This window comes from Rufibacter sp. JT20002 (genome assembly GCF_056491185.1).
In genome coordinates, this window is sequence record NZ_JBSZJY010000001.1 from 1,326,441 (window position 1) to 1,384,111 (window position 57,671).

Here is a 57,671-nt window from a genome sequence, read left to right on the forward strand (position 1 = left end):
GAGCAACAGCGACAATGCCGAAAGCATCTACAAAGACCTGCTGGCCTACGCCATTGGAGATACCTACACCCCTTGGTACTGGGAGAACTACATCCCTTATAACCAGGTAAAAAAGTAAAAGGACAATCCTGAAGACTTAGAATTCTAGGCAGCCGCATTGTTCTTCAGGCAGCGCAACAACCACTTTCTTTTGGATAAACAGCAGCCATTACGCCACTTAAAGGAAGCAGGAAGGCCTATGCTTTTAGGGATCAGATGAGCCTGGCTGTTTACCTGAAACTTGCCAGAAAATACCTTCAAGAATCCAGACGCAATTCACCCGAAAGATGTCGTTTCTGCCCCCTTTGCTTGTGCGGCAGAAAAGGTAAGTTTGCCTTCATCCATCTTACACCTTAACTGCCATGGAAAAACAGCAAACCTACACCCAGAAGATCACCCCGTTTTTGTGGTTCAACGGAAACGCCGAAGAGGCGATGAACTTTTACACCTCCGTTTTCAAGAACTCCACCATCAAGTTCGTGTCCAGGTACGGAGATGCCGGCCCCGGCCCCAAAGGCGAAGTCATCACTGGCAGCTTTGTTTTGGATGGGCAGGAGTTTATGGCGCTTAACGGCGGCCCGGCCTACTCGTTTACGCCCGCCATCTCGCTCTTCGTCAACTGCGATTCCCAGGAAGAAGTAGATTACCTATGGGAAACGCTTTCAGCAGGTGGTGCCACAAACCGATGCGGCTGGCTTCAGGATAAATTTGGGGTGTCGTGGCAGATCATTCCTACCATCCTGGGCGAGTTACTGCACGGCAAAAACGCGGATACATCTGGCAGGGTGATGCAGGCCATGCTAAAGATGGAGAAGCTTGACATTGCCACCCTGCAACAGGCCTACGCAGCAGAAGCTACCGTTTAACACTCGTTTTCACCAAACAGACCATAACCTTAGAAGCCCGAACCAGGTTACTGTTCTGGGCTTTTAAGGCATTTCTACGCCAACCCAATTGTCTCCTAGTTTTAAGAAAACAAGCTAAAAACAGGCAGGCAACGCTCATAAACGCTAACTTCCCGCATGAACTCGCGCAAAGAACTGTTCCAATTAATCTGGGATGCCGTGAAAGGCCAGGAGCAGGATTACACCCGTCTGGGTTTAAAGAAGTCTATTCTGCTGCTGGCTACCCCCATGATTCTGGAGATGCTCATGGAGTCGTTGTTTGCGGTGGTAGACATTTTCCTGGTGGGCAGGCTGGGCGCTTACGCCTTGGCCACGGTAGGCCTCACCGAGTCTATTCTCATGATTGTGTACTCGGTGGGCATGGGCTTGAGCATGGCCGGCACGGCTATGGTGGCCCGCCGCTTCGGGGAGAAGAACTATGATCAGGCCGGCACCACCACCTACCAGATCCTGATCACCGGGGGCATCCTGGCTATCCTTACCAGCTTGGTCACCTTTTTCTTCGCCGCCGATATTATGCAACTCATGGGAGCCGACGAAGAGGTGCTTACCAAGGGGATAGGCTATACGCGCATTATCTTCGGGAGCAACCTGATCATTATTCTGCTGTTCCTGATCAACGGGGCTTTCAGGGGAGCCGGTCTCCCGCACTTGCCCATGCGCACGCTTTGGCTCGCCAATGGAGTCAACATTGTGCTGGCGCCGCTCTTCATTTTTGGGCTGGGTCCTTTGCCCGCAATGGGGTTGGAAGGGGCCGCCTGGGCTACCTCCATCAGCCGGGGCATTGGCGTTCTGTACCAGTTGTACCACCTGCTCAACAGAAGGCACCTGCTCAAGGTAGCCCGTGAGAACATGGTGCTTTCTTACGGGGTTGTCAAGCAAATCCTGAAGGTTTCGGTGGGCGGAATGGGACAGTTTATGATTGAATCTGCCAGCTGGATTTTCCTGACCCGGATCGTCTCTGAGTTTGGCAACAATGCCCTGGCGGGGTATACCATTGCGTTTAGGGTGATCATGTTCACGCTGCTGCCCGCCTGGGGGCTTTCCTCGGCCGCGACTACCCTGGTGGGCCAGAATCTGGGGGCCAATAAGGTGCGACGGGCCGAACTCTCGGTGTGGTTGACTGCCCGCTACAACATGATTTTCCTGGGCTTGGCCACGGCGGCCTTCTTTTTCTTCGGAGATCACGTGGCCAGCCTTTTCACCCAGGAACCAGAGGTGATTTCCATTGCCTCAGCCGGTCTTAAAATCATTACGCTGGGCTATATCTTTTTCGGGTTAGGTATGGTGATGGTGCAGGCATTCAACGGGGCCGGAGACACCAGAACGCCCGCTTTCATCAACATTCTGGTGCTCTGGGTGATTGAAATTCCTTTCGCTTACCTCTTGGCGGTGTACCTGGGCTTTGGAGTCACCGGCATCTTTGTGACCATTGCCTGTAGCCACTCTTCGCACGCGCTTATCAGTTGGTGGATCTTCCGAAAAGGCCGCTGGAAAACGGTAAAAGTTTAACCCTTGCATTTGCCTTCTCCCTGGAAAGATAAAGAAGGCAAAATGCTCCCCGGGCTCCCGTTTTCTGGGTAGATTTCGGGAAGCAACTTACACTTTCTGAAGGCTTCTTACCAAATCAACTTTCTTTCGTTTATCCTTCAAGGGCCATGACTTTTCGTTATCTTACCACCTCAATGGCAGGCTTCGGTTGAGATATAGAAACCGATGGATTGTATAGATTGAAAGTACTTCAACCCTCACGCAGCACAGCTTTATGAAATCTCTACTCTTTGCTTTGTTCATGAGCTTTTCTTCTCTGGTCGTCATGGCCCAGGAAAAAGCAACTGCTACCGCTGCCCCAGACCCCACCAAGGAGACGCTTTTGGTAGAGGCTTCCTGCGGACAATGCAACTTTAAGCTGCCCGGCCAAGGATGCGATCTGGCGGTTAGGATCAATGGGAACGCGTACTTTGTGGATGGGTCAGACATTGACTCCCACGGAGATGCCCACGCCAAAGATGGATTCTGCAGCGCCATCCGGCAGGCGAAGGTCCAAGGCCAACTGGTAGACAACCGTTTCAAAGCCACCTATTTTCAACTGGTTCCGGAAGCCCCCAAGCAGAAGAAGAAATAGCCGCTGATTCTGCGTGATTCTGCTAAAAACAATGCTGAAGCCTCACCGCACAGGGAACCTGAAAAGCATCTTTCTGGGTGTTTTCCTGTTTCTGTGCTCTTTTCAGATTTTCGGGCAGAAAACGCCCCTACTAAAGGTGAGCGCTAACAAGCAGTATCTGGAAACTCAAGACAAGAAGCCCTTCTTCTGGCTTGGTGATACGGCATGGGAACTGATTCACAGGCTGAACCGGGAAGAGACTGACCTTTACCTGAAAGACCGAACCAGCAAAGGGTTTACGGTTATTCAAACCGTTGTACTGGCAGAGCTGGATGGCTTGAAAACACCCAATGCCTACGGGCACCTTCCCTTAATCAACCAGGACCCCACCCAGCTGAACGAGCCATATTTCGCCCACGTAGACTACGTGCTCAAGCGGGCGGAGAAGCTGGGCCTTTACATTGGCCTGCTGCCCACCTGGGGCGATAAATTCCACAAAGCGTGGGGCGTGGGTCCCGAAATCTTCACCCCCGAGAATGCCCGACAGTTCGGGGAGCTTTTAGCAAAAAGATACGCGAAACTGCCCAATCTCATCTGGATTCTGGGCGGCGACCGTTGGCCCGAAAACGAGGAAGACAAGCAGATCATCCGGGCTATGGCCCAAGGCATCAGGAGCGTGGACCAGCAGCACCTCATCACCTACCACCCCAGTGGCGAGAAGAAAGCCACTGATTTCTTCAATGAAGACTGGCTGGACCTGGACATGTTTCAGGCGGGGCACAGCAGGCAAAGCCATGATTTCAGGTATGTGCGAGACGGCCGGAACGTAACCCCTGCCCGCCCCGTGATCAACGGCGAACCGCGCTACGAAGACCACCCCGACCGGTTCAAACCCGAGGAGTTCGGCTGGATGGATGCCTCAGACGTACGTTCCTCAGCGTATTGGACCATGCTCTCCGGGGCGGCGGGCTACACCTACGGCGCGCACGGCATCTGGCAGATGTACCAGGCCAACCGAAGCCCCGTCAGCTGGGCCAGAACCGACTGGAAAGCGTCTTTAGATCTCCCCGGCGCCACCCACCTTATGCACCTCAAAAAGCTGCTTACCTCTTTCCCGTGGCAGCAACTGCGCAACGACCAAACCCTGATCTTAAATGACAATCCCGTAGGGGAAGCCCATCAGGTAGCGGCTATGGGAGAGCAAAAGGACTTTCTGCTCGCCTACACGCCCATGGGTAAGGGGTTAAAACTGGATCTTTCTAAACTGGCAGAAAACAAATGGGAAGCTTTCTGGTTTAACCCTAGAGACGGGCAGTGGAAGAAGATAGGAGAATATAACCGCACCGATCAGCCCACCTTTACCCCCTGGTCTGCAGGCAGAGGAAGCGACTTTGTTTTAGTACTTCTGCCGGTAAACTCGCCCTACCACCTCCCCCGGTAGGTACTATGCCCCCTGCCAGACGCTTTTTGTCTGAACCTCCCCCGCTAAGTACGCTTCTAGAGTACCGTTTTCTGAGGTTACATCATGGACAAAAAGCTTTTAACGCTGGCGTTTCTGTTTTGCTTCTGTTGGGGATTACACGCCCAACCGGCTCCTCTTGCAAAAGAGATCCGGCAGGTTGAAAATAACCTGACCCCGTTTGTGCCGGTCAACGGCTTTCCGGGTTGGAATATCTATGAACGGATGAAGCACTACCGCGTACCCGGCCTCAGCATTGCGGTGATCAAGGATTTCAAAATTGCCTGGGCGAAAGGCTACGGTTTAGCTGATACGCTCAAGAAAATACCGGTCACTACCCAAACCATGTTTTCGGCGGGTTCAATCAGCAAGCTGGTCATGGCGGCTGCGGCCCTGCGCCTAGTGCAGGACGGCAAACTAGCGCTGGACGCGCCCATCAACCAATATCTCACCTCCTGGAAAATACCGGAAAACGACTTTACCCGTAACACCCCCATCACGCTCAGAATGCTGCTGAGTCATTCAGCGGGCACCACCCAATCTTCTTACTTCGGGTTCACGCCAGACAAGAGACCGCTGCCTACCATTGTGGATATTCTGAGCGGCACTGCCGTGGCAGAAAGCAGACCCGTGGTGGTGAACAGCGAACCGGGCAAGGAATTCCGTTACTCGGGCGGGGGCAGCATGATTGCGCAGTTGGCTTTGATGGATGTCGCTAAAATGGATTTTGAGTCTCTGGTGGAAAAGACGGTGTTTGACCCGTTGGGCATGCAGCACTCCACCTTCGCGCAGCCGCTGCCACCTGAATTTGCCACCAAAGCAGCGTGGGCGTACTCGTCGGCGCCTTGGTTCAAGGGTATGCCGTACGTGTATCCGCAGCAGGCTGCCGCCGGTTTGTACACCACGCCCACTGATCTTGCCAAATTCTTCCTTGATCTCCAAAACGCCTACAGGGGCAAAGGAAAAATCCTGCAGCAGGCGCTGGCCCGACAGATGTTCACGCCGCAGGTCACGGTCTCCGAAGGGTTTTACAGGGAGCAGATGGGCCTGGGTCCCTTCCTGCTGCAGCGCACCGACAACCAGGAAAACAAGGGCATCTACTTTGAGTTTACCGGGGTAAACGCCGGGTTCCTGGCCTACGGAATCGCCAACCTGACCGAAGGTTACGGGGTTGTCATCATGCTCAACTCCGGTGATGACGTGAACGGATTGGGCAAAGAGATCAGACGAGCCGTGGCGAAGACGTATGGTTGGCACAATTTCCTCCCGGAGGCCATTACGCCCCTAGCTTTAAGCCCAACCGAGTTGGACCAGTTCACCGGCCGCTACCGGCGCGGCCCCGATGAAGTGGTGTGCCTGCGCCGGGAAAAGAACTACCTGGTGGAAAACATCAACGATGGGCCAGACATTTACACGTTCCCGGTTGCCAAAGACACCCTCGTTTTCACCGATTTCAACATCAAAGGATTCGTGCGCCGCAATGCGCAAGGTAAGGTGATTTCCCTGCAAACTGCCTGGCAAGACAAGCCCATGCCTCGCATGCGTGACGATGAATTCACTCCCAGCGAACTCCTGAAAGCGCAACGGTTTGCCGAAGCGAAAGAAGGTTTCCGGCAGTTAAAGATGAACGAATCCCAGCTCACGTATCTGGCCTACGAGCTGCTAAACAAGCCTAAACCAGCTTTAGCGGCGGCCAAAGCCATCCTGGAAGTAGCGCTGGAACAGTACCCCACCTCGGCAATGGTGCAGGCGCGTTTTGGGGACTATTTTGTTAAAATGAACGATAAACCCAATGCCATCCGCTCCTACTCCAAAGCCCTGGAACTGGACCCTTCTGATCTTCAGGCCAAAGAGAAACTGAGCCAACTGAAGCAAGAACCATAAGTGCTACACAGCCAAGCTGCCCTCCCATTTAGAGATTAACTTCCATAGAACCATCATCCAAAACCATGAACCGAATCTGCCTTAGCCTGCTTCTCACGCTGTCTGCGCACCTGTGCTTTGCTCAGGTAGACACGGCGCGGATTCGGGAGATCATCCAGAAACAGGCTGCCCAGCAGCGCTTCTCGGGCACCATTCTGCTGGCTGATCAGGGCAAAATCGTGCACCAAGCCTCCTTCGGGGTGAAAGACCAAGCCACCCAGGTACCTATTGACCACCAGACCAAATTTGGCATTGCATCTATCACCAAAATGCTAACAGCTATTGCTATTCTGCAGTTAGTGGAGGAAGGCAAACTATCGCTCCAGGACCGGGTGAGCAACCTACTGCCCGCGTTCAAGTTTTCACACCAGGACAAGCTCACTGTGCACCATCTGCTGTTGCACATCTCGGGGCTTCCCCGCGAAGATGACACCATGTATGATGCGCCCATCACGCCTCAGAACTTTGTAAAGAAGGTATTATCCACCGGGACCAAAGCCGGAGAATTTGACCAATTCCACTACAACAACCTGGACTACGTGCTGCTGGGCCTGATCATTGAAGCCGAAACCGGCACTACCTGGCAAACAGCCATCAAGACCAGAATCATTGACAAACTCCGGTTGGCCAACACCGGTTTTCTGGCGAAAGGGAAACTTCCCGCTAATTTCGCTCAGTCCTACTCCCTGGCCAAAAACGGCATCCTGGCCCGAGACCCCGACCTCTATCTGGAGAATTATTACGCCGCAGGATGCATGTATTCCAACGCCCCAGACTTGCTCCTGCTGGACCAAGCCCTGTACGGAAACACCCTGCTCAGCGAGAAAAGCAAAGCCCTGCTCTACACCTCCTACCCCCAATACAACTACACTGGGTACAGCGTCTGGACCTATCACTATCCCTTCGCGGCTACCAAGCCATTGATTATGGAGCGACGTGGCGGCATACTGGGCTCCAACTCTGCGCTGGTGCGAATGCTGGATTCCAACAAAACCATCGTCATCCTGAGCAACACAGATCAGTTCAACCCAGATTCTTACGGCGACAAGGAAAACCTGCGGGAAGCCCTGCTGATGGAATTAGGCAAAGCGCCCCGTTAACTTGTGTGCAGAAGCGGGCAAAATCTGCTTCTGGTTTGCTGCTTAGAATCAAAAAACCACCTATAAACCACTTATCTCATGAAAACCATTTATGTAACCTTGGTCGCTCTTCTGGGCCTGACGTCTTGTGCGGCCCTCAACTCTACTACCTACATCAGACCCAACGACAGCTTTGTCTTAGGCAACAATGAACACGGCGGCTTCTCTGTTAATTTGCAGAACGCCTCCAAAACAGACCTTTCCATTTACCAGGCGCCTATCAACGGAGGAAAGCATTCTACCCTTAAGGTAAAACCCAACCAACGGGCCAGCGTGAAAGTGGACAGAAATACCGCAGTGGTCATCACCAATGCTTCCAGTGACACGGCGGCCGTGAACCTGAAGGTAACCGGTGACCTGGGCCTCTCCATGGGCTACAAAAAACAATAGTTGGCATTAAGAAGTGCCTCGCGGTTTCTGGGCTGTTTCTCTTAAACCAGCCCAGAAACCTATATGATACTACTGACTTGCTGAGGGCAAAGCGAGTTAAACAGGTGTGCCTTTCTCCCTGGCAGGAAGTCTATCTTAGCTACATGTTTCACCCCTTCTTTTGCTGACTTCCCTGTTTTGGATACAACAACAAGAGATTGGGCTACGTCCGCGGCCGCACGTTTCCTCACCTTTGTCTTACTCAACAAGGACATTCACTAAAAAGGTAAAAAAATGGAAAGGTTAAGAAAAACAGAATTAGGAAGCCAGGGCTTGGTGGTGCCGGTGCTGGGCTTGGGCTGCATGGGCATGAGCAAGATTGCCGGGGCCGATATCTACGGCCAAGCCAATGAAGCGGAGTCCATCAAAACCATTCACCGGTCATTGGAGTTGGGAGGCAATTTCTTGGATACCGCCGATTTATACGGCCCATTGGAGAACGAACGGCTGATCTCCCGCGCCATTAAAGGCAACCGAAATCAATACATCATCGCCACCAAATTTGGGTTTGAGATTGACGACCAAGGGCAGATGACCTGGCAAATTAACGGCCGCCCCGACTACGTGCGGAAATCGGTGGAACGCTCCCTCCAGAACTTGGGCACTGACTACATTGACCTCTATTACTTGCACCGTCTAGACCCCAACACGCCCATTGAAGACACCGTGGGCGCCATGGCCGATTTGGTGCAGGAAGGCAAAGTAGGCTACATTGGGCTTTCTGAGGTTTCTTCGGAGACCATCCGGAAAGCGCACGCCGTGCACCCTTTAACTGCTGTGCAGACCGAGTACTCGCTATTTGAGCGGGAAGTAGAGGAAGCAGGCGTGCTGGACACGTTGGCGGAGCTGGGCATCGGGTTTGTGCCGTATTCACCGTTAGGCCGCGGGTTCATCTCTGGCGACATCAAAAGCCCAGATGATTTCCCCGCCGATGATTTCAGGAGAAGCATGCCCCGCTTTCAGGGCGAGCAGTTTTACAAGAACATAGAGCTGGTGCAGGCCATCAAAGCGCTGGCGGAGGAAAAGGAAATCACGTCGGCCCAACTGGCGCTGGCCTGGATTCTGGCCAAAGGGCACGTGTCTATTCCGGGTACCAAACGCGTGAAGAACCTGGAGCAGAACATCGGGGCTACGCACCTCACGTTAACCCCGGAAGACATGGCGCGTCTGGAGGAGATTGTGCCGCTGGGGACTTCCACCGGCGCTAGGTATGACGCCGTCTCCATGGCTATGATTAACCTTTAAAAGCAAGTTGGTACGGGAAGCTTATTCAAAAACTTCCCGTACCTTTTCTCTCTCATTCTCTGGCGCATGAAAAAGCAAACCAATAGCCCCTATCTTATCAAATCTATTTCAGAACTGCACCGGCTGTTGGGCATTCCGCAGCCTGAGCACCCTTTGGTGAGCCTGATTAACCTGAGTGATCTTAGGGATGCTTGCCGCGTGATGCTGGGCAGTTTTGTGTATAGCTTTTACACCGTCTGCATCAAGAAAGGCTTCCAGGGAAAACTGAAATACGGGCAGAACTACTATGATTTTGACGAAGGCGTGATGACGTTCTTCTCGCCCGGCCAGGTCATCTCCACCGATGCCACGGATGAGATTTCCCTTTCGGGCTGGTGGCTCATTTTCCATCCCGATTTTATCCAGAACTATCCGCTGGGCAAGAAAATCAAGGAGTACGGGTTCTTTTCATATGCCGTAAACGAAGCCCTGCACCTGTCAGAGAAAGAAGAGGCGGTGCTGGAGAACATCAAGAACAACATTGCACAGGAATACACCTCGGTGATTGACAGCTTCAGTCAAGATGTGATGGTGTCGCACATTGAGGTGCTGCTCAACTACTCCAACCGGTTCTACAACCGTCAGTTCCTCACCCGCAAGAACACCCACCATGAATTGCTGGTGAAGCTGGAAACGGTGCTGAACGAGTACTTCCAAAGCGGGCAAGTGCAAGAACTGGGGCTGCCCACCGTGCAGTATGTCTCCGAGAAACTGAACCTCTCACCCAATTACCTCAGTGACATGCTGCGCAGCCTGACCGGGCAAAGCACCCAACAGCACATCCAGAACAAACTGATTGAGAAAGCGAAGGAAACCTTGAGCACCACGTCTCTGTCAGTGAGCGAGATTGCGTATGGGTTGGGCTTTGAGTATCCGCAGTCGTTCAGCAAGCTGTTCAAAAGCAAAACCAACGTGTCACCGCTTGAGTTTCGGCACTCTTTTAACTAAACTGCACCCGAAACGCAATCTCTACTTTCACTTAGAACGCACATGATTGTCAAACTTGCTGAGGGCAACTTGAAAACCAAATTCGGGGAATACCACGAGACGCTGTACTACGATGGCCAAAAAGAATCCTTCGCCTTGACCATGGGCGAGGTGGCGGGCGCTGAGGATGTCTTGTGCCGTGTACACTCTTCCTGCATTTTCGGGCACCATTTCAACAGCATTGAGTGCGACTGCCGCGAGCAGATGGAAATTTCCCAGCAACTCATTCAGCAGGCTGGTCAGGGCATCATCATTTGGCTGGAGCAGGAGGGAAAAGGCAACGGCCATTTCGCGTTGCTGAAAAGTGTAGAACACAAACGGCGCGGGATGCCACAGGCCGAAGCCTACGAAGCCGTCGGTTTCAAACGTGATGCCCGGGACTTCACCCCTGCCGCCGAAATCCTGAAAGATTTGGGCGTAAAATCCATCCGGATGCTCACCAACAACCCAAAGAAAGTAGAGACGCTCACCCAACACGGCGTGCAGGTAGTGGGCATCAAAGAAACCAAGCTGTAGAGCCTCAACTCAGTCTGGAAGTACAACTTCGTGCCTTTATCGTTTTGATGCTGTTTTTCGGAATTCGGGCTTAAATCAGCTTCAATTTAGGCGGCTGATTTCTTAGGCAGACAACATTGCTTGTACTTCTGTCCGCTTCCGCAAGGACACGGCTCATTACGGCCCAGGCGCTTGCCGTACGGGTTGAGCAGTTCCCGGAAATTGAGCCTGAAGCGGCGTTTGGGATTCTGTTTGAAAATACGGGTAAGCATGGCGTAGAGCCGCGGGTGTTTTTCGGCCATCTGGCCCGGTTTCTCAAAGAAATACTCGGTAGACACGGCGAAGAACTCAGCCTCGTTGGTGGCAGCGTACGGGTTGATATCTGATTCTCCTTTTTTGATTTCCTTGATTTTGCGGTCCACCAGTTCCTGCCAGGGTAATACCAGGTCCTCAGGGAGATAGGCGCCGGGAGTTCCGTTGATTTCGCCATCGGCTTGGTCCAGCATGTGCGCAAACTCATGAATGCCCACGTTCTGGCGGTCGGCCATGTCGTTGAAGCCACGTTCCAGAGCGGGTTTGGAGAGCGTCACGTAATGGTCGTTCTGGAACGGGTTCACGCGCCCCAACACCTCTGAGACGGCCTCGTTATCTTCGTTTTTGAACCGCTGCAGACTACCCGGAAACACCAGCACCTCGCCCAGGTTCGTGTACTCCCAATCCTGTATCCCAAACGTGGGGATAATGGCGCTGGAGGCTACCAGTAACTTAGTGGTATCATCAATAACGGTTTCAATGCCGGTGATGCGCTTCTCAGACAGAAACAACTGCACCATCTTCTCGAAGCGCTGCTTTTCCTCATCGGTTTTCAGGGTGTGGTAAAAGCCTACTCTATCGGTAAGGATCTTGCGCCATTCCGCCGGAAACTCCTGCGCCATCACTTTCTTCCGCCGCCGGGTCTTGCGGGTGGCCCATTGGTAAAACACCACGCACACCACCAACACCACTACTATAAATGCGATCATTCCCATAGGCCCTCTCAACGGGAAATCAGCAGGAAAGATGTGTTTCAGTGAGTGAATTGGCCTCTTTTTTAGTTAGTGATCTCTTGGTGTTGTCGGTGTGTTTTCTTTGCGCGTTTTAAAGGAGTTTTCCTGAAAACGGGCTTGAAACACCCCTGCTCAAAATCTGCTTTTTGGGTTTTGCGCTCAGGTAAATTCTGGTAAATTTGACTAGCCGCCACCTCCGCAGGGGTTCTTCCTTTGAGCTTTATGCGGCGGTATTTCTCAGACTTTTCACTAAACCGTAACCTCATGGAAATAGCTTCTACCCTCAGCCCACAAGCATACATAGAAGCGCTTCCGGAGGACCGCAAGCCAGCCATGACCTCTTTGCGCGAAATATTGCTGGCAAACCTTCCCAGCGGCTTTTCAGAGGAGATGAGTTACGGCATGATCGGGTATGTGGTGCCGCACTCGCTTTATCCGGCGGGTTACCACTGCAATCCTGCCTTGCCTTTGCCGTTCCTGAGCATCGCGTCGCAGAAGAACTTCATAGCGGTGTACCACATGGGCCTCTATGCCGACCCGGAGTTGTTGAATTGGTTTACCACCGAGTACCCCAAGCACAGCAAATTCAAGTTGGACATGGGCAAAAGCTGTATCCGGTTCAAGAAGTCCGACCAGATTCCGTTGGCGCTTATAGGAGAGCTGGCGTCCAGGATGACGCCCCAGCAATGGATTACCCTTTATGAAGCGCAGTACAAGAAATAAGCTTCTTTTCTGAAAAACAGCCCTTAAACGCTTTGCCACATGAGACAAGTAGTGCTTTACATTGCCATGAGCCTAGACGGCTACATCGCCAAAGAAGATGATAACCTTGATTTCCTGAGCCTGGTAGAGAGACCCGGAGAGGACTACGGCTACACGGCATTTCAGCAAACGGTAGACACCTTGATCTGGGGAAGACGCACCTATGACAAGGTTCTGTCTTTTAACATGCCCGAGTTTCCGCACAAAGACAAGAAGGTATACGTGCTTTCCAGAACCAAAACCGGACTGAACGAGAACGTGGAGTTCTACGGGGGAGACCTCAAAGACCTGATTTCCTCTTTAAAGCAGCAGCCCGGCAAAAACATCTACTGTGATGGTGGCGGCGAAATAGTAGCGGCCTTGCTTCAAGAGCACCTCATTGACAGGTTGATTATATCAGTGATTCCGCACTTGTTGGGCAGCGGCATCAGGCTTTTCAGAGACGGAAGACCGGAAGAATCTATCACCCTCACCAAGAGCTTGACATTCCAATCGGGATTGGTGCAATTGTGGTATGATCGCCACACCAACAGGTAGAAAGTACCTCAGCGGTTAGGGCCGTTCCAGGTAGTACTTGTGTAAATCCTGGTCTAAGCCTCTGTAACGGGCAATGCGCGTGAGAACTTTCACAATGCCCTGCTGCAGCCAAAAAGGAACTCCGGGGATGTATGATTCGCCTTTTTCGAACAAAAGGGCCAGGTACCAGATATTGGTAGGAGTTCCTTTTTGGTTGGTCTTCCCGTCATTGGCCAAACCGTAGGCAATCCGAAGCATTTCCTCAAACTGCCGAGCGGGTTTGATAGTGGCCTGGAAGACGACGCGTTCCTGCTGGCTGGGGTTAAAGAACCGGTGCACGACTTTGGTAGGCACAGTGGCTACCTCGCCGGGGTACAGGTGCATCTCCTCTTTGCCGCACTGGATCCCAAGGGTGCCTTCCATCACTTCAAAAATTTCTACATAGTCTACGTGGTAATGCAGGCCATTGCCTCCGCCCGGTGCCAATTCCACTTCTACCAGGGTGTAGGCACCGTTTGTTTCGGCGGCAGTTTTCAGAAAAGTGACCTTGTCCTTGATGAGCGGGTTGGACAGGGTTCTAGGCAGGGATGAAACTAAGGGCATGGTTACTGAAGGGATTGACAATATTCGTAGAGGGCGGCTAATTCTTTGTCTGTGTACTGGGCGGTCATTTTCCAGGGCATCTCTTCATTGTTCAGTACTTTCCCTTCGGGGGTTTTGCCGGTGCGCAAGGTCTGGATGAACTGCCCCTGGCTCCATTTGCCCACGTGACCCGAACGGGTAATATTGGCCACTTGCGGCAAGCCGGGGGCAATAGGTTCCCCGCCTTTTAGGTTGGCATGGTGGCAACCGGTGCAGGAGATGGCCAGGTATTTCCCATAAGCGGCTCCCTCCAGATTGGCCATACTGGCAACCATAGGTTTAGCGTGGTCAATTTTCTCTACAGGTAGCAGCGGCATCTTGTCTAAATACGTCATCACTTTCACTACCGGGCCCAAGTCTGAACCAGGCAAGGGATGATCAACTGGGGTCAGGCTTTGGCAATAGGCAACAATGGCCGTCAGATCATCTTCAGAAAGCAGGGTAGTTTCGTGCGAGGGCATGAGCAGCAACGGGAGTCCATCCTGGCCCACCCCATGCCGGAGTGCCCGCACCCAATCGTCGGTGCTGTAACTGGCGGGCAACCCTCCTTTGCCCATGGTGAGATTGGAAGAAACCAACCGGCCCAGGGGGGCATCATCTACCATCACTTTCCCGGCCATGTTATCACCGTGGCAGCCCGTACAGCCCTTGATGGCGGCCAGGTGTGCGCCTTTGCTTAACAGGGCACTGTCTTGCGTGACGTTAAGGCTCTCGGCCGCAAAAGAGTACTTTTTCTCCATCCGCTGCTCTACAGTGTGAGCCGCGTAGAAATAGAACAGGGTTCCTATCAGAATGAGGGAACCCAGAACCAGCCCGGTCCATTTCAGGATTTTCTTAAACATGCTCAGATAGGGTTTAGATGGAAACTAACAAAGACGCTATATCCCTTTCTATCAGAGACATGCAAGTCCAGCCTACCCCCTACTACTACCTAAACATTTCTATTGCAGCCCCAAGGCATGGCTCCGGCCAGGCATATGGCTTGTATAATTCGGCCGTTTTCCAGAGATGAATCGGGCAAAAATTCGTTTTTTTGACAGAGGGAAAACAGGGTTTAATTTGTCTCTTTATAGAAGCCGGGTAAATTGCCGGGCCAAAACACTCCCAATGAGACGATTACTGATTTTCTGGCTTGGCCTGCTGTTGGTGGGCTGTCAGGATTTGGAGGAAGAAACGGTAGAACCCTCCACGCCCGCTGCTCTATGGAAAGAAGATGAGCGCTTTCTTTATGATAACAGAGCCCAGACCAACAGCTATGCGAATGGCACCAGTCTGTACCTGATGGGCCTGAACAACTTCACCCAACTCACCCAGGAGAAAGGCGAGGCCATGACCAAACGCAGCATTTTGGAGGGTGTCCGAAATCCTACCCAGTACCGGTATCCTATCTCCTCTAAAATGACGGCGGTTGCCTTTGATGAGGCCAGCATAATCGTTTACCCTACCAATTATCCGTCTATCCAGTCGGGGAAAGGAATGCGCATGGCCAGTATTGACCCGGCGTTTGAGTCGTTTGACTTTGTGAGTGCCTCCCAGGGGGAGTGTATGAAAATCTGGCAAGACAAGGTGCTGGCCGTTCCTTACCGGGCAACCGATGGCATGAAGGTTTTGCTGGTGAACCTAGAAGTGACGCCCAGCACCAGAGGCTTGTATGACGAGGTAAAAGTTAGCGACACCAGAATTGTGCAGATCTCGCCTTACCTGGTGCCCACCCAATACGTGGGTACCCACGCCGAGGGGTTCTACGTGGCCAACGGCGAAGCCACTTACCTTTTGTCACCAGAGGGCAACCTGCAAAAACTGCGGGATATTGGTCTCAGAAACGTGTTCACGTATAAGCAAACGGTCTACGGCCTTTTCAACGACGGTCTGCACCAATCAGCAGACGGCAAGAACTGGAGTTTCAAGGCAAACATAGAAACCCTGAACCTGCTTTCTTATACCAACCTACACGACACCCTGCTGCTGGGCACCTACAATGACCAGGTGTTTAAGATGACCATAAAGCCTACCTCCATTAACATGGATGAATTACGAAACGAAGGACTGCAAGGACACAAGATCACCTCGGTGGCCCTGTATGACCACAAAGTGTATGTCACTACCCTCTCTGGGGTGTTTGCGAAAGACGAGAAGGAACTTTTGTTCCTACAGGACGCCAAGTAAGGTTTCCCACGTCTGTTCTTCCAGCACTGATTATTGGATCAAAAATAAGCCCTGACCGGGTCACCGTTCAGGGCTTATTTTTGATCCAAACCTGCAGGAAACGCTTACTCCTCACTAGGCTTAGACATCTTGTGCATGTTCTCGGCCACCATGTTGTCGGGCATCAGTTTGCTGGCAGCGACCATGACTTTGCTCTTCATGCCTGAGATTACTTCCAACTCACCGGCCATCAGGGCCTCGTACCCGTCTTTGGCTACTTTGGCGGGGTCATCCTGGTCGCCCTCTTTCACCATCTTGGCCTCCTCCATGTCCGCTTTGCGGAAGAAGTCGGTGGCGGTAGGGCCAGGCAGCAGTTTGGTAATGGTGATATTGGTGTCTTTCACCTCGTTCTGAATGGCTTCGGTAAAAGAGGTGATAAACGCCTTGGTGGCATGGTACACCGACTGCAGCGGGCCGGGCAACTCTCCGCCAATAGAGGAGACCATCAGGATTTTGCCTTCATTCCGGGCCACCATCTCTTTCAGGAAAGATTTGGTGAGCGTGAGGTACGCCCCAATGTTCAGTTGCACAATGTCCAGCTCGCGGTTGATATCGGTCTCCACAAACTCCCCGTATTGCCCCTGGCCCGCGTTGTTGACCAGTACGTCTACCTGTAACCCCCGGGCCTTTACTTCATCATACACGTCAAAGGGAGCCTGGCGCAGGAACAGGTCTTTGGCCAGGGTGACCACTTCCACGCCATGGTTTTGCCGGAACTCCCCTGCCCGCTGGTCTAGCTCGGTCTGGTCGCGGGCTACCAAAATGAGGTGGTAGCCGTTCTGGGCGAAGAGTTTGGCCAACTCATACCCTATGCCACTGGTGCCGCCCGTGATTAGGGCGTAATTAGCAGGATTTGCCATGCGCTATCTGGTTAAAGTGAGCTTTTTTAAACGAGGGTGATTTTTGCTGGTTCAGAAAAAAGGCCTCTCTTCTAAAATAATGATTCTCAACCAGATAAAACCTGTTCCTTAATCTAGAACCCGGTTCTGCTTTTTTAAGCTTGAGAGGCAGAAAAGTGAGCCAATAAAAAAGGTTTGATTGCGTTTCCTGTATGGCTTAACGCCACAATAGAGTTTGTTCATTGTGAGATGCCGTCCGTTCCTGTACGGCTTTCGCATTCTAAATAAGGGCCCGGAACGTTTCCGGGCTTTTTTTCTTAAAACAGAGCAGAAGCCGCCTCACCCTTTCTACTTTCTCTTTTAACCAATTTCTCCTGATTTGTAAAACCTTTTCATTTTGCGAAAGTATATTTCAATTAATATTGAAAGTTTCAAAACTTTCTTACATTTGAGCCATGGAGTTAGCAGAGGCAAAGCAGAAGTTCATAGAAGCTTGGGGTAAGCTTGGATCTGAGTGGGGCATTAACCGCACTATGGCCCAGGTACACGCGCTGCTGCTGATCTCACCGGAGGCGATGACCACCGAGCAGGTGATGGAGCAACTGCAGATCTCCCGGGGCAATGCGAACATGACCTTGCGGGATCTGATCAATTGGGGCCTCATTGAAAAGCAGCACCGCAGCGGAGAGCGCAAAGAGTATTTCTTCGCCGAAAAAGATGTTTGGACCATTGCCCGCCAAGTTGCCAAAGAACGCAAGCGCCGCGAATTGGAGCCTGTATTGAAGCTCCTTACCCAATTGCAGGATGTGCAGGGTGATGAGCAAGACCCCGAGTTTCAGACGTTCAAAACCTCGGTGACCGATATCAACAAACTGGCCTCTAACGTGGACAAAACCCTTGAAACCATGCTGAAAGCGGAGGAGAACTGGTTTTTCGGGTCTATTTTCAAGCTGTTCAAGTAGCGGCTTTTTTTTGCCTTATATGTTTCATTTTTTACTGAAAGTTCAATAATTATTTACCCTTAAACCTTACCTCTATGAATTACTTTATCCTCACCTACGCGATTTACCTGCTGGTTAGCATTGCCCTTACCGTTTGGGTAGCCCGGGTCTTGTTCCAAAACGGCCGCATTTTTCTGGTAGACATTTTCCACGGCAACCAGGACCTAGCCGATTCTGTGAACAAGCTGCTGGTGGTAGGCTTTTACCTCATCAACATTGGGTACATGACCTTGGCCTTGAAAGAAGTAGGCACTATTGCCTCTGTGCAGGCAGTTGTGGAAGTCCTCAGCTACAAACTAGGCTGGATTATCCTGATCCTGGGCGCCATGCACTTCCTTAACCTCACCATCTTCTTCAAGCTAAGAGCCCGCGCGCAGCAGCAACTGCAACCTAATGCATAATCACCATGGCTAAGATTATCATAGCGGGAGGCAGCGGCTTCATAGGCCAACTGCTTACCCAACACTTCACTGGTAAGGGCGATGAGGTCATCGTCCTTACCAGAACTCCGGCCAAAGATCCAGCCTTGGCCAAGCAAGTCTATTGGGATGCCAAAACCCGCGGCGAATGGACTGTTCACCTGGAGAGCGCCGATGTGCTGATCAATCTCACCGGTAAAAGCGTGAACTGCCGCTACCATGAGCAAAACAAACGCGAAATCATTTCTTCTCGGGTAGAGGCCACGCTTGTTTTGGGTGAGGCACTCCGGCTCCTGAAAGACCCACCCCGACTTTGGGTCAACGCGGCCTCTGCCACCATTTACCGGCACGCGCAGGACCGCCCTCAGGATGAGATCAGCGGTGAGCTAGGCCAGGGCTTCTCCGTGGAGGTCTGCCAGCAATGGGAAAGCGCTTTCTTCTCCCAAAAAGTGAGGGGTGTGCGGCAAGTTGCGCTACGCATCGCCATTGTTCTGGACAAGAAAGGCGGCGTGATGCCATATTACCTGAACCTGGCCCGGTTTGGGTTAGGCGGAAGGCAAGGCAATGGCCTGCAATGTTTCAGCTGGATTCACGCCAAGGACCTGCTGGGCAGCATCGACTTTCTTATTAAACATGAGGAGTTGGAGGGCGTTTTCAACCTTTCTTCCCCAAAACCTGTCCCAAACCACCATTTCATGCGCGCCGTGCGGCAAGCCCTGGGCATGCCCTTTGGGTTACGGGCTACCAAATGGATGCTGGAGCTAGGCGCCCTAGCCCTAGGCACCGAAACTGAACTGCTGTTGAAAAGCCGTTGGGTGGTGCCCACCCGGTTGGTTAAGGCCGGTTATAACTTTCAGATTCGGGCTATTGAAGAAGCAGTACAACTTTGCGTGCGGTAGTCTGTTTTGAGATTGTTATTCTAAAAAGCCTTGCAAAACGGCCTCTGGTTTTAGGGGCATTTTCCGCCAAACATCAGCAGTCATTCCTCTATGAAAAAGACCTTCTTAACCGCCGAGTGGCGCAAGCTCATCATGGTCAACTACGCCATAGATCCTCAGGCACTCACCAAGTATCTCCCTGCCCAGACCGAGCTTGACCTTTGGAACGGCACCTGCTACATGAGTTTAATTGGCTTCCTGTTCCTGAACACCAGAATCAAGGGCATTTCGGTTCCGTTTCATACAAACTTTGAGGAAGTGAACCTGCGCTTTTACGTGAAGCATCTGGAGCAGGGCGTTTACAAGAGAGGAGTGGTGTTCATCAAGGAGATCGTGCCCAAGCCGGCCATCACGTGGGTAGCCAATACGCTGTATGGTGAAAAGTATACCACCATGCCTATGCAGCATTCCTGGGAAACTAGGGCCGATGCCCTGGCTATAGAATACCGCTGGAAGAAAAAGCAGTGGCACCACCTCAGCGTGTTAGCAGACCCTACTCCTACCCCAATCGCCGTGGGCAGCGAGGAGGAATTTATCACCGAGCATTATTGGGGCTATACCAAGATCAATGCCCGCAAAACCTCGGCTTATGAAGTGGGGCACCCGCGGTGGCAGGTGTACCCGGTGAAGAAGTACGAAGTTCAGGTAGATTTTCAGGCGCTGTACGGTCCTGATTTCGGCTGCCTGCAAGCGGCTACACCCCTGTCCGTTTTCTTGGCCGAGGGATCAAAAATCTTCATCAAGGAAGGAGAACTCCTGACCTCCTGATTAGCCAGCATTTTTCTGAAAACAGGTCCAAAGCAGGCTCCTATTGCCCCGATGTAGATAGCCGAAAAACCTTTCGTCTTGCTTAGGGCAACTTTGCTTTTTACCGCTTAAAATAGATTTTGAAGGTAGAGCCTTTGTCTTGTTCACTTTCTACCTCAATAAAGCCGCCGGCGTTTTCCAGGATCCGTTTCACGATGTAGAGGCCAATGCCGGTGCCTTCCACGTGGTCATGCAGACGCTTGAACATGGTGAAAATCTTGCTCTTGTCCTCCGGTTTCAAACCCAGGCCGTTGTCTGAGACAGACAGCACCGTAAACCCTTCAGTATGCGTTGTAGCGATCTCAATTTCCAGCGGGCGTTCCTCTGAGCGGTATTTCAGGGCATTGCTCAGCAGGTTGTACACAATGCTACGCACGTTTTTGGCCGAGAACTTGACGGTAGAATCTGGGGCAAAGCGGGTTCTGATTTGAGCACCGGCTTCTTTGATCATGTTCTCGAAGTCCAGCCGCACATCGGTCACCACTTCGGTCAGGTCAATGGAGGCAACGTCTTCATCGGCTTCGCGCTGGATTTTGGCGACCTCAGTTAAATCGGCTACGGCGCGCTTGAACCGGTTAATAGAGGCATCCATGAGCATGAGCACGTGCTGAACCATTTCCTTCTGCCGTATCTCATCGGGCAAAAACTCCAAGAGGGTGCTCAACAGGCCTTCTATGTTAGAGATAGGTGCCTTAAGGTCATGGGAAGCCGAGTACACAAAGTTGTCCAGGTCGGCGTTAATGGCGAGCAGCTCTCTGTTTTTGGCCTCAATCTGGTGACGGGCTTCTACCTGCTCGTTTATCCCGATGGCTACCGCAATCACCCCGATAATAGTACCCTTGGCATCACGCATTGGGTGGTACACGAAACTGACGTACACCGGCTCCAATTTGCCGTTCCGTTCCAAGAGCACGGCTAACTCATTGTTCACGTACGGAATGCCCGTACTGTAGACACCATCCAGCAGTTCCTTGATGCCCTGGTCCTTTAGCTCGGGCAGGGCTTCCAGAATGGGCTTGCGCAGCACATCTTCGTGTCTTTTACCCCAAAGCTCACAGATACCCGGGTTTGCCAGCTCTACCACGTGCTGCGGACCACGCAAAATACAGATGGCGACGGGTGCCTGCTGAAACAAGTCACTCAGTTCTGCCTGCTGGCGGGCGGCCTCCTCACGCGCCTGCACGCTGGAAATGGAAGTTGATATCTGCCCGGCCAGCAGCTGGTGGAAATCCTGGTAATCGGTGTCATACTCCAGGCTAGGGCTGATGCCAGACACAAAGAACCCAATGAGATGCTCCTGCCCCGACCGGAAGATTGGCAGAATGACGGCCTGCGTAGGAAGGCCTCCGGCCAAGTTATCTTCCTGGGGTCCCAGATAGTTTTCCAGGCCTTCCACCCTGAACAGTTTCTTTGATTCCAGCACTTCTACTAGCGGCCACTCTCCCTTACCCGCACTCCCCAGCAGCGTGATGGTTTTTGACACCGCCGGCTTTACCTTGCCAGATTCCCCCAGGAGGGTTGCCTGGGTACCCGCCGGGTTTAAAAGATAGATCTGGCTGAAGAGAATATCGCTTTCGTTCTGGGCAAGAATGTCGCAGGTGGTTTGGCAGGCTTGCTCCAGCGTCTGAATCTGGGGTAGGGTATCAGCAATGTCTTTCAGGTTTTTCAGGCGGCGCTGGCCCAGAATGGTGCTGGTTTCCTCAAAACAGGCGCAAAACACGCCCGCAGGGTTTCCGTCTTCGTCAAAGGCGGGGCTATAGGAGAAGGTCCAGTAGGTCTCCTCCAGAAAGCCTTTCCGGCCCAGGAATAACCGGAGTCCATCGGCATAAAAGGGTTCGCCTCCCGCCAGTATACCTTCGGCAATCACGCCTACCTCATGCCAGATCTCGGCCCATACTTCCCGTGCCGGGGTGCCTAACGCGGAAGGATGCTTTTTGCCCAAGGCGGGCAGGTAGGCGTCGTTATGAAAGGCATACAGGTCTTTTGACCACCAGATGAACATAGGAAAACCTGAGTTGAGCATCAGCCGGATATTGGCTTTCAGGCTCTGCGGCCACTGGTCCGGACTTCCTAAAGGATGGTTTTCCCAGTCATAGGTGCGCATCAGTTGCCCCATCTCACCACCTCCCTGGAAAATACTTAGAGCATCTGAAGCGGAATTGGTGTTGAACGGGTGTGACATAGCGGGAGATTTAGGGGGTAATTTCACAAACCTGCACAGAAAGCGGCAGCATAAAAAACTTTCGGGCCCTTTCTCATACGGGTAACAGGAAGAAATACCTATAAGTCTTCGCTGCTAATACGTACGCGTCTGTTCAAACAGGCGGCGAAAAGAAAAAGGAGCCCGGTGTTTTAGGGCTCCTTTTACAGAAGTAGGCACTTTTTGGTTACAGAACGCTCTTAAAAAAAGCAGCACCCGCCCCTAAACTGATTTGCTCACGAAACTACGCGGGTACCTAGAACCGGAAAAACGAGTTGGTGCCGCCCACCTTGCCGCCAAAGTTTCGGATGTTGTAGGTGAACGTAAGCAAGGCGTACCGGGTGAGCACCTGCGTCTGCACATCCTCCACAAAGTTCTCCCTAATGCTGCGGTACGCACTAATGTTCTGGTCCAGCAGGTCATACACCCACAGTTTTAACTGGGCCCGATCGTTTTTCATGAACAGGAACGTCACGCCTGCATTTAACCGGCTCACATCTTTGCGGAGGCCGGGCCCCACGTTGGAGTTGTAGGAATAGTCAAAGGAAGCTTCCCACACAATGCGTTTAGGGGTGCGGACCACCACGCCGGTTCTGGAGGTGCGGGTGTGAAAGCTGATGTCCTGGAAGGCATTGTCTTCATACACGCTGCGGCGGGTGCCGATGGTCAGCTGCTCGTTGAACTCAAATTTATCATTGAGGTTTACCCGGGCGTTCAGGCTGGGGTTAAGCGAGATATTTTGCCCGTAACTGCGGGTATCGTTCAGAATAATCAACGTTTTCACGTAGTTCATCCAGATAGAAGCGGTAAGTGAAAACTGGTTTTTGCCGTCAAACTTCCAGTCTTTGTTGATGTCTGTGTTGGCGTTCACCTGCCAGTTGCCGTCGGTGTTCACGGGGCGGGTGGTTTGCCGGCCAGTGGCTTCATCCAGGGTTCTGGCGCGGGTCACGGCATCGTTGCTGTAACTCCCCGACAGGTACGCCCAATAGTTAATGGACCGCTTGGTGTCAAACTTACGGAAGTGCAGATTCACCGAGTTGGAGATGGTAGGCGTTAAGCCGGGGTTGCCAAACTGAATAAACAGCGGATTAGATAAATCGGTGACAGGCTGTAAATCGGCGGCGGAGGGTTCGCGCACGTTCACATTGTAGCTGAAGTTGAAATCCTTCCAGTTCACCGTCAAAGAAGGAAAAGCATAGAAGTAGTTTTGCTGAATGGGGGCCAGTTTCTGGAAAGCATTGTCAATATCCAGCAAAGTAAACCGGATGCCGGGCTGCAAGGTCAGGTCTTTGATTTTCCACTTTATGCTGGTGGTTAAGTAATTGCGCCAGCCGCTTCTTTCTACCTGGTCTGAGAGTTCTGGCAGCAGAACGGGCGGCTCATTTCCTTCGGTGGCCAGGTCAAACGTGTTTACCTCGTTTCTGTCTTTGAAGTACTCAGAGTTGAGGCGCACCACCCCGCTCAGGTTCTTGCTAAAAGGCTCGGTGTACGAATAAGAGGTGTTAATGCCGGTGTTGGTGACCACGTTGTCCCGTAACTGGTCCAGCACTTCTGAGTAAGGAGTAGGTCCGTAGTAATTGCTGAGCACCTCATAGTACTGGTCCTGGTCGCCGTCATTGAAGTTGTAGGTTCCATAAAAATTGAAGCTGCGGCCTTTCTTCCGGCGCGAGCCCCGGTCAAAGGAAACGTTGCCTGAGTACGTGGCTGTGTTGTTCTCCAGCAGTTGCTGGTTGTAACTGTCGTTGAGCGGCTGGTAGAAACCCCGGAAGGTATTGGTGTACAGGTCCTGATTTGAGGCACTGCGCGCCAGCACCACGCTGGGTGAGAAACTCAGGTTGGTGACGGAGTCTATCTTCCAGTCCAGCCTTCCGCCAATGCGGTGGTTCTGGTTGTTGCTGTCCTGGGTTCTGGTACGGCGCGCGGTCAGCGTATCTGAAGGCAGGCTCTGGGCTGAATTGGTTACTTGGTTCAGGTCCGCGTTGATGCCGCCGTAGAAGTATTGCAAGTTGATTTTCACATCGCCTTTAAGCAGGGTATTGAAGTTTCCGCCCGCCCCGGAAGACCGCTGAATGCCCTCCTCGGTACCGCCAAAGGAAATGCCGTTTACCGCAAAACCTCCGTCGCTCCGCACCATGATGGTGTTCATGCCGCTTCTGCTAAAGCCTCCAATCCGGGAAATATCCTCAAACCCGAACGCCGGTTTGTTTAAGTTGTTGGAGTAGCCCAGCAAGCTGATTTGGGTTGTGTCCCGGAAAACGTTGAGGATACCGCCTCCTTCGTACCGGCGGTCTGACCCGGTGCCCGCGTACACTTTCCCGAAGGCGCCTTGCTTGATGCCTTTCTTCAGTTTGAGGTTGATGACTTGCGGCACCTCATTCACCGGCAGATCGGGGTCTTTTCTGAGGGCATCAGGATCATTCACCACCTGCACTTTCTCAATCATATCGGCGGGCAGGTTGCGCGAGGCCACCTTGGGGTCATTCCCGAAAAACTCTTTCCCGTCTACCAGAATCTTGTTCACCGCTTTGCCATTCACCGAGATGTTCCCCGAGTTGTCTACGGTCACTCCCGGCAGTTTCTTCAAGAGGTCTTCCAGCAAGGCGGTAGGCAGGGTCTTGAAAGAATTGGCGTTAAACTCCAGCGTATCCTTCCGGACGATGATGGGCGGCGCCTCAGCGGTAACCACCACCTCCCCCAACAGGTTATCAGACTGGGTCATTTCTATCTGTCCCAGATCCAGTTCTCGGTTCTCAGCGGACAGCGTGAACTCCTTCCGGAAAACCTTGAACCCTGTCATGGTGATGACAATCCGGAGGGGTTGGTTCAGCGCCAGGCCCGGCACCTTGAAATTACCTTTGTCATCGCTCACCCTAAAGGTCACCAACGTGGTATCCTGGGCCGTATACACCGCAATGGTGGCGTAAGACAACACCTCCTTGTGGGTAGCGTCCCAGAGTTTTCCCTTCACCTCGCCTTTCTGGTTCTGGCCGAAAGAAGCCGTTGCGAGACAGAAGCAGAACAGGAGTAAAAAAGCGGGTAAAAGTGTTTTCATGCCGTCACTGAAAAGAAGTAAAAAGAAGGAATGGTTAGGTGCTGGTATAATGTTAGGGAAATTCTACCAGAGCTTTTTTCCGGGCATTTAAGATTTAACAAAGATTAACATTTGAGCCCTGGCGTTAACATATTGTTTTGAAAGCACTTTTCAGAAACTAGGGCCAAAGCAAACCCGCTGAAACTAAGCGTAGATTCTTATAAGAAAACGTCCCGGTCTATCTCCCTTGCGGGTATATAGTTTTACACGAAGTGACACCTTGCCTCGCTCTCAGAAGCGGCCGGAGTTTCAAATAAAGAGCTTCAAGCAAGTCTTAAGAAAACTGGCTTAAAACCGGAAAAAGGAGTTGGAGCTACCGCCTACTTTGCCGCCAAAATTGCGGATGTTGTAGGTGAACGTGAGTAGGCCATACCGGTTCAGGACTACAGTCTGGTAATCTTCCACGCGGTTTTCTGAGATGTTGCGGTACGCACTCAGGTTCTGGTCCAGGGCATCAAAGACGGATAGTTTCAGTTGGGCCCGGTTGTCTTTCATGAACAGGAAGGTGACCCCGGCGTTTAGCCTTCCGTAGCTTTTCTGCAGCCCCGGGGCCGCATTGGAGTTATACCAGTAATGGTAAGAGGCCTCCCATACCAGCCGTTTGGGGTACCGGACAATGATTTCTGAGCGCGAGGTCTGGTTGGTGATGCTGAGGTTGCTGGCCAGGTTGCGCTCATACCGCCCCCACTGCTGCCCGACGGTGTACTCCTGGTTCAATTCCAGTTTGTCGTTGAGGTTCATGCGTCCTTCCAGTCTGGGGGCTACTTGCAGGGTGGACCCATATCCGCGTAACGCATTCACCAGGGTTCCCTGGCTGTACTGTTCCAACAGAATAAGGGTACGATTGTACCCCAGATCAAGACCGCCCCCAATGGAGAACTGTCGGTTGTTATCAAACTTAAATTCTTGCATGCCATTGAGGTAGAGGCCAATTTGCCAGTTTCCGTTGGTGTTCACGGGCCTGGAGGTCTGCCGCCCGTCAGCCAGGTCAACAGTCCGGGCGCGGGTCACCGCATTCTGCGACAAGCTACCCTGCAGGTAGATACTGTAATACCTAGACTTTTCTGCTTGATTCTTCCAGGTATCAAAGCCAAACTCATGGGAGATGGTAGGTTGCAACTCCGGATTGCCAAACTGGATGTATAACGTATTGGTGTTATCAGGCACAGGCAACAAATCAATGGGGTTGGGTTCTTCGGCATTGGCGTTATACCTGAAATTAATGCCCTTCCAACCTACGTTTAAAGAAGGGTACACAAAAGTATAGTGTTGGTCTATGGGGTCTGCCTTGCGGAACTTGTTCTCAACATCCAATCTGGTGAAGCGTACCCCCGGTTCCAGGGTAAACTCCTTGACTTTCCACTTAAGGCCTGCCGTGGCAAAGCTCCGCCACCGGCTGCGGTCTACTTTATCAGAAAGAGTCTCATTTTCCAGATCATAGACCTGCCGCTCATTATCATACCCGAAGGTATTCACTTGGTTTTCGTCTGAGTAGTAACCAGAGTTGACACGGAAGGTCGCGCTCAGGTCCTTGCCAATGGGCTCGGTGAAGTTCAGGTTGAAGCTCGTGGTTTGCCCCTGTTGGTCAGTAGCCCGCAGTTGGTTCAGGTAGATGGTTTCAGGCCTAAAGCGGTAAAAAGTGCTGACTGATTGGTTTATCTGGCTCAAGCCCGCGGTACGGTATTCATGAAAACCCGAAAGGTTAAAGACGCGTCCTTTCTTTTTAAACAGACGATCAAAGGCAAACATGGTAAACAGCGTGGTTCTATCGTCATCGCGGCGCAGGCTGTCCAGGCTGTTATTGGCGGGCTCTGAGAAGTTGAAGGTAGAGAAAGCCCGAGACCGCTGGTTTGCCTTACTGTTAGCAAAGGTGAGACTAGGCGTGATGCTGAAGTAGGTGAGCGTATCTGGTTTCCATTCTATTTTGCCTCCTATGCGGTGGCTTTTATTCTGGCTGTATTGGTCACGGGTACGATGGGTATTCAGGGTATCCGCCGCCGGTTGATTCATCTCACGTAGATACTGCTGGGTGTTTATCACCTGGTTCAGGTCGGCGTCTATGCCGCCGTAAAAGTATTGCAGGTTCACCGTGACATTATTCTTGAGCAACGTATTGAAGTTTCCGCCTGCTCCCGCCGATTTCTGAATACCCTCGCCTGTTCCGCCAAACGAGATACCGTTGATTTCAAACCCACCATCACGCCAGATAGAGGCAGAGTTGAAACCGCTCCGGTTAAAGCCTCCAATCCGGGAAATCTCCTCAAAGCCGAAGCCGGGCCGGTTCAAGTTATTGGTAAACCCTAGTACACTCAATTGGGTGGTGTCCCGGAAGATGTTCAAGATACCGCCACCCTCAAACCGGTCATTGGTGCCTTTGCCGGCATATAGCTTCCCAAACGCACCTTGTTTAATGCCTTTCTTCAGTTTCAGGTTGATCACCTGCGGAATCTGACCGGCCGTTAAATCAGGGTTTCTGCGCAGGGCATCTGGGTCGTTTACCACCTGCACTTTGGAGATCATGTCAGCGGGCAGGTTGCGGGTAGCCATTTTGGGGTCGTTCCCGAAAAACTCCTTTCCATCTACCAGTATCTTTTGCACCACCCGGCCATTGACGGTAATGTTGCCTTCCCCGTCTACCCGCACGCCCGGTAGCTTCTTCAAGAGATCTTCTACCAAGGCAGTGGGCAGGGTTTTGAAAGAGGCCGCGTTAAACTCCAGGGTGTCTTTGCGCACCACAATGGGCGGTGCCTCGGCGGTGATGAGAACCTCGCCCAGTAGATGGTCAGACTGCTCCATATTGATCTGCCCCAGGTCCAATACCGGTTCTGCCGCACTTAGGGAAAACTCCTTCCGAAATACTTTTAGCCCTGTCATGGTCACCACCAGCCTAAGTGGCCTGTTGAGCTCCAGATTAGGCACTTTGAACCCACCTTTGTCATCGCTCACCCTGAAGGTTACCAAGGTAGTATCCTGGGCGGTGTACACGGCAATGGTGGCGTAAGGCAACGCTTCTTTGTGGGTAGCATCCCAGAGTTTCCCGCGCAACTCCCCTTTCTGGTTCTGGGCAAATACAACCGTGGGTAAACCAATGACCAGAAAGAAAAGCCACACCAGTAAAGATGATCTCATGTAAGCGAAAAGGGTTAGGATTGAGGAACGGCGAATACAGGGCAATCTGGTCTAATGTTAAGGAAATTAAAGCAGAGCTCCCTCCTGCACTTCAAATATTTAAGAAATTAAATATTTAGGTAGGCCGTTTACCAGGAGTTTTAGAAAAACAGGCCCAAAGAAGACCCACGAAGGTTTGATCCTCTAACTAAAAGTGCAAAGTACCCTACACCCATCTCTTTCAGGATAAGCTTTTTATCTTCTTGTGGCGCCAAATGTTAAAGTCTGAAAAGCGGGAACTTACCCTTATAATAATTCCATTAAATTTTAGTAACATTACTAAACCCTATTCTTTAACTAACAAATCAAGCGTATGTCAAAGAAGAGTACTTTAGCCGTATTACTAGCGGCGGCGCTTATTTCCCAAGCGCAGGCGCAGGCTCCTAAGAAAGCCTCCCCCACCAAAAAACCTGCAACCGTTATGACCACCGCAAAGCCAGCTGGCCAGACCAAACTGGTGGAAAAGGTTACCCGCAAAGGTTCAGAACTAGTGATTCCCTATGAAAAATATGTGCTGCCCAACGGCCTTACGGTAGTTGTGCACGAAGACCACTCAGACCCTATCGTGCACGTAGATGTGACCTACCACGTAGGCTCGGCGCGGGAGGAAGTAGGCAAGTCGGGTTTCGCGCACTTCTTTGAGCACATGATGTTCCAGGGCTCAGACAACGTGGGCGACGAGGAACACTTCAAGATTGTGTCCCAGGCGGGAGGAGACCTGAACGGAACCACCAACCGCGACAGAACCAACTACTTTGAAACGGTACCATCAAACCAGTTGGAGACGGCTCTGTGGCTAGAGGCCGACCGCATGGGCTTCCTGCTGGATGCCGTGACCCAGAAGAAGTTTGAAGTACAGCGCGAGACCGTGAAAAACGAGCGCGGCCAGAATTATGACAACCGTCCGTATGGGCTGGTGTATGAGAAAAACGCCCAAGCCCTGTACCCCTTTGGTCACCCGTACTCCTGGACCACCATCGGGTACATCGAGGACCTGAACCGAGTGAACGTCAATGACCTGAAGAACTTCTTTTTGCGCTGGTACGGACCCAACAACGCCACGCTTACCGTGGGTGGCGACGTGACGCCGGCCCAGGTGGTCAAACTGGCCGAGAAATACTTCGGCTCTATCCAGCGCGGCCCGGAGGTGAAAAACCAGAAACTGCCGGCTCCGGTGCTCACCCAAGACCGCTACATTTCCTACGAGGACAACATCCGCTTCCCGATGCTGCAGATGACGTTCCCTACCGTGCCCAACTACCACCCAGATGAAGTGCCGCTGGATGTGCTTTCTGAGATTATTGGCGGAGGCAAGAACTCCATTCTATACAAGAACCTCACCAAAGCCCAGAAAGTAGTACAAGCCAATGCCGGGCACCCCTGCTCAGAATTGGCCGGCGAATTCTCTTTAACAGTGCTGCCGTTGCCAGACTATTCCCTGGCCGATATGGAAAAGGAACTACGCAACGCCTTTGCCGAATTTGAGAAAAGAGGCGTCACCGATGATGACCTGGCCCGCTTCAAAGCCGCCTATGAGTCTAATATTATCAACAGCCTGTCCAGCGTGGCAGGCAAGACGTCTACCCTGGCTTCTTACCAGACCTTCACCGGCAACCCTAATTACCTCACCAATCAGTTGAAGGCGCACCGCGCCGTAACTAAAGCCGATGTGATGCGGGTATACAACCAGTACATCAAAGGCAAACCGGCGGTAATCCTGAGTGTGGTGCCCAAAGGCAAGCCCGAGATGGTGGCCAAAGCCGATAACTTCAAGGTGGACCCAAGCGGTTACATAGCGCCAGCCGACCAATACGCGGGCTTGAAGTACGTGAAAGCCAAAGACACCTTTGACCGCAGCAAACGCCCCGCCGCCGGACCAAACCCTACTATCAAGGTACCTCCGTTTTGGAAGGACAATCTGGCAAACGGCATCAAAGTGATTGGCGCCAAAAACGATGAAGTGCCTACCGTGACGCTGCTCTTTACCTTGCAAGGTGGGCACAAACTGGAGGCCCATGATCCCTCCAAAGCGGGTCTTGCTTCGTTGACCGCCGCCATGATGAACGAGTCTTCGCAGAAGTTCAGCGCCGAGGACATTGCTTCCCAATTGCAGAAACTGGGCAGTTCCATCAACTTCAACAGTGGTACCGAGACCATGACCGTGCAAGTGCAAAGCCAGGTAAAGAACCTGGATGCCACCTTAGCCCTGCTGGAAGAACGCATGATGCACCCGCGCTTTGACCAAACCGACTTTGACCGCCTGAAGAAACAACGCCTAGAGGCCATTAAAAACCAAAGCACGCAGCCTACGGTGGTGGCCAACAACGTCTACAACAAGATGCTGTATGGCGAAGGGCACATCAAGGCCATTCCGGTAATTGGGACTACGGCTACAGTAGAAAGCATTGTACTGGATGATGTGAAGAAATTCTACCAGAACTACTTCTCGCCCAGCGTGACCAACCTGGTGATTGTAGGCGATGTGGAGAAAACCCAGATCATGCCTAAACTAGCCTTCCTGAACAAATGGGCCGCTAAACCAGTCACCATTCCGGCAGAACCCAAGGTGGCCAACATTGACAAGACCAAAATCTATGTGGTAGACAAAGAGAAAGCCGCGCAGTCTGAGATCAGAATCGGGTACATGGCCTTGCCGTATGACGCTACCGGTGATTACTACAAAGCCACGCTGATGAACTTTGTGCTAGGCGATGCCTTCAACAGCCGCATCAACCTGAACCTGCGCGAGGACAAAGGCTACTCTTACGGAGCCTGGTCATACTTCTCGGGTACCGAGGCTGCCGGTCCGTTCACTGCCGCCGCCGGGGTTCGCTCCAACGTGTCAGACAGCTCGGTGGTGGAGTTCATGAAGGAGATCAAGCGCTTTAGGGATGAAGGCATCACCGATGAGGAACTGGTTTTCATGAAGAGCGCCATTGGCCAGTCTGATGCCCTCAAGTATGAGACCTCGTTCCAAAAAGCTTCGTTCCTGAACAACATGCTCCGCTACAATCTGGACGCCGATTACGTGGCCAAGCAGAACGAGATTCTGCAAAACATCACCAAAGAAGAGATCAACGCCCTAGCCAAAAAGTACCTGCCGGTAGAGAAAATGAGCATCATGCTGGTAGGCGACAAAGCCTCTATCAAACCTGGCCTGGAGAAACTAGGCTACGAGGTGGTGGAACTAGACCCAGACGGTGCCCCAATCTTAGCCAAAGCCGACACCCCGGCCGTACAGGAAGAGCCTAAGAAAATTGAGCCCGTGAAAGGCAAGAAGGCAAAGAAAGAAGGCCGCATCTTCTAAGGGTTGCTTTCTTAACCCCTCAATGCAGCACAACCGAACACGTGCTTTAAGAGCCATTTGAAGAAAACAGCTTAAAAGCGACTACATATTTTAGAGAAGCCCACCTGCCTAAGGTGGGCTTCTCTTTTGAGCAAACCAAGATCCAGCTTTGTCCTTTCAGCAGTCAAAGCCACTAACGGCTTAACGCTGTTCCGTTTTCAATCAAGCCCGGTCCTGGAAATGATTTCTGAGATGTTCTGCATATTGACGGCTGGCGGTTATATTTAAGCACAACAATCCTAAACCTTCCCTTCTGCCATGCGGAAAACGTTCTACCTCGCGCTGCTTCTATCGGCGGCCACGCCTTGGGTTCAGGCCCAACAAAAACAGAAAAGCAAAGCTGCCCAAACCCAGGAAATCAGCCCTAACGATTACTTTAAATCAGTGCGGTGGCGCAACATTGGGCCTTTCCGGGGCGGCCGGTCGGTGGCAGCATCTGGCGTGGTGAACAACCCGTTGGTGTATTACATGGGAACAACCGGCGGAGGATTATGGAAAACCGAGGATGCCGGCCAAAGCTGGTTCAACATTTCTGACGGATACTTTGAAACGGGCTCAGTGGGCGCGGTCTCAGTCTCCGAGTCTGATCCTAATGTGGTTTACGTGGGAATGGGCGAGCACGCGCCGCGGGGTGTAATGACCTCTTACGGAGACGGCGTGTACAAATCGGTGGATGGGGGCAAAACCTGGACGCACCTGGGCCTGGAGTTAACCCGCCATATTGCAGGCATCAGCATCCATCCCACCAATCCAGACATTGTGTACGTGGCGGCACAGGGTGCCCTGCACGGCCCCAACAAAGAACGCGGCGTCTATAAATCTACCGATGGCGGCAAAACCTGGAAGAAAACCCTGTTTGTGGACGAAAACTCCGGCGCCGCCGACCTGAGTATGGACCTGAACAACCCGCGCATTCTGTACGCCTCGCTCTGGGACCACCGGCGCCTGCCTTGGGAAGTGCGCAGTGGCGGCAAGGGCAGTGGTTTGTATAAATCTTTAGACGGCGGCGAGACTTGGCACAAGATCCAGAATGGGCTGCCCGCAGAGTTAGGCAAGATAGGCGTTTCCGTTTCCAGGGCGAATTCCGATAAAGTGTTCGCATTGGTGGAGAGTGACACACAGAAAGAGCAAGGCGGATTGTTTATGAGCAATGACGGCGGCCAGCACTGGAACCGCGTGAGCAAAGACCACCGGCTGACCCAACGCGCCTGGTATTACATTGAAGTCTTCGCCGATCCGCTGCAGGAAAACACCGTGTACGTGCTTAACGGCCCGGGCTTGAAATCTACCGATGGCGGCAGAACCTGGAGCCAACTCCGCGGCACTCACGGCGACTACCACGGCTTATGGTTTAACCCCAAGAACAGCCAGAACATGGTCATCGCCAATGACGGTGGCGCGGCGGTGACGTTTAACGGCGGCAAGATTTGGTCTACCCAGGACAACATGCCTACCGCGCAATTTTACCGCATCAACGCAGACAACCAGTTTCCTTACAACATTTACGCCGGGCAGCAGGATAATACCTCGGTGAAGATCGCTAGCCGCAACCTGTCAGGCGGTAGCATTGGGGAGCGTGACTGGACCTCCAGCGCCGGGGGTGAGAGTGCTTTCCTAGCGTTTGACCCCGAAAACCCAAGGTACGTGATGGGCGGCAGCTACCAGGGCACCATTGAAGTCCTGGACACCGAGCTGAAGGAAGGCAAACCCGTTATGATCGCGCCCATCCAGTACATGGCCCTGCAGCCTAAGGATATGAAGTACCGTTTCAACTGGAATGCGCCCATCATCCACTCGGCGCACGAGAAAGGCACCTTCTACCACGCCGCCAACCGGCTGTTCAAGACTACTGATCTGGGCAAAACCTGGGAAGTGGTCTCCCCAGACCTGACCCGCCACGACACGTCTAAGATGGGCTGGAGCGGCACTCCGTACACCAACGAGGGAGCTGGCGGCGAGAACTACGGCACTATTTCCTATGTAATGGAATCGCCGTTGGAGAAAGGCTTGCTGTGGACCGGTTCTGATGACGGCTTGGTGCACATCACCCGTGACGGCGGCAAGACCTGGCAGAACGTGACGCCCAAAGGCTTGGAAGAGTGCCTCATCAACAGCATAGAGGTTTCTCCTACCATCAAAGGCACCGCCTACCTGGCTACCACCCGTTACAAATTCAACGACTTTACCCCCGCTATCTACAAAACCACTGACTACGGTAAGTCCTGGAAGAATATCTCCAAAGGGATTCCGTACGGGGCGTTCACCAAGGTAGTACGGGAAGACAGCCAACGTCCGGACCTGTTGTTTGCCGGCACCGAGACTGGCCTGTACATCTCTTATGACGGAGGCAAGGGGTGGACCAACTTCCAGAGCAATCTGCCGCTCACCCCCATCTCTGACCTGAAGGTGCACCAGAACGACCTCATTGCCGCCACCCAGGGCCGCTCTTTCTGGATTTTAGACGACCTGAACATGCTGCGTGAATTTGACAGAAGACCCTCGGCGCAGCCGCTGCACCTGTATCAGCCCGAGGATGGGTACCGGGTATTTGGCGGCAGCGCCCTGGACCAGGAGCCTGAGGAAGGAACCAGCAACTACGGCAAGGCCACCTTTACGGGTACCAACCCGGCCAGCGGGGTAGTGCTGTACTACCAGGTACCTGCTTCCTTTAAACAGGACAGCCTGTTGGAACTGGAGATCCTGGATAGCCAGGGAAAAGTGGTGCGCACCTTCAGCAACCAGGCAGATAAAAACTTCACCAGCTATCTAGGCGGTCCAGACGAAGAACCTATCCTGAACACCAAACCCAGCTTGAACCGCTTGGTATGGGACATGCGCTACGCTACCTTGCCCGGAGTAGCTCCCGTCTTTATTGAAGGCAGCTACCAAGGCCACAAAGTAGCCCCGGGCACCTACCAGGCCCGACTGAAAACCAACGGACAGCAAAAAACGGTCTCTTTCAAGGTGTTGGCAGATCCACGGTTAAAAGCCACAGAAGCCGAGTATCAGCAGCAACACAGCCTACTTTCTACCGTGGAGCAAGACGTAAAAGACATTCATGTATCGGTGCAGCAGATGCGCAAAGCTAAACAGCAGGTCTCCTCCCTCCTCTCGCTTTTAGAGGGGAAAACCGGTTACGAGAAAGTTCAGGCAGAGGGCAAGGCGCTGATTAAGAAAATGGATGCCTGGGAAGACGAACTGGTGCAGAACAAATCACAAGCCACCGATGACGTGATCAACTTCTTGAACAAGCTTAGCGCCAATTACCTGTTCCTGAAAGGCGAGCTGGACGTGAGCATACCGTACGTGACGCAAGGCCAGCAGGAAAGGCTGAAAGAGCTGCAATCTGACTGGGCGAAGTACAAAGGCCAGATGACCGAGCTGGTACAGAAAGACATTGCGGCGTTCAACCAACTCTGCAACCAGGCACAACTGCAGAAGATCTCAGTTCTGTAACCAGGATCATTCTTACCTACAACAGAGGAGTAGGCGAAGCAGAAAAGCCGCTCCTCAAACGATTCTACCTTTACTTAAAAGAGATAAACCAAAGAAGCTTGCCTTACACGGGCAAGCTTCTTTGGTTACAGGCAGGTTACTACATCTCTGTTTGAGGCTCCTTTTCAGAAAACGGACCTAAAAGGGGAAGCTGTGTGGTTAACCTAAAAAACTCTTTACCTGTTGCAGCAACGTAGCCCCGGCCATCCAGGTCATCAGCAGAACCACCAACACCCCGAACAGGGTAAGCAGGCGCGGGTGGCGGTACGCCCCCATCAGGCTTTTGTTGTGGGCCGCAATGAGCATGGTGCCCAAGGTGACCGGCAGCACAAAGCCATTCAACAGCCCCGCCCACACCAGCAGTTTCACCGGCTTTCCGATGGACACGAAAATGGCGGTGGAAATCACGATGAACCCAATGATAACCCAGTTCTCGTTTTGCTCAATGCGTTTGTGAAAAGACTTGATAAACGAAACGGAGGTGTACGCTGAGCCCACCACAGAGGTAACTGCCGCCGCCAGCATCATGATCCCGAACAATTTGTAGCCCAACGTTCCGGCGGCTAACTCAAACACCGATGCGGGCGGGTTCTCGGGGTTCAACATTATGCCTTGCTGTAGTACGCCCAAAGTAGCCAGAAACAGAAATACCCGTATCACCGAAGCCAGCGAGATTCCTGAAACTGCGCTGGTGGTCACTTGCCCCAGGGCCTCTTTTCCTTTCACCCCGGCATCCAGCAAGCGGTGGCCTCCGGCAAAGGTGATGTAGCCGCCCACCGTTCCGCCCACTAGCGTGATGATGGCGGTAAAATCTACCGTCTCGGGGGCTACCGTCCTGATGGCGGCCTCAGCTAAGGGCGGCGAAGAAACCCAGGCTACGTACACAATCAGCCCGATCATCACCACTCCCAGGAACTGAGCAAACCGGTCCATCCATTTACCGGCCTCGCGCACCAGGAAAATTCCGATGGCGAAGGCAGCCGATATGATCGCGCCCACTTCCACCGAGATGCCGGTCAGTACATTAAAGCCTAGCCCGGCGCCCCCTACGTTCCCGATGTTGAAGGCCAATCCACCCAATACAATCAGGAACGCGATGAATCCGCCTAACCCGGGCAATACCGCATTGGCAATGTCCTGCGCTCTTTTCTCAGAAATGGCAATCACCCGCCAGACGTTCAATTGCACGCCAATATCTAGGATGATGGAAAGGAGGATCACAAACCCGAAACTAGCGCCCAGGCTTTGCGTGAAAACAGTAGTTTGGGTTAAGAAGCCCGGACCAACGGCCGAGGTGGCCATCAAAAAAGCGGCTCCCAGGAGCACACTCCAGTTCTTGCGTGGTTTCATAAAACTAGAGCGAAAGCGCCTGAAGGGAAATATTCTCCTGTGTTAGGGTCTGACGGATGAGTTGGGCAAATTCCACCGCATGGGCGCCATCCCCGTGAATACAGATGGTATCAGCTTTGATGGGCACATCCACACCCTGTTGGGAAAGCACTTTTCCCTCTTTCACCATCCGGACCACCTGCTGCACGGCTTCCTGTTGATCAGTGATCAAGGCGTTGGGCTGGCGGCGGGAGGTGAGGGTGCCATCCTGTTGGTAAGTTCTATCGGCGAAGACTTCGTGGGCGGTTTTCAAACCCAGTTTCTCCCCTGCTTGTACCAACGCACTCCCGGCCAAACCATACAGCACTACCTCGGGGCTTACTTTGTAGACTGCCTCGGCAATGGCTTCGGCTATAGGTGCATTCACGGCAGCCATGTTGTATAAGGCGCCGTGGGGTTTTACGTGGTGCAACACGCCTCCTTCGGCCTTGATGAAACCTGAAAGCGCCCCCATCTGATACACCACCAGGTCAAAGGCTTCTTCCGGGGAAACGGCCATGTCGCGACGCCCAAACCCCACCAAGTCCTGGAAGCCGGGATGCGCGCCCAAGGCCACTTGGTGCTGCAAGGCCAGCCGCACCGTTTTCTTCATCACAGAGGGGTCTCCGGCATGGAAACCGCAGGCAATGTTAGCCGAGGTCACCAAAGGCAGAATGGCTTCATCATTGCCCAGGCGGTAGGCGCCAAAGCTTTCGCCCAGATCACAGTTTAAATCAACGGTAAAGGGTTGGGTCATCTTTTCAATTGAAGGTGAAGGACTCGTTTCAGGTGCTCTAGATTCCGTTCCTGCTGGTAATACAGGTCATGCGCCTGTGCCAGGGAAACCTGTTGGAACCGAACACTTCTCCCCGGCCGCACCTGCGCCAGCAGGGGCAAATCGGCGGAGACGACCTGCCCGATGCGCGGGTAACCGCCGGTGGTCTGGTGTTCGGCCATCAAGATAATAGGATTTCCATTCGCAGGCACCTGTATGGTTCCAAAAGACACGGCACTGGATAGCAACTCAAAAGGTTCCATCAACTCCAACGCAGGACCTTCCAGGCGGTAGCCCATCCGGTCCGATGCGGGAGAAACGGTAAATTCTTCCTGCCAGAAGGTTTCCTGCGCTTTTTCAGAAAACAGGCCATATTCCGGCCCTGGCAAGACGCGTACGGTTGGGTTCTCTGTGTAAGGTGGTAACACGTCAGGGGGAATGCCCCACTTAGCCACCAGAGACGAGGCCTCTGCCGGGCACTTCTGTCGCCAACGCGCCAGTTCTTCCTCAGGCATTCCCTTTAATGGCAGGACATCGCCTTTCTGCAACGCCCGGCCTTGCAGTCCGCCTACTTTTGCCCGCGCGTAGGTAGAGGCGCTCCCCATAGGCTTGGGCAGCTCAAACCCTCCGGCCACCGACAGATACGCCCTGCAGCCTTGCACCGCCGCGCCAAAGGACAGCAAGGTGCCTTCCCGCACAAAGATGGGCCGGTTGGTAGGCATTGGGTTTCCATTCAAGCTGGGGAAAAGATTGGCTCCGGAAAGGGCGATGAGGCAGTCTTCTTGAAACAGCAGGCTGGGGCCCATCAGATTTAGCTCCAGGGCTCCTTCCCCTTCGGGGTTGCCCACCAACAAGTTGGCCAGTCGTAGCGCAACCACATCCATCGCGCCACTGACTACCATGCCCTGTTTCTGGTACCCGTAACGGCCCAGGTCCTGCACCATGGTCAACAAACCGGCTTTTTCTACTCTAATGCCCATACTCGTGCGCCTCCCATTTCAAGTATTCTTTTGCAGAAACAGGCACAAAGCGCACCACGTCTCCCATCTGCAGCCAGCTGGGTTGCTTTCGGGTGGGGTCAAACAAGGTGAGCGGCGTACGGCCAATCAATTGCCAGCCGCCTGGGGTTTCCATGGGGTACACACCCGTCTGCTGACCGGCAATCCCCACCGACCCGGCAGGAATTATCTTTCTGGGAACTTCTTTGCGGGGTGAGGCCAGTTTAGAGTCCATGCCTCCCAGGTACGGGAAACCGGGCGCAAACCCGATCATGTACACCAGGTACTGCGGTTGTGTATGGAGGGTGATGACCTCCTCGGGGCTCAAGCCGGTATGTTGGGCTACCAACTCCAGGTCTGGCCCAAACTCGCCGCCATACACCACGGGTATCTCTTTGACAAGGGAAGTTTCTTCCTGAGGGAAGGTCTGCAGGTGGGTGAGCATCTCTAAAATGTTCTCCTCTACGGCTGCGTAAGGGTCTTTCTGACCGCGCTCGCTTACAAGCCAAGGATCATAGTAGACGGTCACGGAGGTAAAGGCCGGCACATATTCTATAAAGCCAGTGAAAGAATTCTGGTCCAGGAACTGCGCCACGGCCTTTACCTTCTGATGAGTCTCTACCGCGATCTCCTCCCCCAGTTGCAGCACTACGGCGGCATCTCCCAGAGGATAGATCTTGACGGACCTCATCAGATGTGACATAACTAATAGAGTAAGGTTTTATCTATAGTTTCAGGAAATAAGGTGAAAAACGATCTTTCTTAAGCCATCATAGACTCGCTGGTTTTGCTGTACAGTGCTTCGTTCTTGAATGGCACCAGCGCCAGCTTCACGGCTTGCTCGTAGAGGTCCTTCCGGTCTACTACGTTGTTGGTGAGAATTCCGATGGCGCCGCCCTTTTGTTTGGAGTTATTCTGGCCAAACACGCGGTCATCAGCTTCGCCAAGTTCTACGCCTTGCTGCACCAGTTCGGCTACGGCCTGAGGCAAAAAGAACATGCCGGTGCGGGCTTTGCCAACTAGCTTTTTGGTACGCACCGCAATCCAGGCAAAAGCGGCTACTTCTACGTGCAGGGTTTGCACGCCTCCTTCAATACCTACCCAATAGTCTGCTTCGGGGTACTCATCAAAGGCATTGTTCATCCGGTTAAAGGCACCTGTCAGGGTCTCGGTATCTGACAAGGGTTGGTCCGCTACGCCCGAAGGCACTGAGACAGTTTCTACGGTAAATTCCTGGTCAGGAAACATGGCTTGCAAACCACTTTGCACCGCTTTTACTTTTACAGGGTTAGTGGAGGCCACCACTACTTTTTGTACTACTTGATTCATCTGATTTGTTTTCTTGGGCACGAAGTAAAGTAAAATTCTTATATTTTACAGCTACAATGGTGCCAATAAATTTTTTGGAGTATTTTTTTATTAAACAGGAACATAAATGAATATCCACAGAATACAAATGCATCTCTGAGGCTCTCAGAATTGAGAACAAATTGTAATTTTAACCAGAATGAAAAACAAGCACCTCAACTCCCTTCAGAAAGGCCTTCTTCTGCTCTCCTTTGCCTCGGCGGTTTCCTGCACCCAACAAGTAGCCCCAAGCAGCAGCTCTGCTCCTGTTGTTCCGGGGGTCTCCAAGCAATTGGCAGACTTCCGGATCTCGCAACTGAGCAAGATCAACTATGACCTGCACCTGACCATTCCGGCTCGCAAAGACGCCCCTATTATGGCCTCGGAAATCCTTTCTTTTGACCTGAAAGTGAAGGGCCAGCCAGTGCAGCTAGACTTCAAGGAAAGCCCCGATAAACTCAAACAAGTAAAGGTGAACGGTAAGGTGGCACCCGTGGAGCATACCCAGGAGCACCTGATCATCCCGGCGCGGTTCCTGAAGAAAGGTGAGAACCGGGTGGAGATTGATTTCATAGCAGGCAACCTGTCGTTGAACCGGCAACAGGATTTCCTGTACACGCTGCTGGTACCCGACCGCGCCCGCACGGTTTTCCCCTGTTTTGACCAACCTAGCCTCAAAGCCACCTTCCAGCTCACCTTGTCCATCCCCGAGGAGTGGAAAGCCCTGGCCAACGCGCCGCTGCAGGACTCGATGATGAGCGCCGGTCAGAAAACGTACCATTACCAGAAATCAGACCTTATTCCCACGTACCTCTTCTCGTTTGCGGCCGGCAAGTTTGACCATGTAGCGCAAACAGGAAATGGCCGCACCATGCACTTTCTGCACCGCGAGACGGATAAAGAAAAGCTGGCGCAAAGCCTCACGCCCATTTTCCAGATTCACCGCGATGCGCTGCAGTTCATGGAGCAGTACACCGGCATCAACTACCCGTTCCAGAAGTTTGATTTTGTGTCCATCCCCGATTTCCAGTACGGCGGCATGGAGCACGTGGGCGCCATTCAGTACAAGGCTTCCACGCTGTTTTTAGATGAGGGCGCGACGCAGGACCAGAAGATTTCCCGCTCCAGTTTGATTTCCCATGAGACGGCGCACATGTGGTTTGGCGATCTGGTCACCATGGAGTGGTTCAACGATGTCTGGATGAAGGAGGTATTCGCCAATTTCATGGCTGATAAAATCACGCAGGTAGCCATGCCTACTTCTAACTACGACCTCAAGTTTGCGGTAGACCACTTGCCCGCGGCTTACGGCGTAGATAGAACCGCAGGAGCCAATCCCATCCGGCAGCAACTAGACAACCTGCAGGATGCGGGCTCCATGTACGGTAACATCATTTACCACAAAGCCCCGGTCATGATGCGGCAACTGGAGCGGCTCATGGGCGAAGAGGCCTTCCGGAAAGGCTTGCAGCAGTACCTGAAGAAATACGCCTACGGCAACGCGACCTGGCCCGAGCTGATCCAAATTCTGGACGACCTCACCCCCGCCGACCTGCAGGCTTGGAACCAGGTGTGGGTAAACGAACCGGGTCGGCCTCAGTTTGACTACAGCCTGCAAACCGAAGGAAGTAAAATCTCCCAGCTCACCATCCGGCAGAAAGGTGAAGACGGCTCGGCCCGTTTCTGGCCCCAATTCTTTGAAATAGCTCTGGTGTACCCAGACCGCATCCAGGAACTGACCGTAAACATGAACCAGGCCGAAGTCACCCTGCCCGAGGCCATTGGCAAGGAGAAGCCTTCCTTTGTGCTTTTTGATGTCACCGGCCAGGGCTATGGTGTGTTTCCGATAGACGCGCCGCTCTTGGGCGGGTTTGCCCGTTTGAAGAGCCCGGTAGCCCGCGCCTCGGCCTACATCAACCTGTACGAGAACATGCAGAATGGCCGGGCCGTGTCGCCCCAGCAACTGCTGGATTTCTACCGGAGGAACCTGTCCCTGGAGCCTGAGGAGTTGAACGTGAAACTGATCACAGGCCAGATGAGTGACATCTTCTGGCGTTTTCTTCCTGCTTCCCAAAGAACCACGCTGGCCCCGCAACTGGAGAAAGAACTGTGGACCGTCCTAGAGAAAACGGCGGCACCTAATGTCAAAAAGCTCCTGTTCAAAACGTACCAGAGCATCGCCCTGAGTTCTGATGCGCAAACCCGTCTGCACCAGATCTGGGACAAAGAGCAGGCGCCTGCCGGGGTAAAGCTCTCGGAGGAGGATTACACGTCCTTGGCCCTGGCCTTGGCGGTGCGCGATTACCAGAATAGCCCGCAGCTACTGGCCCGGCAGATGGCCCGTATTCCCAACCCTGACCGCAAGAAGCGCTTGCAGTTTATGTTGCCCGCTTTGTCAGGTGACGTGAAGGAAAGGGATGCGTTTTTCGCTTCCTTGAAAAAAGAAGAGAACCGCGAGGTTGAGTCCTGGGTTTTGGCGGCGTTGAATTACCTGCACCATCCGCTGCGGGCCGCCACCTCAGAGAAATACCTCAAGGAGAGCCTGGAGCTGCTGGCAGAAATCCAGCTTACGGGGGATATCTTTTTCCCGGCCTCCTGGCTTTCAGCCACCTTCGGGTCTTACCAAAGCCCTGCGGCCGCGGCTACTGTGCGAACGTTTCTGCAGGCCCACCCAGACTACAACCCCAAGCTGAAAGGGAAAATCCTGCAGGCAGCTGACGGGGTGTTCAGGGCGGAGAAACTGGTGCAACCGGTAAAATAAGCAGGGCTTGTTCTTTGTAGCCTAGGGAGGATTCTTAGGCAAGTCAAACAACCCTGGTGTTCAGTACTACTCTCGGGGGGAAGAGAACAAATACTGACTTCCAGCGTTCAAGGTATACTTTATGTAGCTACATAAACCACTAACCTAAGCAACTATGAAACCTCTATTTTCACTTAAATCGGCCGGACTAGCCCTAGTGGCAGGTCTGGCTTTGGCTTCTTGCAACGAGGCTCCCAAAGAAGGCGATAAAGCCACCATCACCGACCAAAAGGCCGCAGCCGATGCCAGCGGGCAAACCTTTGTGGTAGACACTGCCGCTTCTTTGGTAGAGTTTACCGGTAACGGCGTAGGCAAAAACCACCCGGGCACGTTCCACCTGAACTCCGGTTCCGTATCGGTGGCTAACAACCAAATTACGGGCGGTGAGTTTGTCATTGACATCAACTCCTTGACTATGAAAGAACAAGGAGAGATGTTCCAGACCAAACTGAGACCCCACCTACTGAGCGGCGATTTCTTTGACGCTGAGAAATTTGGGACAGCCAAGTTTGAGATCACCAAGGTAGAGCCCTACAAATCTGACGGGAAAGACACTTCCCTGGTGCAAGGCGCCAACTTCAGCGTAAGCGGTAACTTCACCTTGAAAGGTGTGACCAAGAACATCACGTTCCCGGCCCGCATTGAGCTGGATGAAAACACCATGGAAGCCGAAGCCAACTTCAACATTGACCGTCGTCAGTGGCAGATGAACTACGGCAACGACAAAACCCTGGGCGACAAGTTCATCTCCGAAACCGTGAACATAGAACTAGACCTGGAAGCGAAAAGACAAGGCGGAAACGCCACCGCTTCGGCCCAGTAAACCAAGCCCCACCAAAAGCAAAGAGCCCGAAGACCTTCGTTTGCGGGCTCTTTTTGTGTAAACGGGCTTAAAAAAGAAAGGACTATTGCCTCTGTTTACATGATTCAACTTTTCGAATTGGATCCACTATGCACTGAAGTTTGCAAATCAGTAAGGCGACAGCCTCAACAAAAACATTTTACAGCGACATTATTCATTTCGCCAGCAACTCTTTCACCGCTGCTTCAATGGTAGGCCAAACCGGTGAGACAGGTGCTACCAAATCAAAGTGACCAGCGTCCGGCAACAACATTAATTTTGCCTTGTTCTTTTTAGAAGAGGAATGGTTTATAAAATTCTGCGCCTGGCTTACCGGCACAATCGGGTCGCGGGCACCTTGCACCATTCTTACAGGGATTTTCATAGCTAAAGTTGGCGAAGGCGTTGCTTCCGCGTAGCGCTGAGGAACGGCCTCGGGTAAACCACCCATCAGCTTTTCTACCGCGGTGTTGCAGCTTCCTTTCTCGGTGCTGTACGTGGCCAGATCTGGGATGCCGGCCAAAGAAACCACGCCTTTTACTTTCATTGGATTTTTGGTGTATAAAGAGCTAGTGCGGGGCAGGTCTTTACGTCCGGCAGCCCAAAGAGCCAGGTGTCCGCCTGCCGAGTGGCCCATCACCACCACTTCCTTCGCGGAGACGGGGTACTGCTTAGCCAATTCACGTACGTAATCCACCGCTTGGGCGACGTCTAGGAAGGTACCCGGGAAGCCACCGCCCACGTCTCCTACCCGTTGGAATTCAATGGTCCAGGTAGCAAAACCGGCCTTGGTGAGGGCAGCACTCACGTGGCTCATGTATTGGTAGTTGTACTGGTTGAGCCAGCACCCGCCATGGATGACCACCACCACCGGGAACGGTCCTTTGCCTTGGGGCACTCGCAGCTCGCCAAATTGCAGCGAATCTGAGCCGTAGGCGAGGCGCGTGCCAGCCGCCGGCGTGGGTAACTGCATGAGGTCTTGCCAGGAGATAAGCTTGGCAGGCTGCGTTTGGGCGTGGAGCGGCCCCGCAAAGAAGAGAAAACACCACAGCAGAACGGGCAAAAAGAACTTCATATAATTTGGGCAGACTTTCTTAAAAACAGGCCTGAAACAGTTGGCCAGCTTACGAAGCATGAAGGTACAAGAGGCTTTTCGATTTTGAACAAGTATCTTGCCGCTACTTTCACCTAAAAAGGAGGAAGTGGTTGTGGCTTGCGGGAAGAAACTAAACAACAAGTCTTTGCCAAATCGTTACCGGCCACCTTTGAATCTGAATTTTGAAGTACAAGAAATGAAACGAGTTGTAGTAACCGGCATGGGCGCTTTGACGCCTATCGGGAATACCGTACCAGAATATTGGCAGTCTTTGGTCAATGGCGTGAGCGGCGCGGCGCCTATCACCCGCTTTGATGCCTCCAAGTTCAAGACCCGCTTCGCCTGCGAGCTGAAGAACTTCAATCCGCTGGATTTCATGCCCAAAAACGAGGCCCGTAAGAACGACCTGTACACGCAGTACGCGCTCATCTCAGTAGCCGAGGCCGTGCAGATGGCCAACATCAATTTCGAGGAACTGAACCGCAACCGCATAGGCGTGATCTGGGGTACCGGACACGGCGGGATTGTCACGTTCCAGGAGCAGTTGCTAGAGTTCGCCGCCGGAGATGGCACCCCTCGGTTCAACCCCTACTTCGTACCGAAGATGATTGTGGACATCGCGGCGGGCGTGATCTCCATGAAGTACGGACTTCGGGGCGTGAACTTCGCTACGGTCTCAGCCTGCGCCAGCTCCAACACCGCCATTCTGGAAGCTTTCAACTACATCAAATGGGGCAAAGCCGACATGATCATCACCGGCGGCTCAGAGGCCTCTATCAACGAGGCTGGCATGGGCGGTTTCGGGGCATTGAAAGCCCTGTCTACCCACAACGATGATCCGGCCACCGCCTCTCGACCCTTTGATGTGAAGCGCGATGGGTTTGTGATGGGTGAAGGTGCTGGAGCCCTCATCCTGGAAAGCTACGACAGTGCTGTGAAGCGTAACGCCCCCATCTTGGCCGAGGTAGTGGGCGGGGGCATGGCCGCCGACGCCTACCACCTCACCGGCACCCACCCCGAGGGCGAGGGTGCGTACCTGGGCATGCTGGAGGCCTTGGAAGAAGCCAACCTCTCGCCTTCAGACATCGACTACCTCAACTGCCACGCCACTTCCACGCTTATTGGAGACGCCAGCGAAGTAATTGCCGTGGAACGGGTGTTCGGGGCCAACACGCACCTGCACCTGAGCGCTACCAAATCCATGACGGGTCATTTGTTGGGAGCCGCCGGCGCCATTGAAGCCATCGCGTGCATCAAGGCTGTGCAGGAAAACATCATTCCGCCTACTATCAACGTGACTGAACCGGAACCGGAACTCAGCGCGAAGTTTGACTTGACCTTGGACAAAGCCGTTTCAAAGGAAGTGAACTACGCCATGAGCAACACCTTTGGGTTTGGCGGCCATATTGCTACGGCTATCTTTAAAAAGTTTACTGCGTAAGGCTAGGCTGTTTTTTATACGTTTTCATGGAAAGAGCCCGAAAGCAGTTTGGTTCCGGGCTCTTTTCATGAAAATAGGCTCAAAATAACCTACTGCAGTTTTACTTCCTTCTGGCCTTCGTTCACACCTTTCATGAACGAGATAAGGCCTTTCATATAGGTTTGCTGGTCGTCGTAGAAGGCCATGTGGCTGCCTTTTGGGCAATACAGGTAAGAACCGTTTTGAACTTGGGTAGCCATCCACTCCATGTGTTTGGGGTCCATGGTGTCAAACTCGGCGCCTACGGATAAGGTGGGAACGGTGAGGTTTTTCAGATCGGCTTTGCGGTCCCATTTGGCCAGTTTGCCCGAGATCCCGAACTCGCTGGGGCCTTGCATGGTCACGTAGAACGACTGGTTCATCTTGGCGAACGAACGGTTCACCGGCTCCGGCCACTCCTCCAGAGGCATGCGCAGAACGTGCTTGGCGTAGAAATGCGGCATAAGCAACTCCATGTATTTGGGGTTCTGGAAATCCTTGCGGACCTCAATGTCGCGGACCTGCGCTAGCACCTGCGGGTCCATCTGCTTGGCCAGGACTTCATCGGCGTACTTCCCGTAATCAATAGCACTGGACATCATGTTTGAGATAATCAAGCCTTTCATGTTCTGCTGGTACTTGAGGGCATACTCCAGGCCCAGAATGCCACCCCAGGAATGACCCAGCAAGTAGAAGTTATCAGGTCCTAAGTTCAGCGCCTTGCGGACCTGCTCCACTTCCTCTACGTAGCGGGCCAAATCCCACATGGTGGTGTCTTGGGGGTTGTCTGAGTTGCCGCAGCCCAGCTGGTCATAGTAGATGAACTCAATCCCCTTGGCTGGCATGAAGTTCTCCAGGCACTCAAAATACTCGTGCGTGGCTCCCGGGCCTCCGTTGAGCAAGAGCAGTTTCATCTTGGGGTTGTTGCCCACCCGCTTCGTCCAGACGTTGAAGGTGCCCTTAGCGGTTTGGATGGGTACCATCTTCACCCCGCCGTCTTGCACCCCTTGCTCGGTGGGGGCGAAATACTCTGCCGCAGGCGCGGCTGTTTCGGAGGTAGTTTTCTGATTTGAGCAGGAAAACAAAAAGCTGAATACAAGCAGACAGGCACCTTGTAAAAGTTTGTTCATAGGTCTGGCGGTTCTTTAAATTTTTGTTTGGGTAATAAGCGTTGGGATTAATATTATTTATTTTGTAAACGCTTGACAGCAGCCTCTTCCCCTAATCAGAATCTTCTAACTCAAATAAGTCTTCTACTCTTTTCTGGAGTCCCTTTGCCAACTTAAGCGTTAACACTGTTGAAGGTAAGTATTTATTTGTTTCAATGGAGATGATGGTTTGCCGGGAGACCTGTACCAGTTCTGCCAACTGCGCTTGGGTAAATTGCTTTCTGACCCTTTCCTCTTTGATGCAGTTCTTCATTAGGTCACTTGAGCTTCACGTGCTGCATGTAATGGAACCTACCAATGAAACCGAACCAGAACACCATTAGTGAGAAGACCAATATCAGAATGATTACTTCGGCTTCATCAGAGGCATGCCCGGGGAGTAAAAATGAGAAAAGGCCCCATATTATCAGAGGCAATTGGAGTAAAGCAGCAAATTGAAAGACTGTCCAGTCTGATCTTCTGAATCATTTCATCTTCTATCCGCCCTTTTGAAAAAGCGATACAATAAACGCCCATCAGAAAACCGAAGAACCCACCCGCGGTTAACCCAAAATTCAACATAGAAAAGCCAGGCAATCCCCTACTTGATTGAGTTTCTCCAAATAGGGAGGTCAGAAAAGGATGGAGCACACCTCTTTGTATCAGCACCCAGAGGGTGAAACATAAAGGAACCATGGCAATTCCAACTTTTTTGAACCGGTGGGGCAGTAGCAACCATCTAAAGCTATCCTATTTTTCTAATCGGACCTTTAGGCTTGGAAACTGATCTATAGGTAAGTTAACCTTTATTCTGAGGTAATTACAAACAGCACAGGGTGCCTCTCTCCTATCAAGCTCATAAACTCTGACAACCCCATTTCCGGGCTCTTTTGCTAAAATCTGAGCTAAGACAGCAAAACACCGCCTAATCGTTTTTAAGCTCCCCTACTTTCATCAGGTAAATGAAAAGGGAAAGCAGAGGGGTATTAGCTAAAAAATTTCAGCAGGGTTAGGGGTAAAGCAACTTCCCTGTGTCTATACTTTTGAGAATGCATAATAGCCTTGGTATTCTTCTATAAAGAAGTTTTTGATACAATTAAAATTCTTGAAGAAAATCCACAAAGGCACTTTTTCACTCGTTTGCAAGCCTTTTGTTTCGTCAGGCTGCATGCATTGGCAGAAAGAGAGTTAGGCTCATCAAATAGAGCCATAGTTGCATTCTCCCTTTTCAATGTTTCTAAATTCAATTACATTAAATAAGCACTATTGCAATGAAAAAAATCAAACTTCTTTTGCTCCTACTGGTAGCAACTTTCGGTAGCCTTAGCTTATCCTCCTGCTCAGATGATGACGATGACAACCCAGTAGATGATCCTTGCGGCTTAACAAACGAGGCGGAAGCATACGTTGCGGCGGTACAAGCTTATAGCCAGAATCCCACTCCGGCAAGGTGTAACGCCTTCAAACAAGCTGCTATGAACTACCTGAATGCCGCCGAGGATTGCAATGCCCTAGATGATGAAGCCGAGGAATCTTTAGAAGAGGCAAGAGAGGCATTGGAAGATCTGGATTGCGACGAAATAGACGACTAAGAAGACTTAACCTAGTTTTATGAAAAGAGCCCGGAAACGTAAGTTTCCGGGCTCTTTTCATAAAACTAGGTCCTAAACAGACTTAGTCCATCAGCTTTTTAGTGCCATTGTTGGTGTTATCACCAACAATCTAGTGGCAGGCTCTGTACAACTAGCTATTCATGGAAGAACAACGACATATCACTTTCTTCACAGCCACCATTCTAGAATGGAAACACCTGCTAAAACCCGATAAGTACAAGGATATAATCTTGAACAGCCTTCGGTTTCTGGTGGGTGAAAAGCGCATAAAAGTTTATGGATTTGTGATTATGCCAAACCATCTTCACCTGCTTTGGAAGATGGAGGAGCTGCACCTGCGAGAAAATGTTCAACGAGACTTCCTGAAGTTCACCGGACAGCAGTTAAAGTTTGACCTGGAACAAAATCATCCAAGGGTTTTAGAACGATTCAGAGTAGATGCAAAAGACAGGAAGTATCAAATCTGGCAGCGTAATCCTTTGTCTATACCTTGCTACTCTATTCCTGTGACAGAGCAAAAGTTAGAATACATTCATTTGAATCCAGTACAGGAGAAATGGAAGCTAGCGGAACTACCGGAAGATTATTGTTACTCCTCAGCCAGCTTTTATTTGGAGAACAAGGATGACTTTGGTTTTCTAACGCACTATCTTGATTAAGGAACCGCAGTTTAGGTTGTTGGTGATAACACCAACAACGGCGGGGTAAACTGATTAGGGAAGTTTGAAGACTTGCCCTTGTTGGTGTTATCACCAACAAGCACTACTACCGCTCTAGCAGAATAATCTTTTGCAAAACCAAGAGGAGTTCAAGGAGCGAAGATTACACAAACGCACAAACAATCCACCACAACCAGCAAAAGGATTAAGCATGTATTTCCAAGTTCGTAAGCCAAGGAACCTACTTAAGGTGTAAAACTCACCTGTTTCTAATTTATATAAAGGGCCTTTGGCAATAGTGTAAAAAGCAGAGCAACAAATGGTGGACTTGTTAAAACAACATCTAAGGTATTTTCAAGTTTATGAGTTATACTTGCGAGGTATAAATGAAAAAGGTGCTCCAGAAGAGCACCCTTTTCATTAGTTAAACCATTGCAACAGCTTTGAGATTATGCTGTCAAGGTGGGTTAGAATACTGTCAAGGGTTCCAAGTGCAAAGACTGCAATCATCCACTTAGAACGTCCACTTTCACTAGGCACCGGAGCTTCTCCGGTGCTTTTTGTTTTAGCTTTCCTGTTCACCTCATACTAACACGATTAGTTGATTCAAATATAAAGACAAATACCTCGTCCCTCCCCGCTCATGAACCCTAATTTATCACTTTCTCATACAGTGGTTATCCACATACAAAACACTAAAATTCAACCAATTAACACCTTTATAAACGCTTTTAAGGTTGAAGTAAAAAGGATTCAGAAGTAGTCTCTTTTACAGCTAATATTATCAACAACAATCCACACCTTACATAAACAAAAAAGAGCCCGAAAGCGTAAGTTCCCGGGCTCTTTTCATAAAACTAGATGCTAAGCAGACTTAGTCCATCAGCTTTTTGTAACGGATACGCTTCGGTTCTACGTCACCAAGGCGCTTCTTCTTGGCTTCTTCGTAGTCAGAGAAGTTTCCTTCGAACCAAACCACTTGGGAGTCGCCTTCAAAGGCCAAAATGTGCGTAGCGATTCTGTCCAGGAACCAGCGGTCGTGGGAGATGACTACGGCGCAACCGGCGAAGTTCTCAAGTGCGTCTTCCAGAGCACGAATGGCGTTTACGTCCAAATCGTTGGTAGGCTCATCTAGCAGCAGCAGGTTGGCACCTTGCTTCAACGTCATGGCCAGGTGCACGCGATTGCGTTCTCCCCCGGACAGCACGCCCACTTTCTTCTCCTGGTCACCACCGGTGAAGTTGAACTTGCTTACGTACGCGCGGGCGTTCACCTGGCGACCAGCCAACAACATGGTTTCGGTACCACCAGAGATGGTCTCAAACACCGATTTGTTCGGGTCCAGGTTCTCGTGCTGCTGGTCTACGTAGGCAGTTTCCACAGTTGGTCCTACGGTAATGTTACCGGTATCAGCGGCTTCGCGGCCGGTGATGAGGCGGAACAAAGTAGATTTACCCGCCCCGTTCGGCCCAATGATGCCCACGATACCCGCCGGTGGCAGGTTGAACGATAAATCTTCAAACAACAGTTTGTCGCCAAACGCTTTGCTCAGCCCTTCGGCTTCAATCACCACGTTCCCTAAACGCGGACCGTCTGGGATGAAGAGCTCCAGTTTCTGCTCTTTCTCTTTGGCTTCCTCAGAGGCCATTTTCTCGTAGTTGCCTAAACGGGCTTTGGACTTGGCTTGGCGGGCCTTCGGACTCATGCGGGCCCACTCCAACTCGCGCTGTAAGGTCTTTTGGCGCTTGCTTTCGGTTTTCTCTTCTTTGGCCAAACGCTCGGCTTTCTGCTCCAGCCAGCTGGTGTAGTTTCCTTTCCACGGAATACCTTCGCCACGATCCAGTTCCAGAATCCAGCCTGCTACTTTGTCCAGGAAGTAACGGTCGTGGGTTACGGCAATTACGGTGCCTTTATACTGTTGTAAGTGTTGCTCCAGCCACAGCACAGACTCGGCGTCTAAGTGGTTAGTAGGCTCATCTAAAAGCAATACATCGGGTTCTTTCAGCAGAAGGCGGCAAAGGGCTACGCGGCGCTTCTCACCACCAGACAGGTTGCCGATAAAGGCGTCTCCCGGAGGGGTGCGCAGGGCATCCATGGCGCGCTCTAATTTGCTGTCCAAGTCCCAGGCGCCCAGGTGATCCAGGCGCTCCTGCACCTCGCCCTGGCGGGCCATCAGTTTGTCAAAGTCAGCGTTCTCATCGGCGAAAGCCTCGTTGATCTCGTCGTACTCCTTTAAGAGCGCCACGGTCTCGGCTACGCCTTCCTGTACAATTTCCATTACGGTTTTGGAGGGGTCCAGCTGCGGCTCTTGCTCCAAGTAGCCTACAGAGTAGCCCGGCGAGAAAGCCACCTCGCCCTGAAACTGCTTGTCTACGCCGGCAATCACTTTCAGCAGGGATGATTTACCCGAGCCGTTTAGACCCAACACGCCAATTTTGGCACCGTAAAAGAAAGAAAGATAGATGTTCTTGAGAACCTGTTTCTGCGGCGGGTAAATTTTATTCACCCCCGCCATGGAGAAGATAATGGTTTCGTTGCTCATGAATAGTGTATAGATTCTGGTCAGTCCATCGGCAGGAAACTGTTGGGTGGGGTTTTCAGAAAAACGACCCCAAAACGAAACAGATAACCTTGTTCCCGAAAATCAGTATGCAAACAAACGTCAAGTTGCGTATATTTTCTGCCAATGGGTACAAATATCGTAAATTTTGGCACGGGCGAGTTATGAAAATTGGCGTTAATTCATAAACTTGTACCAAAATAGACCTTAAATTTTACAGTTAATTATCCAGTTGATGGAAACCAAAGATTTGTCTGAGGAGGCCCATAAGTACGGCTACATTGAGGGTAACCAGGTGTGGTTGAAGCCATTTATGCACTTTCCGGCACGCCAGGTTGGCGATGTAAAGGAGGTCCCCGAGGAATCACTGCAGTACTTCGCAAACCGTTTTGAGAACTTCAAACAGAAGGTAGAAGGCCTTTTGGAGAAGATTGAAACGTCTGAGAACAAAGGTTCTTTCTTGATGAAGGTCCTGCACTTGAAAGAGCAGATTGAGAAGTATGACGCCATTGGCGATTTTGAATCTTTGCACCACCGACTCTCCTCTGCCGAGGAAGAAATCAAAGAAGCCATTGCCCGCAACCGCGACAAGAACCTGGCTACCAAAATCACCCTCATCCAACAGGCCGAGGCCCTGCAAGACAGCATTGACTGGCAGGAAACCACCGACAAGCTGAAGGAACTGCGCCAGAACTGGATCAAGACCGGCCCGGTTGACAAGTCATTGACCGAGGAACTGGAGGAACGCTTCAAAACAGCCGTGGAGGTGTTCTTCACCCGCAAGAAAGAGTTCTTCCAGGACAAAAAAGACATGCTCTCCCGCACCATAGACAAGTACAAGGCCTTGATCTCACAGTCTGAGGCCCTGAAGAACTCTGAGGAATGGGAAGAAACCAGCAAGAAGCTCAAAGACCTGCAGAACCAGTGGAAAGAGATTGGTGGCACCCTGCCCCGCAAGATGTCCAATGACCTCTGGAACAGTTTCAGGGCGGCCAACAACCACTTCTTTGAGCGCCTTAAAAAGCACATCAACAGCCAGAAGACCGAGTCTAAGGACAAGTACCTGGAAGACAACCTGGAGAAGAAACGCTCTTTGGTTGCCCAAGCCGAGGCCCTTTTAGACCAGCCGGTACAGCAGGCTGTACCCAAAGCCAAAGAACTGCAAGCCGCTTGGAAAAAAGTAGGCCCAGTGAAGCAGGAAGAGTCTGACGCCGTTTGGGAAAGCTTCTTAGTAGCCTGCGATAAAATTTTTGAACTGAGCAGCCTGGAGCACTTCATGCGCAAACGGCCGTTGCCAGAGGGCAAGAACTCAGACATGGATCAGTTGCACGCCCGCATCAACGCCCTGCGTGATTTCATCAAGTATGACAAGCAGGAGCTGGAAGTGCTGGAGACCAACTTAGGTCGGTTAAATCCAAATCCGGGGAATGAGGCTTTCCGCTCTATGCTGGAAGGAAAAATCAAGAATTTTAACCGGAAAATTCGCACTAAAAACGAATTGATAGAGCTTTTGCGCAAAAAGTCTGGCGTACAAAGCAACAAAATTGCCTAAACCATTCGTAAGCCGTTAGAAATAATCCTAAAATCTAACGGCTTACTTATGAGAAGATATTTTTTACTACTATTCCTATCTCTTCCTTTCCTGGCTCAGTCTCAGAACATCAAAGGCCCTTATGTGGGGCTTACCACGCAGTTCCAGAACACCTGGATCATCAATGACGAGCAGTACGAGGATGTCAACTACAAACACCGCTTTACCACCAAATGGGCGCCCTTCGGGTTTGTGGCAGGCTACAAATTCAACGAGAACCACAACCTACAGGCTGAGATCTACCGCTCGCACCAAGGCGAGAAATTTGACCTCATTGACAATGCAGGCAACAAAGCCGGCGAGAAGGAGATTGACCTAGTGTATTGGAATATTCCTTTGCTATTCAAATACACTACCGCCGGTACCGTACGTTTCAACTTCCAGGTGGGTCCGCAATTAGGTATTCTGCAGAAAGGCACGGAGCGCAACACTTTTTCCCGCACGGCTTCCTACACAGTAAAAACCACCACCTTCTCGGTATCGCAGGGCAACTACCTTCTGGCTAGCACTGAGGAAAGCGACCGTAACAACTCCAATGTTGGTGAGTTTAATGAATATGACCTGGGTGTGTTGCTGGGCTTAGGCGCTGAATACAGCCTCGCAGACAACTTCATTTTAACCGCTAACCTGCGGTATGGCTACAACTTTGTAAACATCCGCAAAGAAGAGCACATTGAAGATTACAGCCGAGACACCGATTATTACGTGCTGCGCCAGAACATGGTAGCCGGCATTCAACTAGGCATTAATTACCTTTTCAACACCGGTGATGGCCGCAGCAGCGCCCGCCATCAGTAAAAAATAAGTTCTTACCTAAACATTTTGCAGAATTGGCCGTTGTGTTTTAGCATTGCAAGGGTTCAGCATTAATAAGAAAAATTTGAATTGTCAATCAAAATCTTATTTTTGCGGCTCGTTTACCTCTGCAACTTGTTTGTATAGCTATACTTTAAAAGCGAATTTACTATGTATTGGACACTTGAACTTGCCTCTTATCTGGAAGATGCGCCTTGGCCAGCTACCAAAGATGAATTAATTGACTATTCTATCCGCTCCGGTGCCCCTATGGAAGTGGTAGAGAACCTACAAGCTTTGGAAGACGATGGTCAGCCTTACGAGAGCATTGAAGAAGTTTGGCCGGACTATCCTACCAAAGAAGACTTCATGTTCAACGAGGACGAATACTAGTATTCAATTAGGGATTCTGAGTTAGAAATCAGAACGGGCGTAAGCCTTCTCCGATAATCTAATTTTTAATTTCTGATTTCTAATCTGACTTGAGCGTCTTAGAAATAAAAGAACTGGTTGCGGGATACGACGAGCGCGTACTTCTCCGCAACCTTTCTTTTTTAGTGCCAGAACCTACGTTTGTGGCAATTATTGGGCATAACGGCAGCGGCAAATCCACGTTCCTGAAAACCCTCACCGGCCAAGTGCCTTACCAAGGCCAGATTCTGTTGCAGGGCAAACCGTTGGCTGCTCGCGCCGGGGTAATTGCCCGCTCCCTCTCCTACCTTCCCCAGAAAAATACCGTGGCGTTCCCCATCAAAGTGCGGGAGTTGGTGGTCATGGGCCTTTTCCGGCAGAAACGCTTATTGGAGCATTACACCGCTGCCGACTACGCCCGCGCCGAAGCCATGCTAGACCGCCTGCACATCTCCCACTTAAGCCAGCGCACCTTCACCGATCTTTCAGGTGGAGAGCAGCAGATGGTGTGGCTTGCGCAGCTGATGCTCCAAGATGCTCCTATTGCTTTACTGGATGAACCCACCCAGCAATTGGATGTGTACCACAAGAAGCGGGTGTTTGATTTGATGGCGGGTTGGGTGCGAGAAGAGCAGAAGACTGTGCTCTGCATCACCCATGACTTGCTGAACCTGATGCCGCTGCAAGGCTACTTGCTCAATATCTCGCAGCCTCACCCCACCTTAGAAGAAATCACCCCAGAAACGGTACTGGCCCAACAGCGGTTTCTGGAAGAAAAAGATTTTACAACGGCAAGGTTGTAAGCAAGGCCCTCAGGAATCATTAAGGCAAACAAAAAGCTTTGGGCGGCTGCTTCCTCCTGTTTAACTCTTGTTTTCTGAAAAAGCCCAGAAGCAGAACCTACCTTCCCCATTTGAAAAGCTCTGACAGCTAATTTATCTACCTGCCTCCTGCAGGAGAAAGGCCTCCGCCAGCACCAGGTCTTCCGGGGTAGTTAACTTGATGTTCCGGAAGCTTCCCTCCACTAGTTCTATCTTATGACCAAACCGTTCCACTACCGAGGCGTCATCTGTAAAGAGCGGTATTTCGGGTTGATTGTAGGCTTGTTTTAGCAAAGGAAGCCTGAAACACTGCGGCGTCTGTACCAACCGGTAAGCGGTGCGGTCCACGGCTTTGGAGTGCGTACCCTGCACCCGCCTGATAGATTCTTTCAACGAGACTGCCACCACGGCGGCACCTTTTTCGGCGGCAACGGTGTAGGCGGTGTGTAGAATGGCATTGTCAATAAAAGGCCGCACGCCGTCATGCACAGCCACTACGCCATCTTCTGCATTGGGCAAGGCTGCCAGCCCGTTCTTCACCGACTGAAACCGGCTGCTACCTCCGGCTACCGCCTGATGCGGAAGGGTAAACTGATGTTCTGTGCATAAGGTTTGCCAGGCAGGTAACTCGGCTTCGGGCAGCACCACTATTAACGGCATCTCCGGGTCAAACGCATGGAACCGCCGCAGGGTGTGCATAAGTACTGGTTGGCCAGCGATGAGAAGAAACTGTTTGGGGCGGGCAGCCTGCATTCTGCTGCCGGAGCCACCAGCCACTATGATCGCGTATTTCTTTAAAACGGGTGAAAGCATGGTAGCCGCAAGATACGCATTCCAGCGCGCCAAGGCTATCTCTGTTTCAGGGCTGATTTACAGAAAACAGCTTAGAAAGGCTGCAAGAGAATCCCTAGTATTGTTTCAGATGACCTTTAAGGCGGCCAAATAGTAGTGTCTTTAGCTTAGAATTCCAGGATGAAGGTAGAGCCTTTGTTTACTTCACTGATGACGCTGAGATTTCCGCCCATGGCTTTTGCCTGCGAATGGGCAATGTACAGCCCCATCCCCTTGCTGTCTTTGTGCTGATGGAAACGTTGGTACAAACCAAAAATGCGCTCGCCGTATCTTTTCAGGTCTATGCCTAAGCCATTATCTGAGAAGTAAAGCTTTTCGCACCCGTCTACTTTTTCAACTTTAACGTCTATGTGCAGCGGCCTTTCGGGCGAGCGGTACTTAACGGCATTAGTAAGCAGGTTCAGGAGAATGCTGTGCAAGTAACCGGCGTTGTAATATACCTGAGGCACCTGGGAGAAATCGGTGGTAAGCTGTATGTCTTTCTTATCCAGAAGCCCGTCTACTGATATCACCACTTTTTCAAAGGCCTTGGCCAGGTTCACTTCCTCCTTGTTTGTGTGCGGGTTGTCTTTGATCACCAGCACTTCCAGAAGGTCATCAATGATGGTGTTCAGCTGCACCGTAGATTCCTTGAACTTCTGAATCAGGATCTTGTTTCTGCCCTCCGGAATAGAATCTGTGTCAATCAGGTTGGCAATACCGGTGAGGTTGGCCAAGGGGGCCCGCAGGTTGTGCGAGGTAATAAACGTGAATTGCTTTAGATCAGCGTTGTTCTGGGTTAACTCAGAAATAAGCACCTCGCGCTCCTGTTCATAGTGCTTGCGGTTGGTGACGTCACGCAAAATAGAAATCCAGTGCGTGAGCTTTTGTTTGCGGTTGAACATAGGAATCAACAGCAACTGGGTCCAGAAAGACGAACCGTCTTTGCGGTAACTTTCCAGCTCCACCTCACTGAACAAGTTGGCCTGCATGCGCTCCGCCACCTCTTGCATGGTGTCCCTGTTCGTTGCCGGGCCATTCAGGAAAGAAGGATCTTTGCCCAGCACTTCCTCTTGGGTGTAGCCCGTCATCTGAAAGAATGCCTTGTTGAAGAAGAGGGCTTTCAATTTCTGCGGAACACCAAGGGATACCTCGCTGATGATGATGGCATCTTTGGCGTGGGTAATCACAGACTCCAGCAAGCGCAACTGCTGCTCCTCGGCTTTCTGCTGTGTGATATCTGTTAAAAGCGCAAAAATGCTTTCTACCTGCCCCTTCGCGTTCAGCAAAGGCTGTACCTGCAGCTTAATCCAATGCTT

At 51.8% G+C, this 57,671-nt stretch carries 47 protein-coding genes (2 of these 47 cut by a window edge); 29 read left to right on the top strand and 18 right to left on the bottom strand.

Translation table 11 applies throughout. The features are described 5' to 3' along the window. From ACW9SV_RS05180 to ACW9SV_RS05230, 11 genes are all read left to right on the top strand, one after another. On the top strand, window positions 1–118 hold the final stretch of the coding sequence (locus ACW9SV_RS05180; RefSeq protein ID WP_479555673.1) for a serine hydrolase domain-containing protein. 1,076 nt of this gene lie to the left of the window's left edge; only the last 118 of its 1,194 coding nucleotides appear in the window; its start codon lies off the left edge, out of view; it ends in the stop codon at window positions 116–118. A gap of 283 nt (window positions 119–401) precedes the next feature. Then, window positions 402–905, top strand: a complete 504-nt coding sequence (locus ACW9SV_RS05185) for a VOC family protein (protein WP_479555674.1) — start codon at window positions 402–404, stop codon at window positions 903–905. Between the two features lie 156 nt (window positions 906–1,061). Next, window positions 1,062–2,456, top strand: coding sequence for an MATE family efflux transporter (locus ACW9SV_RS05190; RefSeq protein ID WP_479555675.1), 1,395 nt, complete (start codon window positions 1,062–1,064; stop codon window positions 2,454–2,456). A gap of 253 nt (window positions 2,457–2,709) precedes the next feature. Continuing rightward, window positions 2,710–3,069 carry a DUF6370 family protein gene (locus ACW9SV_RS05195; RefSeq protein ID WP_479555676.1) on the top strand — a complete coding sequence of 120 codons (360 nt, stop codon included), beginning with the start codon at window positions 2,710–2,712 and terminating at the stop codon, window positions 3,067–3,069. A 31-nt stretch (window positions 3,070–3,100) separates the two neighbouring features. Next, window positions 3,101–4,489 (top strand): glycoside hydrolase family 140 protein, encoded by a 1,389-nt coding sequence (locus ACW9SV_RS05200; RefSeq protein ID WP_479555677.1) that lies wholly within the window; start codon window positions 3,101–3,103, stop codon window positions 4,487–4,489. An 84-nt stretch (window positions 4,490–4,573) separates the two neighbouring features. Next, window positions 4,574–6,391, top strand: a complete 1,818-nt coding sequence (locus ACW9SV_RS05205; RefSeq protein WP_479555678.1) for a serine hydrolase — start codon at window positions 4,574–4,576, stop codon at window positions 6,389–6,391. Window positions 6,392–6,456: 65 nt separating this feature from the next. Then, window positions 6,457–7,530 carry a serine hydrolase domain-containing protein gene (locus tag ACW9SV_RS05210; protein ID WP_479555679.1) on the top strand — a complete coding sequence of 358 codons (1,074 nt, stop codon included), beginning with the start codon at window positions 6,457–6,459 and terminating at the stop codon, window positions 7,528–7,530. Window positions 7,531–7,608: 78 nt separating this feature from the next. Beyond that, a complete protein-coding gene (locus tag ACW9SV_RS05215) occupies window positions 7,609–7,959 on the top strand; it encodes a hypothetical protein (RefSeq protein WP_479555680.1) in 351 nt (116 codons plus the stop codon). A 273-nt stretch (window positions 7,960–8,232) separates the two neighbouring features. Beyond that, window positions 8,233–9,243: an aldo/keto reductase gene (locus ACW9SV_RS05220; RefSeq protein WP_479555681.1), complete on the top strand. Its 1,011-nt coding sequence runs from the start codon at window positions 8,233–8,235 to the stop codon at window positions 9,241–9,243. Window positions 9,244–9,309: 66 nt separating this feature from the next. Beyond that, a complete protein-coding gene (locus tag ACW9SV_RS05225; RefSeq protein WP_479555682.1) occupies window positions 9,310–10,230 on the top strand; it encodes a helix-turn-helix domain-containing protein in 921 nt (306 codons plus the stop codon). Between the two features lie 42 nt (window positions 10,231–10,272). Then, window positions 10,273–10,785, top strand: coding sequence for a GTP cyclohydrolase II (locus ACW9SV_RS05230; RefSeq protein ID WP_479555683.1), 513 nt, complete (start codon window positions 10,273–10,275; stop codon window positions 10,783–10,785). An 86-nt stretch (window positions 10,786–10,871) separates the two neighbouring features. Here the strand turns inward: ACW9SV_RS05230 and ACW9SV_RS05235 are convergent, their stop codons facing one another. Then, on the bottom strand, window positions 10,872–11,792 hold the full coding sequence (locus ACW9SV_RS05235; RefSeq protein ID WP_479555684.1) for a zinc-dependent peptidase: 921 nt from the start codon (window positions 11,790–11,792) through the stop codon (window positions 10,872–10,874). Between the two features lie 282 nt (window positions 11,793–12,074). Here ACW9SV_RS05235 and ACW9SV_RS05240 point away from each other — a divergent pair, with 282 nt between their 5' ends. Both ACW9SV_RS05240 and ACW9SV_RS05245 read left to right on the top strand, forming a co-directional pair. Next, window positions 12,075–12,533: a DUF1801 domain-containing protein gene (locus ACW9SV_RS05240; RefSeq protein ID WP_479555685.1), complete on the top strand. Its 459-nt coding sequence runs from the start codon at window positions 12,075–12,077 to the stop codon at window positions 12,531–12,533. Window positions 12,534–12,572: 39 nt separating this feature from the next. After that, window positions 12,573–13,109 carry a dihydrofolate reductase family protein gene (locus tag ACW9SV_RS05245; RefSeq protein ID WP_479555686.1) on the top strand — a complete coding sequence of 179 codons (537 nt, stop codon included), beginning with the start codon at window positions 12,573–12,575 and terminating at the stop codon, window positions 13,107–13,109. A 15-nt stretch (window positions 13,110–13,124) separates the two neighbouring features. Here ACW9SV_RS05245 and ACW9SV_RS05250 read toward each other — a convergent pair whose 3' ends face one another. Further along, window positions 13,125–13,691, bottom strand: a complete 567-nt coding sequence (locus tag ACW9SV_RS05250) for a cupin domain-containing protein (RefSeq protein WP_479555687.1) — start codon at window positions 13,689–13,691, stop codon at window positions 13,125–13,127. Between the two features lie 2 nt (window positions 13,692–13,693). Beyond that, entirely contained in the window at window positions 13,694–14,572 is an 879-nt protein-coding gene (locus tag ACW9SV_RS05255; RefSeq protein WP_479555688.1) for a c-type cytochrome, read from the bottom strand. A 265-nt stretch (window positions 14,573–14,837) separates the two neighbouring features. On the opposite strand from ACW9SV_RS05255, the gene ACW9SV_RS05260 reads away from it, so the two are divergent. Next, on the top strand, window positions 14,838–15,896 hold the full coding sequence (locus ACW9SV_RS05260; RefSeq protein ID WP_479555689.1) for a hypothetical protein: 1,059 nt from the start codon (window positions 14,838–14,840) through the stop codon (window positions 15,894–15,896). A 104-nt stretch (window positions 15,897–16,000) separates the two neighbouring features. Here the strand turns inward: ACW9SV_RS05260 and ACW9SV_RS05265 are convergent, their stop codons facing one another. Then, window positions 16,001–16,795: an SDR family NAD(P)-dependent oxidoreductase gene (locus ACW9SV_RS05265; RefSeq protein WP_479555690.1), complete on the bottom strand. Its 795-nt coding sequence runs from the start codon at window positions 16,793–16,795 to the stop codon at window positions 16,001–16,003. Between the two features lie 434 nt (window positions 16,796–17,229). Here ACW9SV_RS05265 and ACW9SV_RS05270 point away from each other — a divergent pair, with 434 nt between their 5' ends. From ACW9SV_RS05270 to ACW9SV_RS05285, 4 genes are all read left to right on the top strand, one after another. After that, entirely contained in the window at window positions 17,230–17,736 is a 507-nt protein-coding gene (locus ACW9SV_RS05270) for a GbsR/MarR family transcriptional regulator (protein ID WP_479555691.1), read from the top strand. A 74-nt stretch (window positions 17,737–17,810) separates the two neighbouring features. Next, the gene (locus tag ACW9SV_RS05275) at window positions 17,811–18,176 is read left to right on the top strand and encodes a hypothetical protein (RefSeq protein WP_479555692.1); all 366 of its coding nucleotides are present in this window, start codon (window positions 17,811–17,813) and stop codon (window positions 18,174–18,176) included. 5 nt (window positions 18,177–18,181) lie between these two features. Then, window positions 18,182–19,093, top strand: a complete 912-nt coding sequence (locus tag ACW9SV_RS05280; protein WP_479555693.1) for a TIGR01777 family oxidoreductase — start codon at window positions 18,182–18,184, stop codon at window positions 19,091–19,093. Window positions 19,094–19,183: 90 nt separating this feature from the next. Continuing rightward, complete coding sequence (locus ACW9SV_RS05285; protein WP_479555694.1) at window positions 19,184–19,900, top strand: YqjF family protein; 717 nt, start codon at window positions 19,184–19,186, stop codon at window positions 19,898–19,900. Window positions 19,901–20,000: 100 nt separating this feature from the next. Here the strand turns inward: ACW9SV_RS05285 and ACW9SV_RS05290 are convergent, their stop codons facing one another. The 3 genes from ACW9SV_RS05290 to ACW9SV_RS05300 form a co-directional block, all read right to left on the bottom strand. Continuing rightward, on the bottom strand, window positions 20,001–22,121 hold the full coding sequence (locus ACW9SV_RS05290; protein WP_479555695.1) for a sensor histidine kinase: 2,121 nt from the start codon (window positions 22,119–22,121) through the stop codon (window positions 20,001–20,003). 274 nt (window positions 22,122–22,395) lie between these two features. Beyond that, window positions 22,396–25,191, bottom strand: a complete 2,796-nt coding sequence (locus ACW9SV_RS05295; protein ID WP_479555696.1) for an outer membrane beta-barrel protein — start codon at window positions 25,189–25,191, stop codon at window positions 22,396–22,398. A gap of 327 nt (window positions 25,192–25,518) precedes the next feature. Further along, on the bottom strand, window positions 25,519–28,359 hold the full coding sequence (locus ACW9SV_RS05300) for an outer membrane beta-barrel protein (RefSeq protein ID WP_479555697.1): 2,841 nt from the start codon (window positions 28,357–28,359) through the stop codon (window positions 25,519–25,521). Window positions 28,360–28,711: 352 nt separating this feature from the next. Between ACW9SV_RS05300 and ACW9SV_RS05305 the strand changes: the two genes are divergently transcribed. Further along, window positions 28,712–31,705: a M16 family metallopeptidase gene (locus tag ACW9SV_RS05305; RefSeq protein WP_479555698.1), complete on the top strand. Its 2,994-nt coding sequence runs from the start codon at window positions 28,712–28,714 to the stop codon at window positions 31,703–31,705. Window positions 31,706–32,002: 297 nt separating this feature from the next. After that, window positions 32,003–35,200, top strand: coding sequence for a VPS10 domain-containing protein (locus tag ACW9SV_RS05310; protein WP_479555699.1), 3,198 nt, complete (start codon window positions 32,003–32,005; stop codon window positions 35,198–35,200). A gap of 198 nt (window positions 35,201–35,398) precedes the next feature. Here the strand turns inward: ACW9SV_RS05310 and ACW9SV_RS05315 are convergent, their stop codons facing one another. From ACW9SV_RS05315 to yjjX, 5 genes are read right to left on the bottom strand one after another with little or no spacing between them, the layout of a single operon-like run. Continuing rightward, a complete protein-coding gene (locus ACW9SV_RS05315; RefSeq protein ID WP_479555700.1) occupies window positions 35,399–36,589 on the bottom strand; it encodes an NRAMP family divalent metal transporter in 1,191 nt (396 codons plus the stop codon). 4 nt (window positions 36,590–36,593) lie between these two features. After that, entirely contained in the window at window positions 36,594–37,364 is a 771-nt protein-coding gene (gene pxpA / locus ACW9SV_RS05320; RefSeq protein ID WP_479555701.1) for a 5-oxoprolinase subunit PxpA, read from the bottom strand. Next, window positions 37,361–38,362 (bottom strand): 5-oxoprolinase subunit C family protein, encoded by a 1,002-nt coding sequence (locus ACW9SV_RS05325; protein WP_479555702.1) that lies wholly within the window; start codon window positions 38,360–38,362, stop codon window positions 37,361–37,363. Before ACW9SV_RS05325 ends, pxpA begins: the two co-directional genes overlap by 4 nt. Next, complete coding sequence (gene pxpB, locus ACW9SV_RS05330) at window positions 38,352–39,083, bottom strand: 5-oxoprolinase subunit PxpB (protein WP_479555703.1); 732 nt, start codon at window positions 39,081–39,083, stop codon at window positions 38,352–38,354. The genes ACW9SV_RS05325 and pxpB overlap by 11 nt, the downstream gene beginning before the upstream one ends. Before the next feature lie 59 nt (window positions 39,084–39,142). After that, a complete protein-coding gene (gene yjjX, locus ACW9SV_RS05335) occupies window positions 39,143–39,709 on the bottom strand; it encodes an inosine/xanthosine triphosphatase (protein ID WP_479555704.1) in 567 nt (188 codons plus the stop codon). Window positions 39,710–39,887: 178 nt separating this feature from the next. On the opposite strand from yjjX, the gene ACW9SV_RS05340 reads away from it, so the two are divergent. Both ACW9SV_RS05340 and ACW9SV_RS05345 read left to right on the top strand, forming a co-directional pair. After that, on the top strand, window positions 39,888–42,488 hold the full coding sequence (locus ACW9SV_RS05340) for a M1 family metallopeptidase (protein ID WP_479555705.1): 2,601 nt from the start codon (window positions 39,888–39,890) through the stop codon (window positions 42,486–42,488). 154 nt (window positions 42,489–42,642) lie between these two features. Continuing rightward, entirely contained in the window at window positions 42,643–43,350 is a 708-nt protein-coding gene (locus tag ACW9SV_RS05345) for a YceI family protein (protein ID WP_479555706.1), read from the top strand. Between the two features lie 193 nt (window positions 43,351–43,543). Here ACW9SV_RS05345 and ACW9SV_RS05350 read toward each other — a convergent pair whose 3' ends face one another. Continuing rightward, window positions 43,544–44,443 carry an alpha/beta hydrolase family protein gene (locus ACW9SV_RS05350; RefSeq protein WP_479555707.1) on the bottom strand — a complete coding sequence of 300 codons (900 nt, stop codon included), beginning with the start codon at window positions 44,441–44,443 and terminating at the stop codon, window positions 43,544–43,546. Between the two features lie 217 nt (window positions 44,444–44,660). Between ACW9SV_RS05350 and fabF the strand changes: the two genes are divergently transcribed. Further along, the gene (gene fabF, locus ACW9SV_RS05355) at window positions 44,661–45,905 is read left to right on the top strand and encodes a beta-ketoacyl-ACP synthase II (protein ID WP_479555708.1); all 1,245 of its coding nucleotides are present in this window, start codon (window positions 44,661–44,663) and stop codon (window positions 45,903–45,905) included. Window positions 45,906–45,994: 89 nt separating this feature from the next. On the opposite strand, the gene ACW9SV_RS05360 is transcribed toward fabF, so the two are convergent. Both ACW9SV_RS05360 and ACW9SV_RS05365 read right to left on the bottom strand, forming a co-directional pair. Continuing rightward, a complete protein-coding gene (locus tag ACW9SV_RS05360; protein ID WP_479555709.1) occupies window positions 45,995–47,053 on the bottom strand; it encodes a proline iminopeptidase-family hydrolase in 1,059 nt (352 codons plus the stop codon). Window positions 47,054–47,144: 91 nt separating this feature from the next. Next, window positions 47,145–47,345: a helix-turn-helix transcriptional regulator gene (locus ACW9SV_RS05365; RefSeq protein WP_479555710.1), complete on the bottom strand. Its 201-nt coding sequence runs from the start codon at window positions 47,343–47,345 to the stop codon at window positions 47,145–47,147. Between the two features lie 997 nt (window positions 47,346–48,342). Here ACW9SV_RS05365 and ACW9SV_RS05370 point away from each other — a divergent pair. Together ACW9SV_RS05370 and ACW9SV_RS05375 are read left to right on the top strand one after the other, a co-directional pair. Continuing rightward, window positions 48,343–48,663 carry a hypothetical protein gene (locus ACW9SV_RS05370; protein WP_479555711.1) on the top strand — a complete coding sequence of 107 codons (321 nt, stop codon included), beginning with the start codon at window positions 48,343–48,345 and terminating at the stop codon, window positions 48,661–48,663. A gap of 161 nt (window positions 48,664–48,824) precedes the next feature. Beyond that, window positions 48,825–49,343 carry a transposase gene (locus ACW9SV_RS05375; protein ID WP_479555712.1) on the top strand — a complete coding sequence of 173 codons (519 nt, stop codon included), beginning with the start codon at window positions 48,825–48,827 and terminating at the stop codon, window positions 49,341–49,343. Window positions 49,344–50,217: 874 nt separating this feature from the next. On the opposite strand, the gene ettA is transcribed toward ACW9SV_RS05375, so the two are convergent. Next, window positions 50,218–51,885, bottom strand: coding sequence for an energy-dependent translational throttle protein EttA (gene ettA / locus ACW9SV_RS05380; RefSeq protein WP_479555713.1), 1,668 nt, complete (start codon window positions 51,883–51,885; stop codon window positions 50,218–50,220). Window positions 51,886–52,138: 253 nt separating this feature from the next. Here ettA and ACW9SV_RS05385 point away from each other — a divergent pair, with 253 nt between their 5' ends. From ACW9SV_RS05385 to ACW9SV_RS05400, 4 genes are all read left to right on the top strand, one after another. Further along, on the top strand, window positions 52,139–53,455 hold the full coding sequence (locus ACW9SV_RS05385) for a DUF349 domain-containing protein (RefSeq protein WP_479555714.1): 1,317 nt from the start codon (window positions 52,139–52,141) through the stop codon (window positions 53,453–53,455). A 48-nt stretch (window positions 53,456–53,503) separates the two neighbouring features. Beyond that, entirely contained in the window at window positions 53,504–54,292 is a 789-nt protein-coding gene (locus ACW9SV_RS05390; RefSeq protein ID WP_479555715.1) for an outer membrane beta-barrel protein, read from the top strand. Between the two features lie 168 nt (window positions 54,293–54,460). Next, window positions 54,461–54,682 (top strand): DUF2795 domain-containing protein, encoded by a 222-nt coding sequence (locus ACW9SV_RS05395; RefSeq protein ID WP_022821757.1) that lies wholly within the window; start codon window positions 54,461–54,463, stop codon window positions 54,680–54,682. An 89-nt stretch (window positions 54,683–54,771) separates the two neighbouring features. Continuing rightward, window positions 54,772–55,503 carry an ABC transporter ATP-binding protein gene (locus tag ACW9SV_RS05400; RefSeq protein WP_479555716.1) on the top strand — a complete coding sequence of 244 codons (732 nt, stop codon included), beginning with the start codon at window positions 54,772–54,774 and terminating at the stop codon, window positions 55,501–55,503. A 132-nt stretch (window positions 55,504–55,635) separates the two neighbouring features. Here the strand turns inward: ACW9SV_RS05400 and ACW9SV_RS05405 are convergent, their stop codons facing one another. Together ACW9SV_RS05405 and ACW9SV_RS05410 are read right to left on the bottom strand one after the other, a co-directional pair. Continuing rightward, entirely contained in the window at window positions 55,636–56,367 is a 732-nt protein-coding gene (locus ACW9SV_RS05405; protein WP_479555717.1) for a 2-C-methyl-D-erythritol 4-phosphate cytidylyltransferase, read from the bottom strand. Window positions 56,368–56,480: 113 nt separating this feature from the next. Further along, window positions 56,481–57,671: the end of a PAS domain S-box protein gene (locus ACW9SV_RS05410; RefSeq protein WP_479555718.1), read on the bottom strand. It continues 1,443 nt past the right edge of the window; only the last 1,191 of its 2,634 coding nucleotides appear in the window; the start codon falls outside the window, past its right edge; the stop codon is at window positions 56,481–56,483.

Coding starts and splice junctions, on each gene's coding strand:
- ACW9SV_RS05185 (WP_479555674.1), top strand. CDS start 402: ATGGAAAAACAGCAAACCTACACCCAGAAGATCACCCCGTTTTTGTGG.
- ACW9SV_RS05190 (WP_479555675.1), top strand. CDS start 1,062: ATGAACTCGCGCAAAGAACTGTTCCAATTAATCTGGGATGCCGTGAAA.
- ACW9SV_RS05195 (WP_479555676.1), top strand. CDS start 2,710: ATGAAATCTCTACTCTTTGCTTTGTTCATGAGCTTTTCTTCTCTGGTC.
- ACW9SV_RS05200 (WP_479555677.1), top strand. CDS start 3,101: ATGCTGAAGCCTCACCGCACAGGGAACCTGAAAAGCATCTTTCTGGGT.
- ACW9SV_RS05205 (WP_479555678.1), top strand. CDS start 4,574: ATGGACAAAAAGCTTTTAACGCTGGCGTTTCTGTTTTGCTTCTGTTGG.
- ACW9SV_RS05210 (WP_479555679.1), top strand. CDS start 6,457: ATGAACCGAATCTGCCTTAGCCTGCTTCTCACGCTGTCTGCGCACCTG.
- ACW9SV_RS05215 (WP_479555680.1), top strand. CDS start 7,609: ATGAAAACCATTTATGTAACCTTGGTCGCTCTTCTGGGCCTGACGTCT.
- ACW9SV_RS05220 (WP_479555681.1), top strand. CDS start 8,233: ATGGAAAGGTTAAGAAAAACAGAATTAGGAAGCCAGGGCTTGGTGGTG.
- ACW9SV_RS05225 (WP_479555682.1), top strand. CDS start 9,310: ATGAAAAAGCAAACCAATAGCCCCTATCTTATCAAATCTATTTCAGAA.
- ACW9SV_RS05230 (WP_479555683.1), top strand. CDS start 10,273: ATGATTGTCAAACTTGCTGAGGGCAACTTGAAAACCAAATTCGGGGAA.
- ACW9SV_RS05235 (WP_479555684.1), bottom strand. CDS start 11,792: ATGGGAATGATCGCATTTATAGTAGTGGTGTTGGTGGTGTGCGTGGTG.
- ACW9SV_RS05240 (WP_479555685.1), top strand. CDS start 12,075: ATGGAAATAGCTTCTACCCTCAGCCCACAAGCATACATAGAAGCGCTT.
- ACW9SV_RS05245 (WP_479555686.1), top strand. CDS start 12,573: ATGAGACAAGTAGTGCTTTACATTGCCATGAGCCTAGACGGCTACATC.
- ACW9SV_RS05250 (WP_479555687.1), bottom strand. CDS start 13,691: ATGCCCTTAGTTTCATCCCTGCCTAGAACCCTGTCCAACCCGCTCATC.
- ACW9SV_RS05255 (WP_479555688.1), bottom strand. CDS start 14,572: ATGTTTAAGAAAATCCTGAAATGGACCGGGCTGGTTCTGGGTTCCCTC.
- ACW9SV_RS05260 (WP_479555689.1), top strand. CDS start 14,838: ATGAGACGATTACTGATTTTCTGGCTTGGCCTGCTGTTGGTGGGCTGT.
- ACW9SV_RS05265 (WP_479555690.1), bottom strand. CDS start 16,795: ATGGCAAATCCTGCTAATTACGCCCTAATCACGGGCGGCACCAGTGGC.
- ACW9SV_RS05270 (WP_479555691.1), top strand. CDS start 17,230: ATGGAGTTAGCAGAGGCAAAGCAGAAGTTCATAGAAGCTTGGGGTAAG.
- ACW9SV_RS05275 (WP_479555692.1), top strand. CDS start 17,811: ATGAATTACTTTATCCTCACCTACGCGATTTACCTGCTGGTTAGCATT.
- ACW9SV_RS05280 (WP_479555693.1), top strand. CDS start 18,182: ATGGCTAAGATTATCATAGCGGGAGGCAGCGGCTTCATAGGCCAACTG.
- ACW9SV_RS05285 (WP_479555694.1), top strand. CDS start 19,184: ATGAAAAAGACCTTCTTAACCGCCGAGTGGCGCAAGCTCATCATGGTC.
- ACW9SV_RS05290 (WP_479555695.1), bottom strand. CDS start 22,121: ATGTCACACCCGTTCAACACCAATTCCGCTTCAGATGCTCTAAGTATT.
- ACW9SV_RS05295 (WP_479555696.1), bottom strand. CDS start 25,191: ATGAAAACACTTTTACCCGCTTTTTTACTCCTGTTCTGCTTCTGTCTC.
- ACW9SV_RS05300 (WP_479555697.1), bottom strand. CDS start 28,359: ATGAGATCATCTTTACTGGTGTGGCTTTTCTTTCTGGTCATTGGTTTA.
- ACW9SV_RS05305 (WP_479555698.1), top strand. CDS start 28,712: ATGTCAAAGAAGAGTACTTTAGCCGTATTACTAGCGGCGGCGCTTATT.
- ACW9SV_RS05310 (WP_479555699.1), top strand. CDS start 32,003: ATGCGGAAAACGTTCTACCTCGCGCTGCTTCTATCGGCGGCCACGCCT.
- ACW9SV_RS05315 (WP_479555700.1), bottom strand. CDS start 36,589: ATGAAACCACGCAAGAACTGGAGTGTGCTCCTGGGAGCCGCTTTTTTG.
- pxpA (WP_479555701.1), bottom strand. CDS start 37,364: ATGACCCAACCCTTTACCGTTGATTTAAACTGTGATCTGGGCGAAAGC.
- ACW9SV_RS05325 (WP_479555702.1), bottom strand. CDS start 38,362: ATGGGCATTAGAGTAGAAAAAGCCGGTTTGTTGACCATGGTGCAGGAC.
- pxpB (WP_479555703.1), bottom strand. CDS start 39,083: ATGTCACATCTGATGAGGTCCGTCAAGATCTATCCTCTGGGAGATGCC.
- yjjX (WP_479555704.1), bottom strand. CDS start 39,709: ATGAATCAAGTAGTACAAAAAGTAGTGGTGGCCTCCACTAACCCTGTA.
- ACW9SV_RS05340 (WP_479555705.1), top strand. CDS start 39,888: ATGAAAAACAAGCACCTCAACTCCCTTCAGAAAGGCCTTCTTCTGCTC.
- ACW9SV_RS05345 (WP_479555706.1), top strand. CDS start 42,643: ATGAAACCTCTATTTTCACTTAAATCGGCCGGACTAGCCCTAGTGGCA.
- ACW9SV_RS05350 (WP_479555707.1), bottom strand. CDS start 44,443: ATGAAGTTCTTTTTGCCCGTTCTGCTGTGGTGTTTTCTCTTCTTTGCG.
- fabF (WP_479555708.1), top strand. CDS start 44,661: ATGAAACGAGTTGTAGTAACCGGCATGGGCGCTTTGACGCCTATCGGG.
- ACW9SV_RS05360 (WP_479555709.1), bottom strand. CDS start 47,053: ATGAACAAACTTTTACAAGGTGCCTGTCTGCTTGTATTCAGCTTTTTG.
- ACW9SV_RS05365 (WP_479555710.1), bottom strand. CDS start 47,345: ATGAAGAACTGCATCAAAGAGGAAAGGGTCAGAAAGCAATTTACCCAA.
- ACW9SV_RS05370 (WP_479555711.1), top strand. CDS start 48,343: ATGAAAAAAATCAAACTTCTTTTGCTCCTACTGGTAGCAACTTTCGGT.
- ACW9SV_RS05375 (WP_479555712.1), top strand. CDS start 48,825: ATGGAAGAACAACGACATATCACTTTCTTCACAGCCACCATTCTAGAA.
- ettA (WP_479555713.1), bottom strand. CDS start 51,885: ATGAGCAACGAAACCATTATCTTCTCCATGGCGGGGGTGAATAAAATT.
- ACW9SV_RS05385 (WP_479555714.1), top strand. CDS start 52,139: ATGGAAACCAAAGATTTGTCTGAGGAGGCCCATAAGTACGGCTACATT.
- ACW9SV_RS05390 (WP_479555715.1), top strand. CDS start 53,504: ATGAGAAGATATTTTTTACTACTATTCCTATCTCTTCCTTTCCTGGCT.
- ACW9SV_RS05395 (WP_022821757.1), top strand. CDS start 54,461: ATGTATTGGACACTTGAACTTGCCTCTTATCTGGAAGATGCGCCTTGG.